Source organism: Thalassospira sp. ABD4_177 (assembly GCF_056160125.1).
This window is the reverse complement of sequence record NZ_JBSWWO010000004.1, coordinates 1-57,671: the sequence shown is the minus strand read 5'-3', so window position 1 is coordinate 57,671 and position 57,671 is coordinate 1. Positions and strand designations below refer to the sequence as shown.

The following is a 57,671-nucleotide window of genomic DNA, read 5'->3' as shown; positions in this document are numbered from 1 at the left end:
CGCCAATCGGGTCACCGTCCCCACGACTTCCCAGATCGACTGGTTGCCCAAAAGCTGTCTGGACAGCGGATCTTCGGCAAGAGTATCACATCCACATTGCAAAACAACAGCTTGCGGCGCAAAACTTAATCCAAGAGGAATCAAATATTCAAACAGGACGTAGCGCATCTCGTCATCATGCATGCCGACCGGCATCGGCAAGTTGCGCGCCATGCCCCCGGCAATATCACTGATTGCACCGGTCTTGGGCCACAGGTCTTCCTGATGCACCGATACGGTCAAAACGCGCTCATCCTCGGCAAAGGCATATTGCACCCCGTCCCCGTGATGGGCGTCGATATCGACATATAAAACCCGATCCAGCCCGGAATCGAGCAAGGCATAAATCCCCAAAACCGGGTCATTGAAGTAACAAAAGCCCGAAGCCCGGTCGCGAAGTCCATGATGCGTCCCACCGGCCGGGTGATGCATGATGCCGCCATCGCGGATCAAATTGGCGGCCATCACCGATGATCCGGCCGCAGTTGCCGGACGCCGGAAAATTTCCGGGTAAATCGGATTGCCGTTCTTGCCCAACCCGAACCGTTCCATCATGTCATCGGGCAAGGATTGATCACGTTCGGCCTGCATGACGGCGGCGATATAGTCCGGGGCATGGAAGCGCGCCAATTGATCGGGTGTCGCCACCGGCCCGGTCAAATAGGTTGTTTCATCCACCCACCCCAGCGCATGGACCATGTCAACCACCAGGGACACACGCGGGATCGCCAGCGGGTGTTTCGGGCCATAGCTTGACCCACGATAAATCTCGGCCGCGATCATGCGCGGGGCGATTGTCGGGTTTCTGTGATCAGGCAGGTTCATCATTTCAAACCGGATAATGATGCAGGCATATCCCGAGAAGTGCCGGGTTTCGCGGCTCTGTGCAAGGTCGGATTTGCCCTGTTTCCCAGAGACGAACGCAATAAACGCACATAATTTCAAATCGCATCGCGCAGAAGTTGCAAAAATATGTCCTCAAATGAGGATGGCACCCCTTATACAGGCAGATAATCTCCCTATATCGATTCTTATAAGCCAATTTTTATGGTCTTTTTGACGTATAGAGAGACTTGCGTTGCATATCCCCAAAGCCGATCAGATCAATATTCTGGTCATTGATGACGAAACAGATATGAGCGAGTTCGTCGCGGATGCGGTCACTGCCATTGGCCACAATGCGGTCGCCGTCTCGGATGCCGATGACTTTGTCCGCGCCTACTCCACCGCGTTTGACATCATCATCCTTGATCTGTTCATGCCCAAACTCGATGGCATCGAGATCATTCGCTTCCTGCATGAAAATCGCTCGCACGCATCATTGGTTCTGATGAGCGGCAAGGACAAATCCATCCTGCATTCGGCATCTGAACTGGCATCCGCGCGCAATATGGAAGTACTGGGCGTTCTTGAAAAGCCCTTCACCATTCATCAGCTTGAAGACATCCTTGGCAAATTCACTCCGCATGCGCATCGCCCGCAACATCCGCCCTCGGCCCTGCCGACGGAACAAGGGCTGCGGCGCGGCATTGCCGACCATGAATTCTTTCTCGTCTATCAGCCGCAATTTGACCTTGAGACCGGCAAGATCGCAGGGGTCGAGGCGCTGTTGCGCTGGCAACACCCGACGCGTGGCCTGATCCATCCGGGCTTGTTCATTCCGCTGGCCGAAGAGTCCGGCCTGATCAACGAGCTGACAGAATATGTCCTTGAAGAAGCCATGTCGCAGATGGCGAGATGGCGCGACCATGACATCACCATGTCGATCAATGTGTCGCCGAGTACGGTTGTCGATCTTGATATGCCCGAAAAGCTTGATGACATGATCAAGGCCCGTGATATCGCCCCGGAAAAGATCGTCATTGAACTGACCGAAACGGCGATCATGGAGAATGTCGGCTCTTATATGGATATCCTGACCCGGCTTCGCATGAAGAACTTTGGCCTGGCGATTGATGATTTCGGCACCGGATATTCATCCATGCAGCAACTGGTGCGCTTGCCGTTCAACGAATTGAAAATCGATCAGTCCTTTATCCGTCAGGCCATGACCGACCGCGAATGTCAGGCGGTTGCACAAATGTCTCTATCCCTCGCCCATGGTCTGAATATGCATGTCGTCGCCGAGGGGATCGAGGATCAGCAAACCTATGACTGGCTCAAAAGCACGGGCTGTGAAATCGGTCAGGGCTTTCACATGGCCCGTCCCATTTCGCCAACCGAGATCGAGGAACGCTTCCTATCGTAGGATCAACATCCAACTGATGGCACGCTGATGAACAAGCCCCTGCTCCTTGTCAAAATCCTGACACCGATGATCCTGGTCGCACTGGTCATTGGCGTCGGAAGCCTGCAGGTTCTCTACAAGGACATGATCAAAGGGCGCAGTGCATCGATGCTGAGCCTTGCGGAAATCAATGCCGAACTGATAAATGCCGTTGCCGCTTATGACTATCGCGCAGCGCCCAGCGATCACACGGAAGATGCATTTGCCACAACCCTGTCGCAGGTCAAGGATGCTTTTAGTTCGCTAAACGCACTCGAAGGTTCGGAAGAACTTCTGATTGTTCGACGCGTCAATGAAGGCCTTGAAATCCTTGTTCATCAGGAAACCAAAGTTAAAGATCGTGATCACAGCGTCGCAATCGCCCTTAGTTCCGATTACGCGCGACCGATGCTTGCTGGTCTGGACGGCAAATCCGGCCTGACATGGGTTGTTGATGAACATGGCAATGAGTTGCTTATTGCCTATGCCCCTGTTCCCAAAATGGGTGTAGCCGTCATTGTCGAAGCCCCCCGTGATGAGATGATCGCACCGTTCATAAACACCGCGATCATGTTGATGACCTTGGGGATCGCGGCCATTGCCGTGGCCACCACCTATACCTATTCCCAGATCATGCACGTGATTAACGGCACCCTGCGCGCGCAAGATCAGGCCGTTCAAGCCCGCAAAGAATCCGAACGCGCCCAACGGGTTCTTGAACATGCCCTGAAATCTTCCAGCGAAGGTTTTGCCCTGTTTGATGCCGAAGACCACTTGGTGATCTGTAATGATGTCTATCGTGACATCTATAAAACCCATGCGGACGCCATCAAGCCGGGCGCGAGGTTCGAGCATATCCTGCGGGTTGGCCTGTCACGCGGTGCATTTCCCGATGCCGTTGGTGTCGAGGACATCTGGCTTGCCGATCGTCTTGAACAACATCGCAAACCCAAAAGCCGCGTTGAACAGCAGGTGGGCGACCGCTGGATTCTGATTTCCGAACAACGCACCGAAGATGGCGGCACGGCCGGTGTCCGAACCGACATCACCGAGCTCAAAGCTAAAGAGCGCGAACTGCGCGACAGCGAACGGCGCTTCCGCGACTTTACCAAGACCGCGTCTGACTGGGTGTGGGAAACCGACACAGATCACCGCATCAAGGACACCAGCATCCGTGCTGCAGATGTTACGAATTTCGACGTCGATAATCTTCAGGGCAAGCGACGCGACGAATTTGCCGCCGAGCCGACCGACACCCCGAAATGGCGCAAACATTACGAGCTCCTCGAAGCGCATCAGCCATTTCGTGACTTCCAGTATCAGGTCCAGCTCAATGACCGTACGGTGCTGACGATATCAATCTCTGGCGTTCCCGTTTATGACGAAGTTGGCAATTTCCTTGGCTATCGTGGGACCGGGCGTGACATCACCGCCCTGATCGAAACCCGTGAACGGTTCCGGGTGGCGTTTGAAAGTGTCACGGTCGGGATTGTCTTTGCCGATGAAACCGGCGTGATCGAGGGTTTCAATCCCGAAGCCGAAAAGATCTTTGGCTATAGCGCTGAGGAAGTGATTGGTCAGAACGTCTCGATCCTGATGCCCAATCCGGACAGTTCGCGCCATCACACCTATATCAAAAACTATCTCAGCACAGGCGACGCCCAAATCATCGGCAAGGGGCGCGAGGTCAAGGGCAAGACCAAGGATGGCATGATCTTCCCGATGAACCTTGGCATTGCTGAAATGAATGTGCAGGGCCGGCGCCATTTCATCGCCTCGATCACCGACCTGACCCAAGAACACGCGCTGGAGCACCAATTGCGCCGCTCCCAGAAAATGGAAGCCATCGGGCAATTGACCGGCGGGGTCGCCCATGACTTCAACAATCTTCTGGGCATCATTGTCGGCAACCTCGATCTCGCCCGACGCAAGCTTGAAGAAGACTCCCCGATCACGAAGTTCGTCGGCAAGGCCATGACAGCGGCTGAACGCGGGGCCACCCTGACACGGCGCTTGCTGAACTTCTCACGTCAGGCGCCAGAGGAAAACGAAGCCCTGGTGATTAACGATATTCTCGTTGAACTTCGCGACCTGATTGGCAAATCGATCACATCAAAAATCTCGTTTGATCTGAAACTGTCGGAAGACCTGCCGCCGGTACGTCTCAATGTCGGCGATTTCGAAGACGCAATCATCAATCTTGCCGTCAATGCCCGCGATGCCATGCCCGATGGCGGGCAACTGACCATCGAAACACGCGTTTCGCATATTGATGCCGTCACGGTCCCCGCCGTGCAAAAAGTCCCGGAAGGCGTTTACGTCGAACTGATCGTCAGTGACGATGGCAAGGGCATGTCAGCCGAGGTCGCCGAACAGATCTTCCAGCCCTTCTTCACCACCAAGGAACGCGGCAAGGGCACAGGTCTTGGCCTTGCCATGGTGTATGGCTTTGTCAAACGATCCGGTGGCTATATCTCGCTTTATTCCGAGGTCGGGCTGGGCACAACGTTCCGGATTTACCTGCCATTTGCCGATGATGAGGGTCAAAAGACCCCCTATACCGCCTTTGACAGCGAAACCGAGCCCGAACATGGCACCGAGACTGTGCTGATTGTTGACGATGAACAGCAACTGGCCGAAATCGCCGCCTCAGTACTTGGCGAGTATGGTTACCAGACCATCATCGCCCACAGCGGCAAGGAAGGCCTCGCCATCGTTGAAGAACGCGATGACATCGATATGGTCTTTACCGATATCGTCATGCTAGGCGGCATGAACGGACTGGAACTGGGCGACAAGGCGCGTGAACTCCGCCCGCATCTGGCTGTGCTGACCTGTTCGGGCTTTACCGCCGGGGTTTTGCATGAACGCGCCGAGGACAAACCGGTCTATCCGCTGATCAGCAAACCTTACACGAACCGTGAGTTGGCCAATGCCGTGCGCAAGACACTTGATCAGGTCCATGAAGAAACCTGAGGCTTCCTCGTATTTCGTTTTGCCAGTCTGTTGTGCTTTGATGTCACAAAACTTGACGACAGCGTTTTGTCTGCGCATAGTCGCGTGATCTCCGGGGGGGCCGATCGTAAATCGGCTGAGAGGTTCGGTGTTGCCGAACGACCCTTTGAACCTGAACCGGTTAAGACCGGCGTAGGAAGGATCGTATGCGCAGCACAGAACACGCGCCCCAGACGGCGCAAAATCCCACAAGATTTGATATCGCCCTTGATGGCGCCAGCGTTGCTTTTAATGGCGCGGATATTTTCCATGACCTTGACCTGACATTACAGGCCGGCAGCTTTACCTGCCTGCTGGGGCCAAGTGGTGTCGGCAAAAGTACACTTCTGCGGTATTTCGCAGGCCTGGTCGAAGGCGATGTTCGCGGTACCATAACCTGTTCCGATAACGCGCCGCTTGCCGGTCGGGTCGCCTATATGGCGCAGCAGGACCTGCTTTTGCCTTGGCGCACCGTGCATGAAAACGTGGTGCTGGGCGCTGTCCTGCGCGGTGAAAAACCAAAACATGACAAAGCCTCACATTTGTTAAATGAGGTCGGGTTGGCTGATGCTGCCCATCTGCGCCCCGCAGAACTTTCTGGCGGCATGAAACAACGCGCCGCCCTTGCCAGAACGCTGATGGAAGACCGGCCAGTTGTTCTGATGGACGAACCATTCTCAGCCCTTGATCCACTGAACCGCTTGCGCCTGCAGGAACTGGCGGCACGGGTACTGCGCGGCAAAACTGTGCTACTGGTGACCCACGATCCGCTGGAAGCCCTGCGCTTGGGAGACCGGGTTCATGTGCTGTCTGGCAGCCCGGCACGGTTACAGGACGCCATCACGCCCAAGGGCCAAAGCCCGCGCAACATCGCCGACCCTGAAATTCTGGCCCAGCAGGCCGAACTTCTGGGGCAACTGGGCGCCGATTTGTCAGGGGGCGCGGCATGAGCAACCCAATCAATCCTCACACCAAATCAAAACCGCTGTCAGAACGGCGCTGGCTGAAACTCGCGCGGCCGCTGATCATCATCGTCGCCTTGATTGCCACTTGGCAGATCTTGGTCGTTGTCACGGGTGCGCCGAAATACATGCTGCCGACCCCGGCCGATGTTTGGGCGACGCTGATCGCGCGCCATGATGTGTTGTTTGACCACGCGCAGTACACAATTGCGGAAACCGTGATTGGCCTGTTTGCCGGGGCGACGCTTGGCACGTTGGCGGCCATTCCGATGGCGCTGTTTTCACCGGTACGTTTCTGGTTGATGCCGATCCTGCTTGTTTCGCAAGCCATTCCGTTCTTTGCCCTGGCCCCGCTTCTGGTGTTGTGGCTGGGCTTTGGTCTGGCGTCCAAAATCGCCATGGCCGCATTGATCATTTTCTTCCCGGTGACTGTTGCCTTTTTCGATGGACTGTCACGCACCGAAACCGGCTGGCTTGATCTGGCGCGCACCATGGGGGCCAGCCGTTGGCGGCTATTGACCCATATCCGCCTACCCGCCGCCCTGCCCGCCTTTGCATCGGGCTTTCGGGTGGCCACTGCGGTCGCCCCGATCGGGGCTGTGATTGGCGAATGGGTCGGGTCCAGTCACGGTCTTGGCTATCTGATGCTGCATGCCAATGCCCGGGTTCAGATCGATATGGTTTTCGCCTGTCTTCTGATCCTGTGTGCGTTTTCAATCACGCAATATTTCATTGTCGATCGCGTGCTGCGCGCGGCCCTGCCATGGCAGCCCGACAGTCTGAAACCAGCAGAATAAACCGAATATCCCTGCCTGATGGGCGGCGAAAACAATCCTCACACAATTAACGCTCAGCGCACAAAGGCGCATAAATACGGAGGTTCTTCCATGCCACGCCTTAAATCCATACTTACCGCAGCCAGTCTTGGGGCGGCTGTTCTGGGAACATCAAGCACCGCCTTTGCCGCGGACAAGCTGACCATTCTTCTGGATTGGTTTGTAAACCCGGATCACGCGCCGCTGATCGTTGCCAAGGAAAAGGGTTTCTTTGCCAATCATGATCTCGATGTTGAGCTGATCGAACCATCCGATCCGTCCGCCCCGCCGCGCCTTGTTGCAGCTGGTCAGGGGGACGTTGCGGTGAACTATCAGCCGCAGCTTCATGTTCAGGCCGCCGAAGGTCTGCCGCTGACGCGGATCGGCACACTTGTGGCCACCCCGCTTAACAGCCTGATCGTGCTCGAAGATGGCCCGATCAAGGAGATCGCCGACCTTAAGGGCAAGAAAATCGGTTATTCCCTGGCCGGGTTTGAAGATGCACTTCTTGGCACCATGCTGGCCAATCACGGCGTCTCGATTGACGATGTCGAGTTGATCAATGTGAACTTCTCGCTGTCGCCCTCGCTTTATTCCGGTCAGGTCGATGCGATCATTGGCGGCTATCGTAATTTCGAGCTCAACCAGATGGAGATCGAAGGCAAGCCGGGCAAGGCATTCTTTGTGGAGGAAGAAGGCGTGCCGCCCTATGACGAGCTGATCCTGACGGTCCGCAATGATCAGACCGATGATCCGCGCTATGCCCGCATGTTGGCGGCCCTTGAAGAAGGTGTGCAGTACCTGATCAACCATCCGGATGACAGCTGGCAGGCCTTTATTTCCGCCTATCCGAACCTTGATGACGAACTCAACATCAAGGCCTGGGCCGACACCCTGCCGCGCTTTGCCCTGCGTCCGGCCGCCCTTGACAAGGCCCGCTATGCCCGCTTTGCCGATTACATGGTCAAACAGGGCCTGATCGAGGAAACCCCGGCGCTTGAAAGCTATGTCGCCGTCATCGAATGATCAGTTGATCGCATAACCAACAAGTCCCCCCTGCTTTCGCGGGCTGCGTCCCAGCACCCGCGAAAGCACCCCGAAAGGCCGGAACGTGTGCCCCGCATTCCGGCCTTTCCCTTGCGCCGGTGAGATTGACCGTTACCTTATAATGGGTTGTAAAACCCATCAGGGCGGTTACGCCACCATCGGAGCAGGACATAAAAGTGCAGCAACAAACCAAACCCGACCATCACACCGATACCGGTTTTGAAAACCGCCATCCCCTGCCCGATACGGTCAAGCGGTCCTTCTGGCATTTCCTGCGACGGCGCTATTTCGGCGATGACAACTGGCCCAAGGCCAAACATCAGATCGGCAAAATCCCGACCGAAACACCCGATCATGCGGCCATACACAATCCCGACCCGACCCGCCTGCAGGTTACATGGGTCGGTCATGCCACGGTGCTGGTGCAATATGGCGGGCTTAATATCCTGACCGATCCGGTGTTTTCCGAACGCGCATCGCCCTTCAAACGCCTTGGTCCGAAACGCTATACCCAGCCGGGCCTTGCCATTGATCAGCTGCCCAAGCTTGATCTGGTGTTGCTGTCACACAATCACTATGACCATTTCGATCTGGCCAGCCTGACAGAGCTTGGTAACGCGCCGCGTTATGTCCTGCCGCTGAAAAACGGTGCGCTTCTGGAAAAGGCGGGGATCACTGCTGAGCGTTATGTCGAGCTTGATTGGGATGAAAGCCATTATCATGATGATGTAAAAATCACCCACGTGCCGTCCAACCATTGGTCCAGCCGCACCACCAAGGACCGCAAGGAAATGCTGTGGGGCGGGTATGTTCTGGAATTTCCTGATGGCTACCGGTTCTATTTTGTCGGCGACACCGGCTGGAACGAGGCGCTGTTTACCGAAATGGGTGCAACCCATGGCGGGATTGATTTCGGCCTGATCCCCATCGGGGCGTATGGCCCGCGCGATTTCATGCGCAATGCCCACTGCAATCCCGAAGAAGCCATTCAGATCATGCAGAAAATGGGTGTCAAACAGGCGCTAGCCATTCATTGGGGTACCTTTGTGCTAACGGCCGAACCGGTTGATGAACCACCCGCTCGACTGGCCACCGCGCGCAAGCATGCCGGAATTGCAGAGGATGATTTCATCGCCCCGCCGATTGGTGCGACCCGGTTCTTTGCGGGTAAACCCAATCCCGCATCGACAACCCGCGAAAAGGTCGAGCCTACGGCGTCTGCCACATAGCAGCCCACTCAAGTTCGGTTTGGTGGTTTTTCAAACTGCGTGCTAAGCATCAATGATTGCGTCACAAAACCGTAACATTGATTGCCCCGCCATGAGTTTGACTGTCTTTCTTGCCGTAATGGGTGCTGCCCTGATGCATGCCGTATGGAATGCACTGGTCAAGGGTGGCTCGGACAAACTGATGAACATGACGGCAATCGTGCTGGGTCATACGCCGATTGTTTTGCTCCTGCTGCCGTTTGTCGACCTTCCAGCGCCGGAAAGCTGGCCCTATCTGATCGGGTCCATCGGGCTTCATATTGGCTATCAGCTGTTTCTGATCCTGGCCTATCGCCTTGGCGATCTCAGTCAGGTTTATCCGATTGCACGTGGGTCTTCGCCATTGATCGTCGCCGGGGTCTCGGTTCTGATCATGGGGGTTACCCTGCATGTCAGCGAGAGGCTGGCGATTGTCGTGATCGGGGTTGGCATCATCAGCATGTGCATCACCCGTCAGGCCGATGGCCTGCGCAACCGCAATGCCGCCCTTGCCGCCATCATCACCGGTTGTTTTATCAGCAGCTACTCACTGGTTGATAGCACGGGTGCACGACTGGCCGGAACCGCACTTGGCTATTACAGCTATCAGACGATTGGCAACGTTGTGATCTTTGCCGTGATCGCGACCTTCATGCGCCCGCGCATGCTGGCTGATATTGCAAGATCGGGCAAAAAGGTTTTTGTGGTGGGCGGAACCGCATCCTTTGCCGCCTATGCCACTGTCATGTGGGCCTTTACGCAGGCACCGATCCCGCTTGTGGTAGCACTTCGCGAAACCGGTATTGTCTTTGCCCTTTTGATCGGCGTGTTCTTCATGGGGGAAAAGCTCAATCTTGTGAAGCTGTCCTCGACCATGATGACACTGGGCGGGGCGATTATCCTGCGTCTGGCCCGCAGCCTGTAACCCCCTGCCGACCAAACGCATTGACGCCTGTCACAGCATATTAAAAGACCGGCAACACCAGATGGCATTGCCGGTCCGTCCGGTTCATCTGTTTGGGCGACAGATCACCCGGCCCGATGCCATAACTGCAACCCTCATGAAGCCGTCACAACACAAAAGTTACGTTATAACATTCCAATTTGTCGCGTGAGCGCGCGTTAAAGTCAAGTCCGCAAGTATGAAACCTGCGGACCTGCTTGGGCGAACAAATCCCTTGCTGCAAACCGCCGGGTCAGACCCGCGTGCGCGGCACACGGCGGGTACCGTCTTCGAACCGGCCAAGCTCCATGCCCTTGACCGAGATGGATGGCTGTCCGGTGGTGATCCAGTCAGCCAGCACCTTGCCAACCACGGGTCCCATGGCAAAGCCGTGGCCCGAGAAGCCCGATGCGACGAAGAAATGCTTGGGGTTGTCGAACTGATCGATCACCGGCACCGCATCCGGGGTGACATCGATATCGCCCGCCCATGTATCGGCAATACCGACCTTCTTGATTTGCGGCAGGATCTTTTGCAGGTTGCGCATCGCGTTTTTAACCCGCACTTCATAGGGCTCTGCCTGATTGGTGCGTCGTCCGATCATCGGTTGCTTTGAGGCGTCCGAGCCGGGAACACGATCCACCAGATCATCAAAGAACCGCTTGTTCATGTGGAACTTGAAGGTCGCCCAGTTATCAAAAAGCCCCGGCATGAAATCACGGGCGAATTTCAACCGCCCCATCGTCAGATCAATGTCGGTCATGAACTCATCGGCGATGTTCATTGATCCATCTGCACGCTGACGAAACGCCAGCCCCGCTGCCAAGGTCCCGGCGGCCGAAATATCGGGCACCGGGGTGGTGCGGATCACCGTGCCGCGCGTTGTCTGTTGCGGCAGACGGCGGCCGAACTTGGCGACGAATTTGTGGGTGGCGGCCCCGGCGGCACAAATGACGTATTTACATTTGATCTCGCCCTGCTCGGACACGACAGAACTGATCGCGCCAGCCTGGGTCTCGATCGACAGCGCGCCGCAGCCCTCGGCAATGACGGCCCCCATTTCGCTGGCGCGTTTGGCAATGGCCGGTGCGGCCTTTTTCGGCTCAGCCTGACCATCGGACGGGGTATAGATCCCGCCAACGCCCGGTGTGGTAATCCCGGGGATCATTTTTGTGACACCCTTGGGGTCAAGAACCTGGGTTTCGATGCCAAAATGTTTGGTGTCGTCGATCCAGCCTTCGAATTCCGACATTTCCTTGTCATCACGCGCGACGAACAAAACACCGCCCTGACGCCATTCCAGATCAGCATCCAGTTCCTTTTCAAGACCTTGCCAGATTTTGTTGCCCTCCATCATCAGCGGCAATTCAATCGGGTCACGCCCCTGCTGGCGCACAAAGCCCCAGGCACGGCCGGACTGATGTGATGCAATCGTGTCCTTTTCCAGAAGCACGACTTTCATGCCGGCTTTTGTCAGGTAATAGGCACAGGATGACCCGTGAATGCCGCCGCCGATAACAACAACGTCGCATTCCTTGGGCAGGGTGTTTTTTGGATATTCTGTCATGTGGGGACCTAAAGATCAGTTTTGGTGGCAATTCAGTTTGGTGTGTGGCGGGAACCACGTTATGTTGCGCGCCAACAAATCTCAACCAAATCAGGTGCCACCATGTCTGATAATGCAAAAAAACAGTCCCCCGCCACCGTGAGCGGACAGGCGCTTGGCTGGGTCGATGAAGCGACCAAATCCGTTACACCACCGCTTTATCCCTCGACCACGTTCGAACGCAACACCGATCTCAGCTACCATGACGGGCGCTGCTATACCCGTGCCGACAACCCGACATATGATCAGGCGTGCGCTGTTCTGAACGAGCTTGAAGGTGGTTCTGAAACCCGCCTATTTGCATCTGGCATGGCAGCCGCCGTGGCGGTATTGCATGCGCTCAACCCGGGGGATCATGTTGTCGCCCCCAAGGTGATGTATTGGGCACTGCGCAGCTTCATGCTTGATAGCGGCGTGCGTGCAGGTATCAGCTTTGATTTTATCGATAACGCCGATATTGCAGACTGGGACGAGCACATCGTTGCCGGCAAGACCAAGCTGGTCTGGCTTGAAACCCCGGCCAACCCGGATTGGCAGATTACCGATATCGCCGCCGTTGCAAAGCTGGCCAAGGCGGCAGGCGCGGTTGTCGCCGTTGATAATACCGTTGCAACACCGCTTCTGACCCGCCCGATTGAATTTGGTGCCGATATCGTTATGCATTCGGCCACCAAGTACCTGAATGGTCACAGTGACGTTCTGGCGGGATCGCTGACCACCGCAGCAGATAGCGAGTTCTGGCAGCGTGTCTGCAAACAGCATGCATCCGGTGGTGCGGTTCTGGGTGTGTTTGAAACCTGGCTTTTGCTGCGCGGCATGCGTACCCTTTCGATTCGTGTCGAACGCGCCAGTGCGAACGCCATGGCAATCGCCAAACATTTCGAAAACCACCCGGAAATCGAACAGGTCCAGTATCCCGGTCTTGAAAGCCATGTCGGCCATGACATTGCCAAAAAGCAGATGCAGGGTGGCTTTGGCGGCATGCTGTCACTTCGGGTCAAGGGCGGTGAAAAGCGCGCGGTTGAATTCCACAACCATTGCAAGCTTTTCAAACGCGCAACGTCACTTGGCGGGGTTGAAAGCCTGATCGAACATCGATCCTCCGTCGAAGGCCCGACCAGCCCCGTTCCGGGGGACCTTTTGCGCCTATCCGTCGGGATCGAAGATTGTAATGATCTTGTTAACGATCTGGAAACAGCTTTTCACATAAGCAAGTGAGCATATACTGCATTTTTCTTTGATCCGGAACGACATCGCCCATGCAACCACCGATGCCATCGCACAATTCAAACAGATCATTGTCACGTGTTCTGACCCGTGGTGTTTCTGCGGTTGTGCTGGCATCGGCCGTTCTTTTGCCTGTGACACCAAGCACCCCGGCAGCCGCGCAGGAGACTAACGGTTCAAAGGGCAATCTGACGGATGTTAATGCCCTGCCCCCCGCACCGGGTTTGATTTTCGATGTGAAAGCCGGCGAATACATCATGTTCGATGTGCTGGTCGAGCGCCTGTCGGATCGCAAATATGTTCTGATCGGCGAAAAGCATGACAACCCGATCCATCATCATCATCAGGCGCAACTGGTCGATGCCCTCAGCAATGCCGATGATCAGGAACGGGCGATTGTCTGGGAAATGTTTACCCGTGATCAGCAGGTCACCCTTGATGAAAATTGGCAGGACTTGCCGATTTCCGAACTTGGCCCGGCCTTGGCGTGGGAAGATCGCGGCTGGCCGTCTTGGCATGACTATGCCCCGATCGCACAGGCCGCACGCGACAACGGTCTGATGATGGTGGCGGGCAATCTGCCCGATGATCTGCTGAAACCCATGATCAGCGAGGGCAATGATGCCATGCCCGATGATCTGGCAGCCAAGCTTGACCTACCCGACATTCCGACCGAAATGCTGGATCGGTTTAATGTCGAAATCGCCGAGGGCCACTGCAACATGCTGCCCGAAAGCATGCTGGGCAGTTTTTCTGCCGTTCAGTTTGCCCGCGATGCATCGCTTGCCCGTGCGATGACGGATGCAGCCCAGATTGACGGCATTGACGGCGCGTTCCTGATCGCCGGTGCCATGCATGTCCGCCACAGCATTGCCGCCCCTTGGCACATCAAACGTTTTGAGCCGGGTCTTGAAATGCGTGATATGGCTGTCGTCAGCCTGATCGAGGCTGATGATCCCGGCCCTGACGCGTCACTGGTCGAAGATTACGCCATGCGATTTGGCGCCCCCGACGATATCGATTTCATGTGGTTTACCAACGATATCGCGCGCGGCGATCCCTGTCAGAACCTTGGCGGCATGGGCAAGGAAGACCGGCAAGATCGGCCCTAAGCCCTCCGATCACTGACCTTTTCCAACAGACTTTTGATTACTTGATCTTGCGCGGCAACCAGTCGGTGGTTGCGACCGGCTTGCCCTTGTGCGAGCGCATGACGCGTGGGCGCACGACTTCCTTGGCTTCGGGCGTCGTCGCAGTCTTGCGGACCGAGGCATAGAATTCAACCAGCTCATCATACGGGATGATCGTCCCGATCCCTTCCTTATAGGCCTTGGTGTAGGGCGGATGGTTGCGTACGGTCATACTGAGATGTTCGACCGTGTGATGGCCAAATTGCGACCAGATGCTTTCAAGGAAATGAACTGTTTTCGGATCCACCGATTTCAGCCGCACATCGGGCCGGGATTCTTCCATGACGGCATAAAGGTTCGGTTCCACCGGTCCGAATTCCTCGGCAACAAAGATGGCGGGCATCAACATGTTGCCATGGTAATTCGCCCCGTAATAGGCCTGTGCCAGATACAACAAACGGTGCAGTTTTTGCGGCTGCAGGTATTCGTTGTCATTGAGTGCGAGGTCAATGAACCTGAATGCGGCATCAAATACCGTATTGAGAACCGGCTTGTTCTTCATGCTGGGCCCGATGGTCTTGGGAAACAATTACGCGTTCCCAAGGATCATAAAGTCTATGGCAGATGCCAACAAGCATCACCAATCAGGTTTTTCGAATTTAGGGAAGAGATAGCGGGAAGACCAATGCCCTGCCGTCTGGCGCCTGGAACCTAGACGGTCGCATCCAGATGCGTACCGCGCACGCCGACACCATGGGTCACGGCATTGACCACCTGATAAAACGACGTGCCACTATTGGCCGAAAGATCAAACGGGATCGACGGATCAAGCAGGCTTGCGAAATCAACGTCACTCTCCATCTCGACCGCGCCTTCCTTGTCGCTGGCACGGCGTGCGGCTGACAGGTTGCGCTGTTCGGTGCGCTGGTCTTTCTGCTCGCCGGAATTACCCTGCCCGGACTGGCGTTTGTCTTTGCCATCGACATAGGCATTAAACAGAATGCCGTCGTCATCCGGGTCATAGGTATAATGCTGGGACGGTGCTTCAACCTGACTGTCACGGTTGACCGTCGACAAACCGCGCGCACCAGCCGACGCAAGCCGGCCATAGTGACCTGCTTGTGAAACTGTCTGTGCGTTTTGGACCGGTGCGACCATCTTCCTATACCTTGGTGAGTCACGGGCGGTTGAATAAAGCTAATGCAACCTATGCATTCTACATGAATATATAGGCATATGGCAGCAAAATCGCAATTCCTGCTACCCGGCGCAACGAACGACGTGGGTGCTTAGTCGCCTTCGAATTCAACAAGATGGAATTCTTCGACACCGCGATCACGAATTTTTTGCGCGCCGCCAAGGTCGGGCAGATCGATGATGAAGGCGCAACCAGCGACCTCTGCCCCGATTTTCTCCACCAGATCAATCGCGGCCAATGCCGTACCGCCGGTTGCAATCAGATCATCCATGATCAAAACGCGGCTGCCTGGTTTGACGGCATCCTTGTGGATTTCAATCACGTCCGAGCCGTATTCAAGCTCATATTCCACACCAACGGTTTCAGCAGGCAATTTGCCCTGCTTGCGGATGGTGACAAAACCCACACCAAGGGCAACGGCAACCGCCGGACCGATGACAAAGCCACGGGCTTCGATACCCGCGATCATGTCGATCTTCTTGTCCTGGAATTCGGCGGCGAAACTGTCGATCACTTCGCTCAGACCATAGGGGTCTTCAAACAGCGTCGTGATATCCCGAAACATGATGCCCTTTTTCGGGTAATCGGGAATGGTACGGATCAACGACTTGATCGACATGGAATACTCCGGCCAGATATCAGGAAATGTTACGGCGCAGGTCAAAAGCCATGAATATCATGGCGAGATCACATACGGCGACACTTGATGCCTGAATCAGAGCGGATTGGCAAGGCACATGATGCCATGCCCCCTGCCTGCCATTGGTTTCACACACCGCGATCAGGCGGCGTGTGATGAAACGGTGCGTTGGGGAGTGTGGGTCGCCGGGCTGCTTGCCGCGACAAAGTCATTGGCCAGCTTCTTGCTTATTTCTGCACGGGTTCCGCGCGGCAGGCCGGTCTGGGCCGCCTGACGGTTGCCCCAGACTGCCCGGTAAAGGCGGTAGTCATGGTCATTGATCTGACCGAATACTTTTTCGACTTCCATCAGAGTCTGGACGTAACTCTTTTTCATGTCAGTCATCCTGTTGCTCGTTGGGGTTTCAGCGGATCTCACCGCCGAAATGCTGCACATCGTTTTTGATGATGCGTCGTTCACAGCAGCCATATAGTCCGAACTTCATGGCCTCTCAACTGCAGCACGGTGACAAGATCGGGAAGAATTTGTGACAAAGCGCCCTATTCTTGCAAAACCGCAAACCCCGGATATCACGCCACTAGAAGATTTCTGCCAGATTGCGCGATGATGCAGATATGAAAACGGCCCGCCTTCGCGGTGAAGACAGGCCGTCATAAAATCAAATCGATATGCAAACAGCGCGTTGAAAAACCTTAGTTCAGTTTCTTCGCCGCCTCGGCCTGTTTGGCTTCTTCGTCGATCTGCTTTTGCAGCGCATCGCCATACTCGCCGTAAATCCGCCCTTCGAGAGACAGCTCGAGAAAGCGGATATAGTCGTTCTGGTCCGTAATTTTGGCGCGCGCCACTTCGATCACGTCAAACGGACTTGCAGCATCAAGATCATATTTGCGGATCAGACCCAGCATTTCTGCGGTGATCTGATCGAGTTTCTTGCGGGTGTCGCTATAGGACAGCGTCATCAGACAATCCTGTAAATCGCTTGGGTTTTCTGGCCTGCTTATGCCTGTTTGACGCACAACTGGCAAGCCCCGGCACGATGAAAACGGCTCTGTGCGCGTTGCGAACTATACAAATTCAATTTGCACAACTTGAGGCATATCAAAGCACTTTTTGCGCGAACATGCATGGTGCAAAAGCCCATGAATTGGATCGTAAAAGCCTGTTTCATCGGGTTTCTTGAAGTCGTCGCCACCGGGGAATAACCATGCGCATCCTGTCTGCTTTCAACGCCATGAGCATCCGCAAACGCTTTATGTGGGCGTCCGCATTTGGCGTCTCGACCACTGTGATCATTGCGCTTTTGATGATGACGGTCGTCGAAGAAAAGGCCATGGATGAAAAGCTCCATCAGCTGAGCGAGAACGAACTGACATCGTTGCACGCGCTGATCGTCAATGTCATGGCGGCCCGCCCTGATGATATCGATGACATCGGCATTCAGGTTTTCAACAACTGGTTTGACAGCCGCAATGGCGACTATCCGGGCGAGCTGTGGTCCGCATGGGGGCCGACAACCATGGCCTATATGGAAGAATTCGGCGACAAACCGCTTAAAACCCCGCGCGACGAAATTGATGCCGAGGCGATCGAAACCGGCCAGATGATCGGTCGCTATACCGAAAACGGCAGCTATCGCCTCTCTATGCCGATTGTCTTGGGGGAAACCAAGGGCGCGGATCGCGAAGTCTGCTTTAGCTGCCATGGCGCGATGGAAGCCGATACCGGTGATGTGATCGCGGTTCTGTCGTCCAGCCTTTCGGTCGCACCGGAACAGGCAAAGACCAACCGAATTCTGATCGGCATCGTTCTGGGCGGTCTGGCGATTGCCATTGCCACCATTATTGGTATGCGCGTGCTGCTGTCCCGGATCGTGACCGGTCCGTTGTCGGATCTTGGCAATGACATGAACGCGCTTGCGGATGGCAATACCAACTTTGAAATCAATGCCCTGTCGCGCCAGGATGAAATCGGCGAGATGGCCAGATCGGTTGATGTCTTCCGCACCAATGCGATTGCCAAAAAACAGATGGAAGCCGAACAGGAAATTGAATCCAAACGCCGCGAAGAACGCATGCAAAGCCTTGAGCGCCACATTGGCAGCTTTGAAGGTGTGATTGCCCAGATCGTCGGTGCAGTGTCTACCTCTGCCGACCGCATGCAAACCACGGCACGGGGACTTGTGGATTCTGCGGACCGCGCAAGCAAAAGCGCAACCACGGTTGCCGCCGCGTCCGAGGAAGCCACCGTCAATGTCCGTACCGTGGCAGATGCGGCAGATCACTTGTCTGAATCCATTTCCCAAATTGGCGAACAGGCGCAGCAATCCACCCAGATTGCCGCCGAAGCATCCCGTGAAGCCGCCCAGTCTTCTGACACGGTTCAGGGCCTGTCCGAGGTTGCCAACCGCATCGGTGAGATTGTCGAACTGATCAGCGACATTGCCGGTCAGACCAACCTTCTGGCACTGAACGCCACCATCGAGGCAGCCCGTGCCGGCGAAGCTGGCAAAGGCTTTGCCGTTGTCGCGGCAGAGGTCAAAAACCTTGCCAACCAGACAGCCCGTGCCACCAACGAAATCGCCGAACAGATCACCGCCATTCAGGAAGAAACCGGCAAGACGGTAACCTCGATTGGCGATATCTCGGACGTGATCAGCCGCATCACCGAAATGGTCAACACCATCTCAGCCGCCGTGGGCGAACAATCCGATGCCACCGGCGAAATTGCCCAGAACGTTGAACAGGCTGCCATCGGCACACAGGAAGTCAGCAGCAACATCGAACGCGTCAGCAACACGGTCGCTGATACCGATCAGGCAGCCCACCTTGTGCTTGATGTTGCCGAAGAGCTCGGAACGCTTTCAAACGATTTGCGCGCGCAGGTCGATCAGTTCCTTGCCGATATTCGCAGTAGCTAACCAAAAGAACACTACCCAAGACAATCGATCAGCCGGCGGCAAGACAGTGGTTTTGCCGCCGGTCTTGTATTTGCCCGCCCCCAAACAAAGATAAAACATCTGAAAACAGAAGCCCTGGGCGCTTCGCGACACCCCGAACAACCAAACGTAAAATCCACCCCTAATTGATAAAATTAACTTCCAAGCAACGTTTTACGTGCCTATTCTTACGTAAAAAATAATACGCGCTTTTCTAATATATGGTGATTTCGCTGCACGTAGCGCCATCGCGACGACCCGGGGGATTGTGGGGACAATGTCGTTTACGACGATTTTAGGCATTATGGTAGGCCTTGGCCTGTTTATCGGGTCGATCTTTATTTCGACCGATAACTATCTGGTATTCCTAAGCCTTTCGAGTGCGCTGATGGTGGTTGGCGGCACGTTGGCGGCAACCTTTATTGCCTATGAAGCGCGCTATGTGCTGCTCGCGCTCAAACTGATCTTCAAGATTTTTCGTGCCCCGCAAATGGGCCGGGGGCAACTGACCGGCGAAGTCGGGCGTGTCGTGAAATGGGGCTATCTGCTGCAAAAAAAAGGCATCAATGCGCTGGAACAGGAAGCAGAACGGGTCGGAAAAGACGAACCGTTTCTCGGCTGGGCGATGGAAGTCATCATTACCGGCTATGACGGCGAAGAAACCGCCGAGATGCTCCATAACGCCATCGACAATGCGTTCAATCGCAATCTGGTGCCGGTTGCCATCCTCAAAAGCATGGCCGCGGCCGCCCCGGCCTTTGGCATGATCGGCACCTTGGTCGGGCTTGTCATCATGCTTGATAAAATGGCCGATGACCCGACATCACTTGGTGCTGGCCTTGCCATCGCCCTGATCACCACGCTTTACGGAATTGTTGCATCGCGCTTTTTCTTCCTGCCCGCTGCCAGCAAAATTCAGCAGCGCGAAGAGATCATGCGGTTTCGCAACTACCTGATTGCCGAAGGCCTGATCATGCTGGCCGACCGCAAAGGCCCGCGCGCCATTCAGGACAGGATGAATTCGTTCCTTGATCCGGCCATCCATTTCAATATCGACAAGTCGTCGAATTAAGGAAAACCGTCATGGCCCGCCGCAAAAGACGCTTGCAGCGCACCGAAGAAGAACCGCTGAACGAAGACTGGCTCGCGACATATGCCGACGCCATCACCCTTCTGATGGCCTTTTTCGTCATGCTGGTCAGCTTTTCGAAAATCGAAATTCCGATGTTTGAAAAGGTTCAGGCCGGCATCGCCGAACAAATTGGCAAACGCGAAGTCGTGCGCCCGACACAGGTGCTTGAAACCGACCTGCGCGACGTCGTTTTCAACATGGCGATGGACAGTGCGGTCAATGTGTCGACCGATGATGAAGGCATCCTGATGGAAATGGGCAGCGGCGCCTTCTTCCAGCCCGGATCAGCAAACCTGACCAACGATGCCGTCCTGTTTCTCAAGGATGTCGGCGATCTGCTTAAGGAGCCACGCTATCTTGGTTTTCAGGTGGAAGTTGCAGGCCATACAGATGATAGCCCGATCAACTCATCGCGTTTCCCAACGAACTGGGATTTGGCGGCCGGTCGGGCGATTGCTGTTGTGCGCTTCTTCGGCGCGCTGGGTGTCGATCCCGACAGCAAGCGCATGCGCGCCATTTCGTATGGCGAAACCAAACCGAAACTGCCCAACCGCGATGATTTCGGAGACCCTCTCCCTGAAAACCGCGAAGCCAACCGCCGGATTGAAATCCGGGTCTTCCCGAAATATTCGCGGGTCTTTTAATGGGGCCGTGCACGCGCGATCTGTTCAACCTCATCTGAAAATGACAAAGGGGCCCAAAGGCCCCTTTTTGATGTGCAGATGTTGCTCTGATCACTCGATATGCAGCACCATTTCATCCCGGGCGGCAAAGGCACCTGACCAAGTGGCGCGTGCCTTTTGCTCAATGACGGTCATTGCCGTGTCATCATGGTCCGGGTCGTGATGGAACAAGGCCAGTTGCTTGGCATTGGCAGCCCGGCACAGACGAATACCTTCCTGCCATGTTGAATGCCCCCACCCGACCTTTTGCGGGAATTCCTCATCGGTGTAGGTGCTGTCATAGATCACCAGATCGGCATTCTCGATGAAATCCAGAATGGTCTGATCGGGGTTTTCCGGGTCATGTTCGGTGTCACTCACGTAACACACGGCATTCCCTTCGAATTCGACCCGAAATGCCGTCGCCCCGTTGGGGTGGCGCAACGGGGCTGTCTTGATCACAATACCGTCGGCCGGATGGAGTTCATCACCAACATTGAAATCCTCGAATGTCAGCGTCGATTGCATGGCCGAAAGCGGCACGGGAAAGGTCGGGTCGGCCATCTGGGCGGAAAACACGCGTTCCACACCGCCCTGATGGGTCAGATGTCCGGCCATGACGCGAAAAGACGCCTTCGGGTTATAGGCAGGCACAAAGAACGGAAAGCCGTTGATGTGGTCCCAATGCGTATGGGTCAGAAAGATGTTGGCATGGGTCACCTGACGGCGGATCAGATCCTTGCCCAGGTTGCGGATCCCCGTCCCGGCATCAAAAATCAGCACCTCGTCACCGACGCGCATTTCAATGCAACTGGTATTGCCGCCGTAAACCACATGATCTGGTGACGGGCAGGCAATACTGCCCCGAACGCCCCAGAATTTAACCTCAATCGCCATTCACCAAATCCTGTCCAAGGATTGACCGGTTATCACCGAGTGCAACTATCACACGATAACATCATACAATCACGAACCCATTGTTGATTGCACCTAACATATTCACTTCACGTCAACAGTGCTTCCGATCACAGCACCCGTCACTTCATCGGCCCGTCCGCAATTAACCGCGATCTCACAAAGCCCGATCGAATTGCGGTAATGAAATCCCGTACCAGTCGGCACATCGGAAAATGTGCGTGCGCCTGACACAACATGCTCATTGATCGCGACTTTTTCATCCTCTGCCCGCGCCAAAAGCCCCGTCATCAGGTTTCCATAGGGATCGATATAGATCACCTCGGCCAATTCATCTGGCCAGTCTTGTGCTGCGCTAAACCGATCACCCGGCGCAATATCGTGCGATGCATAGGCCTGGTCATTTGCCACCCGTGCGGCCACCGGGCCAAACACATCGCGACCATGAAAACTGGCCGACGCATCGGACGGCATCCAGTCAATCACCCTGATCGTTACCTGTTCTGCGCGCCGGATCACGATTTCAAACAAACCATTATCCGGCCCGACATAGGAAATACCGTCAGCCTCGACAACAAGCCCGTGACGCGAGCTTCCCACCCCCGGATCAACAACAGCCAGAACCACATCGCCTTTTTGAAATTCCCGACTTAAGGCCGCTAGAAGATAACTTGCCGCCTTTGGGTTTCGGTCCGGCGCATCACGCATCAGATCACAGATCGGCACGTCCGGCGCATGGCGCATCACGACGGAGCGCATCGTCCCGCTATAGGGGCCGTTCACACCAAAATCGCTAAAGACAAAGATCATGGCACCTGCCGAGAAGTCGGATAAAAAAGTGTCTTATGAAGACAACAACGCCGGTGGCAACGTTTTGATCCCACCGGCGCTGTCGTTACGCATCAAATATATGATCGAAGGTCGCGATGTACTACTTCACCTCGCAGAACTGGCCCCGTCGTTTCAGGTCGGCGCACAGCGAGCTTGCCGCACTGTTGCTAAGCCCCGTGGCCATCAAACGATAATACGTCCCCTTGCCCGGGATATTGGCGCGCGTCACACCATGCTGCAAAGAGGCAAGCTGACCATAACGCCCTTTGAGGATTTGCCAGCCGCGTTCTGCCTGCGCTTCGTTGCGATATGACGCAAGGTGCACGGATTTCGATCCGGTTGCGACTGGTGTTGCCTCTGTCATTTCCTCGGCCGGTTGGACCGGGCGGCTTTCGCCCGTGGCGACACGGCGGACCGGTTCCCCGGAATTAAGGGTCATGGCTGTGCCTTGCGCCGGCTCGACAATGGCTGCTTCGATTGCATCACGCTCGCGCTTGAATTCATCTGGCGTGACCAGCTTCATCTGTTGCAGGTCTTCGATGCGCGCGATCTGGCGCGCCGCATCCATAAGGCCCTGCGGTGCTGGCGGCGGGGTTGCACGTTGGCGCGGTTGGGCCGGCAGCAATGCATCAAGAATGGATGTGCGTTCCGCAACATGTTCCTGCACCGTGATCGCACCGATCTGAAGCGCCCGGTTCAGCTGATTAAGACGCTGCTCGACCTGTGCGCCTTCGGGCGGCGGATTATTCAGGAATGCCGATGGTGACGGCTGGCTCATTGGCAGTAACGCACCAAGGTTGGCCGAACGTCGGGCGGAATATTCCTCGGGCGTGACAAGGCCGGTCGCCTGAAGGTTACGCAAAATGGCAAACCGTTTTGCAATCGCTTCATCGCCAGCAGACAATGCAGCCCCCGCCGGAATATCCATGGCTTTGACAGGACCGCTGGTCATGCCCGAGGTCGGGCTGCTCGTCGGCGCATTTGATGCGCGCCCGGCGGCGACTGCTGCGGCACCGTTGCCAAGGCCCGATGGCCCGCTGATGATTTGATCATTGATGCTAAGCGATCCCGGAAGACCGCGTTCAAGACGCGACAGGTTGAATTCTGCAGCATCGCGCAACGGACGCGGCTGGGTTCCGGTCGCCGAAGACATCAAAACCGTCCCTGGCGGATTCATCGCAATCAGCGTTTCATAGCCATCATGCGCTCGATCCGGTCGGTTGGTGTTTTGATAAAGGACTGACCGCCACAACATTGCATGGCCATCCTGGGGATTCTTGCGAAGCGCCTCGTCAAAGTACTTTTCAGCAGATGCGTAATCACCGCTGGCCAGTTGCTGCAGACCAAGGGCGGTGTAATTGTCATCGGCAAAGGACGTTGCCTCGTCCCAGAAATCCTGATCCAGCAGCGGCGCACAGGCCGACACCCATGAAACCATACCGATCACAGCAATGCCCTTGCCGATCTTCAGCCAGTTCCCGGTCCGCTTTGCGGATACCTGCATGGCGCCAATCCCCTATTCCTTAAAACCCGTTATCGGAAACCATGCTGTATTGCCCTGTGATATGCCAGCAAAACCATACATGGACTTCCCCCATACAGCCTTGATTTTGCACCCTGCTTGCCAACAATTCGTTAAAGCAATTTCACGCGACACTTGTCCTGCCATATGTATAGTTTCTATAAATAGAATAGTGTTAGGTTCATGGCCCACGCTATTAACCAGACCTTCAGAACATTATGATTTGCTTGAACTTCGGTCTTCGGTGTATTCAACCAACCTATAACGAGTAAAAACATCTTCTCTTTCAGGGGCTTCGCGTGATTGAACCGCAGCAATATGGCCAACAGGCCCTTCAGGAATACCTGTTGCTGGATTATGTGCAACGACTGGAAACCCGCAAATACGGGCACCGGGCGGTACATATTCACCTGTCACGCATGAAGCCGTTCCATCGCCGCGATTATCATATCCGCGTTGCGACCAACACCTTTGAAAGTTATGTCAAACTCTATGTAGGCCGTATCTTTGTTCTTACCAACAGCGACCTGATCTTTGTCTGGAAAGACAAATCGATCGCCGATGTCGAACCGGCAGTCGATACACTGCGCTATCTGTTCCGTGATGATCCGCTGTCACAGGATGAAAGCGAAGAAACCGGTTTCTGCACCTGGTATAACCTTAATACCGAATTTCAGGAATTCCTGCTGCTCTGTCAGCATCTGGATGAACGCGCCAAGAAACTGCAGAAAAGCAGCAATATGCGCACTGCAATCCAGCGCGAAAAAGACGATCATACCCTTGGTCCGATCACGGCCGAAAACCTGGCTGAACTTGAAGAAACCATTCATACTGCCGATCTGTCCGAACATATCCGCCAACAGCCGGTTTGCGTGTTTGCCCATGGCGGGTCCAAGGAACTCCATCCGGTCTTTGACGAGTTCTTTGTCTCGATTGCCGATCTGCGCAACGCGCTGATGCCAAATATCGATCTGGCGTCAAACCGCTGGCTGTTCCAGCACATGACCGAGACGCTCGACAAACGAATGCTGAACTATCTGTGCAAGCGGACCTTCAAGACACATGCAAGTTCGTTCTCAATCAACCTCAATCTTGGCACCCTGACCTCCAAGGATTTTGACAAGTTTGATGAAACCGTGCGCCGGAACTGGAAGGGCAACGTGATCATCGAGCTTAATCAGGTTGATCTGTTCTCGAACCTTGAGACCTATCTCAGCGTGCGTGACGATTTCCATGAACGCGGCTATCGCATTCTGGTCGACAACCTGACTGTCGAAGCCCTGTCCTTTGTTGATCGTAAACGCCTGAAAGCCGACTTCATCAAGGTCGCCTGGCGCGAAGAGATGACCGATAACGTCATCCGCAAGAAATACTCCGAGATGGACAATCTTGTGAAAAACTCCGGCCGCGAACGCGTCATCCTGTGTCGTTGCGATTCACCGACCGCGATCAAGTTCGGCCAGTCGCTGGGCATCACCCTGTTCCAAGGACGTTATATCGATAACATGATCGCCCGTCAGCGCCGCGCCAAGCGGGATGCGAAAAAGCCCGTCAAACCGGCACCAAAGAAACCAACCCCTGACAAGCCGACCCGTTAGACTGCCCGGTAAACGCCGAGGACACGCCCCTGACAAATTTGTCAGGAACCGGGATGTGCAACAGCTTTGCTGCATTTCACCCCTTGGCAAAACCGGAACAAAAGCAGTACATATAAGCATGTTGTACGCGCTGTGCCCGGACTGCCATCACAAATGGCGACTGCACCTTGATCACCCGCTTCCCAAAAGCGGCAGCGGATCATATGTGCCCTGCCCGGTTTGCGCCTGCACGCGCGCGATCGCCCACCCGGAACTCCCCGATCTTGCCATTGGCCATCTTGATTGCGATGCGTTTTATGCCTCGATCGAGAAGCGCGACCGACCGGAGCTGATTGACCAGCCGGTGATTATTGGCGGCGGCCATCGCGGTGTTGTCGCGACCTGTTGTTATATTGCGCGCAAATACGGCGTGCGATCTGCCATGCCGGCCTTCAAGGCACGCGAACTGTGCCCGGATGCGGTATTTTTGAAATCCGACATGAAGAAATATCAGCGTGAAGGCTATCGCATTCGCGACATGATGCGCGCCTTAACGCCCGATATCGAACCACTGTCGATTGACGAGGCCTTCATGGATCTCTCGAACGCGTTTGAGACCCATGGCAAATCAGCAGCTGAATGCCTGATCGACCTGCAGGCAACAATCAAACGCGAAGTCGGCATTACGGTCTCTATCGGGCTTTCCTATAACAAGTTTCTTGCCAAGATATCCTCGGACCTTAACAAGCCGTTCGGCTTTTCCATGATCGGCCGCGCTGAGGCCGTTGAGTTCCTCGCCGACAAACCGGTGCGCATGATGTGGGGCGTGGGTCCTGCCATGGAACGCAAACTGCACGCAGATGGCATCACAACCATAGGCCAGCTTCAGGAAATGGATATCCATGCCCTGCAGGGCCGATATGGCAGCATCGGCAAGCGGTTCTTTTACTTTTCGCGCGGCGAAGACAACCGCCGGGTTGAACAAAGCACGGAACGCAAAAGCCTGTCTTCGGAAACCACCTTTAACGAAGATATCGCAAGCCTGTCAGAACTCACCGAAATCGCCACCCGCCTGACGTCGCGGGTCGCAAGCGACTTGGCGCGCAAGGAAATCGCCGGCCATACCGTGGTCCTGAAGCTGAAATCATCGGATTTCAAAATCCGCACCCGCAACATGCGCCTGACCTACCCAACCCTGCGTGAGGAGGCGATTCTCGACGCTGCGCTAACCTTGCTTAAAAAGGAAGTTGATGGCACACGCTATCGGTTGTTGGGTGTCGGGGTGGCCGATCTTTACGCCGCCGATTTGGCAGACCCGGTTGATCTTTTTGCCGGAGACGGTTCCCCCAAAGACGATGGCGCGATTGCTACGACCACAGCCAATCCCGAAAATCCCCGCCAAATCATCGACTTGCCCCGCCCGACGACCGAACAGCTGCGCGAAAGCCTGACCCGGCGCTATCGACAGCACAAAGGCAAACCGAAACAACGACGGCTTCCCTTCTAGGCATTATCGAACGCAAGAGCGTCATCAGAACGCGATATTCCGTTGCATTCCTTCACGGAAAAGATAAAACAACCGAAAGTATAGTTACGGCGCTAAAAATTGCCACCGCGCCCCAAAAGATCGTCGAATGGGAGCCCCAATGTTTGGCGTAGAACTCGATATCCGTACATTGGCATTTGTCGCGACCCTGTCAGCCATTATTCAGGCCCTGACGTTCTCGTCGCTGTGGATGGTATCGCGGCGTGACAATGCGACCATGCTATGGGCCATCGGCGGCATTGCCAACGCAATCGGGTTTGTTCTTTTGGGGTTCCGGGGCTTTATCCCCGATTTGGCATCGGTCGTGGCCGGGAACACCCTGATTGCCGCGGGTCATGTGTTCTATCTGCTCGGCCTTCAGGTCTATACCGGCAAAAAGCCAAGCTATCGGATTTCGGGCGTAGTAGTTGCGGCCTATGCGCTGCTCTTTGTCTATTATCTTGAAATTGTTCCGAATTTCGCCATGCGGGTCGTCGTCATTTCTGTGACGATCTCGGCGACAGCACTGGCAAGCTGCCTTGTTCTGGCGCAATCAAGGTGCCGGAAACTGACCGCACCGGAAATCCTGATGGCGATCACCTTTGCAGTACACTGTCTTTTCCATCTGGCGCGCGGGATCGTCGCCCTTATTGATGATCAGGCGATGACCAAACTTATGTCGGCATCGACTATTCACATGCTGGCTTTCCTCGATGTAATCGTCTTCCTGCTGCTGACAGCTGTCGGCTTTACCGCGATGATCATCATATCGCTGAACCTGTCCCTGCTGGCCGAGGCGCGTGCAAAGAACCGCCTGTTTACTGTTCTTGCCCATGACCTCAGAACGCCGTTTCACGGGCTTGCAGGGCTTTCTCTGATGGCGCAGCAGGATCTGGTGGCGGGCAATCCGGCGCAGGCGCTTGGCAATATTCGTAAACTGCATTCGTCGACCTCGGAAACCCTGCGTTTTCTCGATGATCTTCTGATTTGGGGCCGCACCCTGTTTGATGAGGGCAAACCGGAACGCAGTGAAATCCCCCTGAAAGAACTGGTTGATAACACCATCAAGGTTTCCCGCCCGCTGCTGGAGACCAAATCAGTCCGGGTTATCAGTGAAGTGGACGTGCCGGTTGCCTATGGCATCGCACCGCATGTGGAAATGATCCTGCGCAATTTGCTGGTCAATGCGATCAAGTTTTCAAACCCGCACGGCTCGGTCACGATTTCTGCTCAACAGGCAGATGAAAAAATCCGCCTACGGGTCATCGACCGCGGGGTCGGTGCATCTGATGACATGATTACCGCCTTTGCCGCCAGCATGACGAGCTATGACTCCAAAGACGGCACCAAAGGGGAAATCGGCTCTGGCGTCGGGCTGTCATTGTGTCGTGACTTGTGCCGCGAAGATGGCGAAGACATCTGGCTAGAACACAATCCTGAAGGCGGGCTGATCGCGACCTTTACCCTGTCAGTTCCGCCAACGGCATAAACAGCTGGAATCAAAAACGCCCGCCGAACCATCGAACGAGCATTTTAACGCAACATATTGATATTTTTGGAAAAGATGGCGTCCCCTAGGGGATTCGAACCCCTGTTGCCGCCGTGAAAGGGCGGTGTCCTAGGCCTCTAGACGAAGGGGACACAGGCACAAGCATTTATGTGCGAATGTCGTGACGTTCGGTTGGTGGCGTCCCCTAGGGGATTCGAACCCCTGTTGCCGCCGTGAAAGGGCGGTGTCCTAGGCCTCTAGACGAAGGGGACACATACGCACCAATCGAAGTCAGTCTATGTTAACGAGTGGCGTCCCCTAGGGGATTCGAACCCCTGTTGCCGCCGTGAAAGGGCGGTGTCCTAGGCCTCTAGACGAAGGGGACGCAGCGCGTTAACGAGGCCGGTTTTTAGCGATTGGGTGGGGTCAGGTCAAGCGGCTTTTTCGCCCCTGTGACGTTTTTTTTAATCCCCTGCCGGAAATGATGCCATTCCCGACCAAATACTGAAAAACCATGCGGGACTGTTTAACCAGACGGTTTATCCCGCGCACTTCCGGCCTTGGATGGACAGATGTGGTCTTCTCCCCTGCCCGACAAGGGTTCCGCCTGTTTCTTTATCTGGCCCGACGTCGCGTTCCAAACCAGAAACAGCTCCCCGCCAAAGCCAGCCCGCAGGCCAGGAATACAAACATCGCCTTGTAACCGGCATCCGGATCAGCCTCATAGTGGCCGACAATCAGCCCGGCGATGCCTTGCAGAACAAAAAGCCCGCCAAAGGTCGCCAGATTGATCGTGGTGAGCGCCCGGCCAATCTGATGTTCTGCCACGGCCTTGCGCGATGCGGCATAGTTCAGCGTCGCACTGCTGCCAAGGAAGCCGTGCAACAGCATCAACACCATGGCAATACCGGTGCCCAGCGGCCCGACAAAGGCCTGCAACATGCAGGCAAGCGCACCGACCAGAACGGCAAAGACGATTAGTCCACGCGTTTTATCAGGCATCATACGCGAAAGCTGCCCATAGGTTGGCGGACCAATGATCATGCCAATCGTCATCACCAGCAGGATATTGCCGACCTCGACCGCGCCAAGATCAAACACATCATGCAAATATGGCCCGCCCCAAAGCCCGCGCACGGTCAGGATCGTCGGGTAACTGAAAAACGCAACGCCGCACAGCAACCAAACCTGACGGTTTGACCAGACCGACACCATGCCGCGCAAAACATCCATGACGCTTTCGCCGCGCTGGGCGTGTACCGCATGGCCCGGCGGATTGTCGCGGACCAGAATGAAATCAAGCATGACTGCAATCAGCGCAATGCCAGCAAGGCCGTAATAGACCATTCGCCAGCCATAAGCCTCCACCAGGGTCGCAAGCGGCGTTGCAGACGCCAGAACCCCCATCAGGCTAAAGGAGACGATCAGGCCGGATGCGGCAGCGAACTTTTCCGGTGCTGTCCAACGCGCGGCCAAAACAAGTGCCGACATAAAGGCCGCCGAACAGCCAACCCCGATCACCGCTTGGCCTGCCATCAAGCCCAGCACGCTTTGCGCATTGGCAAAGATGATGACGCCAGCAACGGTGACCATGGTCAGAAACCCGTTGGTCAGGCGCGGCCCATATCGGTCCAGCAAGACCCCAACCGGGATCTGCATCAGGGCAAAGGCAAAATGGAAACTGCCCGATATCAAACCAAGCTGTTCGGGGGTGACGGCAAGCTGTTCACGCAGCGGCCCGGCCAACAAGGCCTGGGCAGAACGGAAAAACTGACTGAGCGAAAAGGCCAGCATGATCGGCATCAGAACGATCAGAAACGATCCGAGGCCATGCTTGGGCGTCGCGGAGGTGGGTGTGGGGCGCGAATTTTGTGTCATGGTGCCTTCAGGATTAATCTGATCGCACCATCACGGCAAGCATTTGCCGCATCATAGCTGCCCTGCCCGGGTTCGCGTCGCTAGACCGGCAAGGCGACATCATCAATGATCAGCTGCACGCCATCACGCCCCTGCCAGGTATCCCGGCGCAAATGCCCCAGTACATGCAATGGGCGCCCGCCATGCTTGATCAGGGTCTGACCCATATCATTATCAAGGCATCGGAACGCAATCGCCTTAAGCCGCCCCTGCCCGTTGGCCCCGGTCAGGATACAGCGCACATGATCCTGCCCGACCACATCGGCCTTCACCGCGCGGCAATCAACAAAGACAAAGCGCGGCTCTGCATTTCCAGCGCCAAACGGGCCCAGCTTTTCAAGCGCATCAATCAGCTCGATCGTTGCCCCCTTGGCATGCAAGGCGCCATCAACCGTAATGGTTGGGCGAATGTCATTTTCGGCGATGATCTTGGCAAAGCGTTCTTCAAGGAAGGTTTCGAATGCCTCAAGCTTCGCGGGGTCAAGGGTAAAGCCTGCCGCCATATGGTGGCCGCCGCCATTGATCAGAAGTCCGGCCTGACGGGCGGCAATGATCGCATCGCCAAGGTCAATACCGCGGACAGAGCGCGCAGACCCCTTATAGACGCCATCAACCATCCCCATAACAAGCGACGGAACGTGGTAGCGGTCCTTAAGCCGGCTTGCGACAATGCCGATCACACCGGGATGCCAGTCTTCGCCGCCGATCAGCACCATCGAGCCGACCTTGGACTTGCCCTCGACCGCGCTGATCGCCTGATCAAGGACGATATCCTCAATCGCCTTGCGCTCCCGGTTATAGTCATCAAGTTTACGCGCTATATCCTGCGCCTCAGCGGGGTTTTCACCCGACAGCAGGGTCGTGCCCAGAAAACTCTCGCCAACGCGCCCACCGGCATTCACACGCGGGCCCAGGACATACCCCAGATGATAGGCACTAGGGACCTCGTTGACCCCGGCAATATCGGCAAGTGATGTCATGCCGATATTGCTGCGATGCTTCATGACCTTAAGGCCCTGAGTAACAAAGGCCCGGTTCAACCCACGCAGCGGCACCACATCACAGACCGTGCCAAGCGCCACCAGATCAAGCCAGCCGCGCAAATCCGGTGCGCGGACCCCGGCCTTTTCAAGCCAGCCGCGATTGCGCAACTCGCGCAGCAACGCCACACAGACCAGAAACGCCACGCCCGCCGCACAGAGATGCCCAAGCCCGCTTTCATCATCAAGCCGGTTCGGGTTCACCACCGCGACCGCAGGCGGCAATTCCGGCTCTGCCGCGTGGTGGTCGACAACAATGACATCAATCCCGGCATCACGCGCTTCCTGCAGCGGCGCATAGGCCGTCACCCCGCAATCAACCGTCAGGATCAGTTTGGCGCCCTTGCGCTGCAACTCCAGAAGGGCTGGCGCATTGGGGCCATAGCCCTCAGTCATGCGATCGGGGATATGAACCGGCACCTCAAGACCAAGCGCACGGAAAAAACGTTTCAAAAGCGCCGTACTGGTTGCGCCATCAACGTCATAATCGCCAAAAACCGCAATCCCCTCGCCCGCCTCAATCGCATCCGCAATGCGCGCAGCCGCCTTGTCCATATCCTGCAAGGTGGATGGGTCGGGCATCAGATCGCGCAATGTGGGGGACAGGAAACTTTCCGCATCATCAAGATCAATGCCGCGCGCGGCCATTACCCGGCCGACAATCTCCGGCACACCAAAACGCTGGGCAATCGTGGTTGCCAGCCGCTCGTCATTTGCTCGTTCCCGCCACCATTTGCCGGTAACGGATCGCTCGATGCCCATAAAGGTCGTTTCTTGTTGCTGCTCTGTCATGCCCTATGAAATAGCGCAATCTCGGGCGGTCTGAAACCGGATATTTCGCCAATCGCTCAAACGGCCTGGATACTACCCGCTCCGGTTCTCACCACACCATTTCAAAACGTTCTCGGCATCCCTCGCGGGGTCATCGACAGGATAGAAAACCTTGGTGATCTTGCCATCATCAATGACCATGGTCAGACGCTTGAACAGCCTCATGCCCCCGGCTTCGAAATCCGGCATAGCCATGGCTTCCTTGAAACGATGGTCGGCGTCTGACAGCAACGGAAATGGGAGATGAAGGCGCTCGGCCGCTTCTTTCTGGTAATCAGTAGTCTGGCTTGAAAGCCCGAACAGGTTTTCGACACCAACCCCGCGCAATTCGGCGGCATGATCGCGAAACGAGCAGGATTGCGGCGTACAGCCCTTGGCACCGGGAATCTCATCCCAGCCTTCCGGCGACGGCACACCGGGCTCGGCCGTACGTGGATAGGCATAGACAACTGTACACCCCGACAGGCTTGATAAATCAACCGTGCTGTCATTAGTAGCGTTCAACGGTAGTGCTGGAACAATCTGCCCCGTTAACCGCTCAACCACATGCGCATCACTCTCGCCATCCATCCGAATTCCTCCAATAACAAGCTAATTTGTTTATAGCCTTTACCAGTAAAAGGATGTGGTAGCGTGTCACAATGAGAGAAGAAGCACAGTTGCATATACGCAGCTAGCCACATTCTGCGTCATAGTATCAAAACAACCAATAGCTTTAAATCCGGCTAAGCGAGACTCTCCAAGAGCGTGCGACAACCTTGAGTGGACGGTACTGCCCAACTACGCATGACAATTCGCCAGACCCAATCAAGGATATTATTTAATTCATATTAAATCAATTTTAGGTTACAATGGTACCCTATATAAGATGACTATTGTTAGATATCCATTCTTATTTTTAGAGAGACGACATGAACACCCAAAACATGCTTATTGTAACTCTCGTATTAATGGCTGTCATCTCTCCGCCATGGGCTGGCAGTGCTCAAACTGCATTGAACAACCCTAGTTCATATAACTTCGGCTACGACGGTGTTCAAACTGAACTCGACGATGTAAGAATTTCGTCTGAATTGCTTGAGCTATCTGGGCTAAACTCTGAGCTGGAGAGTTTCCCCGAGGCAACATTTTTCATCCCAAAAGATAGCGTTTGGGAGGATATACCTAGCGATACAATTGCTGAATTGACTGCACCTCAGAATGAAGAACAATTGAGGGAACTGTTTTCCTGCCAAATCTTCAGCAACGACGAACTTGCGAACGCATTTGCCTTCACCTCCCAACAAGTCTCCAATTCTTACCCTTTGACGGCTCTGGGTGGATGTACTGTATATGCAGAGTGGCATGATGATAGCATGAGAATCACGAATGAACAGGGCATCAGTATTGGTGAATTAAACACTAACTACGATTCTATGTTCCCGGAAAATCCGCAATATTTTGAATACCGCAGCACGACTAGTGAAGACTGGACACTAACTGTAAATGCTACGGGAAATAATTTCATCTCAATGGCTGCAAGTTCGTCAATCGTCTTGCCACCAAATTTCGAAAAACTGAAGGCATCTAGAATTTTCGCCGGCCCAACTCAATACCCTCCGACCCAATTTGAAGCGTATGGAATTGTTGCTTTCTCAAACAAAGCTTCAAATGACGACCAGCTTGAACGGCACCAAATGATTTGCTCGGCCTACATCAATAGCCTTACTCACTCAGCCGATCTCCTAGCACCGAAGAACCAGCAAATGGTCACCGTTTGGCCAGTCAAAGACGACGAACTTGCCGATAAACTACGAAATTACCAAGACGACAAGGTTTGTATAGACGCTGTCGCAAACTATAACTTCGTCGCGGCACGGCGTGCAATTAACTCCGCAAAAAGAGCAGGTGCCGACATTGATGGTATTGGGCCGTTTCTTATCGCCTGGTCGCCTACAGGCTCTACACGCTCAAAAATAATCGCCTTAGACTTGAAGAATGTAATTAATTTAATGCAAGCAGATCAAGTGATGCACAAGTGGGAATCGGATATAGAACAATCACCGAAATTTTGGCGCAATGGTAGCGATTTTGAGACGACGCGTTTGAGTATTCAACAATGGGTCGACAAAACCGCCTCAGCCTTACAACTGGAAGCTATCTTCGTTAATGGAGCAGAATAATGTCCTTAATTAAAGAGTGCTTCAAGTTGTCAGGTATTGGATCTATTGCAGGCTTTCTAGTTGGACTACTAGCCATAGCAGTTATAGATCCCACAACGCCTTCTGGTGCAATATTCTTGATCATAATGGGGATGCTACTTGGTGCAGCGCTCGGTGCCATTGCCAAACTAATATTTTTCAGAAAAGTTACAACTAAACAATCCCCTCGTCCGCCGCAATAAGCGCCAAACCATACGCGACCGACAGGAACGGCTGGCCGATTTCGATGCGGTCCTTGCCAAAGCGGTCTTCGAACAGTTTGCGCACCGCAGGGACATAGGATGTGCCGCCGGTCATGAAGACGCGCGAGACGTCGCTTGCGTCAATACCGGCCTGATCAAGGCAGTTCTTGGCGGCCAGTTCGATTTCGGCCATGTCGGGGGCGATTGCTGCTTCGAAATCAGCACGCGTCAGTTTTTCTTCGATCTCCACCCCGCCGTGGGAGAATTGCAGCATGGTGCTGTCATTTTCAGAAAGCTCTGCCTTGGCCTTGGACACCGTCTGATAAAGGTGGAAGCCCATTTCATCTTCGATGATGGTCACCAGATCCTCAATATCGTCGGGTTTGGTGGCGGACCTGATCAGGCTTTTGATTTCATTGATGGTTTTGGGCTGGTTCATCATCGCCAGTTCGTGCCAGCGCGAGAACGCCGTGTAGTATTGCCGTGGAACCGGCAGGGTCGCCCCCATCGATTTGTATTCCGATCCAAAACCAAGGCGCGGCCAGACGGCCTTCTGGATGATGCGGTAATCAAACCGATCACCGGCAACACCAAGACCGGTGTGGGCGAGCGGCTGCACACCGCGAATACCAAGCCCCGGCGTGAAGCGGATCAGCGAAAAGTCACTGGTACCGCCGCCAAAGTCGGCAACCAGAACGGTTTCGGGTTTGTCCAGTTCGCGGCCGTAGTAATAGGACGCGGCCAACGGCTCAAACACCATGGCCTCGACATCGAAGCCGGCCTGCTCATAAGCCCCGCGCAGGCGCATCTCGGCAAAGTCATTGTCCGGGTTGTTGCCGGCAAAGGCGACCGGACGCCCCGAGATCACCCGATGCCCCAGCCAGCCCAAGCTGGGCTGCGCAAAATGATGGATCTGTGTCAAGAACGTCCCAATCAGGTCTTCGATGGAATAGCTGGTCCCGAAGATATCGGTGCCTTCAAAATCCTTGGCCGCGAGATAGGACTTCATCGACTGAATGAGGCGACAGTCATGACTTTCCTTAAGGTATTCCTCAATCGCGAACGGGCCCGAGCAGCTTTTGGTATGGATCGGCGCGCCGGGCGCTGTCAGGTCCTGATCTTCCCAGAAATACAGGATGGTGCGATAGGTATCAAAGCTGTTCGCACCGACTTCGAACTTCGCCGATTGCACATTGCCTGCGCTGTCTGCCACCGCAAGGACAGAGTTCGTCGTTCCGAAATCAAGGGCGATAATTTCCGACATCAGGTAGGCTCCGGCGTTAGGTGTTCGTCATAGGGGGCGGAGGATGTACCCCAGTCCTTAGTCCCCTGCAAGCGATTAAACGAAAAAAGGGAGCGCTGTGCACTCCCTTCTTCAAATCCTGCGATAAGCAGAACTTATTTGTACCAGATCTTGCGGCTGAAATCGTGTACGGCGCGGACATAGCGCACGGTACCCGACTGGGAGCGCATGACGATGCTTTCGGTTTCCGCACCGTTGGCGAAGCGGCGCACACCGCGCAGCATCGCACCATCGGTCACACCGGTTGCCGCGAACATGACATTGCCCTTGGCAAGTTCGGTCAGTTTGTATTTACGGGTCAGGTCTTCGATGCCCCATTTTTTTGCACGTGCGATTTCATCGTCGTTGCGGAAAACAAGACGGCCCTGGAACTGACCACCGATGCAACGCAGCGCTGCTGCGGCCAGAACACCTTCCGGTGCGCCACCAGTCCCCATGTAAAGATCAATGCCCGAGGTTTTCTGTGAAGTCGCAATCACACCAGCCACATCGCCATCACCGATCAGCATGATGCGTGCACCGGCTTCGCGGGTTTTGGCAATGATGTCCTGGTGGCGCGGGCGATCCAGGATGCAAACGACCAGATCCGCCACATCGCAGCCCTTGGCTTTGGCAAGGCTTTTAAGGTTCTCGGCCGGGCTGGCATCAAGGTCAACCACATCATCGGGAAGACCACCACCAACGGCGATCTTGTCCATATAGGTATCCGGCGCGTTCAGGAAGCCACCCTTTTCGGCCATGGCAACCACGGCCAAAGAGTTCGGGCCACCGGTCGCGCAGATGGTCGTGCCTTCAAGCGGATCAAGCGCAATGTCGATTTCCGGACCGTCGCCCGAGCCAACTTCTTCGCCAATAAACAGCATCGGGGCTTCGTCACGTTCGCCTTCGCCGATTACGACCGTGCCTTTGATGTCCATGCTGTTAAGCGCATTGCGCATCGCGTCAACGGCGGCCTGGTCGGCTGCCTTTTCGTCGCCGCGTCCCATCAGGCCAGAGCACGCAAGTGCCGCTGCCTCGGTTACGCGAACCGTTTCAAGCGCAAGATTTCGATCCATATTGTCTTCCTCGTCGTGTGATGCGGGGTCTGGGGCCCCGTCTCGTTGTTGTCTTTTTCCGGCTCTGGGACCGGACCTTACAACAGCGCCCCGCATCTTGACAGGTGCGAGGCGCTTTGAGCTTTAAACTTTTAAGATGCGAAGCTTTCAATCCGCATCAGAACCGGCGGCTGTGAATTGCTTTCAAACGCCGCAATATCATTTACCGCACCCGACATGGCAGCCTCGGTGGTTTCGTGGGCCACGATCACAACCGGCACCACACCGCCTTCGGTCTCAGCCCGGCCATGCTGGATCATGGAAGCCATCGAAACCCCGTGCTTGGCAAGGGTCGCAGTGACCTCGGCCATGACACCCGGGCGATCCCAAACCATCAGGCGCAGGTAATAGGCACCACTATGTTTTTCGAGCGAGGCACGCACGTTCTTTTTAAGACGATCCGCTGGAACGCCAAAGACCGGCGCAGCGCGACCAGCAGCGATATCAACGATATCGGCAACCACCGCCGATGCAGTCGGACGTTCGCCCGCCCCACGGCCCTGCAGCACCACCGGCCCGACATAATCACCTTCAAGCGCGACCGCGTTAAACACGCCTTCGACCTTGGAAATCTGGGTCGCACGATCGACCATGACCGGGGATACGCGCTGTTCAATGCCTTCAGACGTCTGTTTGGCAATGCCCAGCAGCTTGATGCGATAGCCAAGCTCTTCGGCAAGCTGGATATCAAGCGCCGAAACGCTGCGGATGCCCTCAACCGCGACCGCGTCAAAGTCGACTTCAACGCCAAAGGCGACACTTGCCAGGATCGCAAGCTTGTGCGCGGCATCAATGCCATCAACGTCAAAGGTCGGATCGGCTTCGGCATAGCCAAGTTTCTGCGCCTCTGCCAGAACGTCTGCAAAATCACGCCCCTGTTCACGCATGGTGGTCAGGATAAAGTTACAGGTCCCGTTCAGAATACCGGTCACGCGCGAAATTTCGTTGCCTGCCAAACCTTCACGCAGCGCCTTGACCACCGGGATACCCCCGGCAACCGCCGCCTCATAAGCGATGGTGACATTGTTGGCATCAGCGATCTGGGCCAGTTCCGCGCCCTTAAGCGCGATCAGCGCCTTGTTGGCGGTGACAACATGCTTGCCGTTTTCAAGCGCGGCCTTGCAGGTGTCATAGGCAATGCCATCCGATCCGCCGATCAGTTCGACAAGGATGTCGATATCCTTGTCCGCGGCAAGATCACGGGCATCGTCATACCAAGTGAGCCCTTCTGTCGAAAAACCACGGTCCCGAGTTCGATCACGCGCCGATACCGCTGTAACGACGATCTGGCGACCCGAACGGTCGGTCAGAATGTCGCGATGTTCACTCAGCAGTTTAACGGTTCCGGCACCGACCGTACCCAGGCCTGCCACACCGATTTTGACGACGTCTTTCACGATAACTCCTTGTCGCGTGGTTGCACTCTTGGTTTCAGCCGTGATCCAAAAAAGATCACAGAGCCCTGATAGCAGAACGCCCGGGACATGTCCCAGGCGAAACACAAGAATGCTTTATGAGATATCAGACGGATTTCTTCAACAGTTCACGTGCAGATTCTGCATCCGGGCACTTGGCAAAGAACTGTTTGATGTTGCGGTTGGCCTGCCGGATACGGTGTTTGTTTTCCACCAGCGCAATTCGCACATGGCGATCGCCATACTCGCCAAAGCCAAGCCCCGGTGCGACAGCAACACCTGCTTCCTGTAAAAGAAGCTTGGAGAAATCAAGCGACCCGAGCTCGGCAAAGGCATCGGGGATCGGCGCCCAGGCAAACATGGTTGCCGCCGGGCTTGGAATTTCCCAACCCGCACTTTGCGCCCCGTCGATAAAGATATCGCGACGTTCGCGGTACAGATTGCGGAATTCCTCTACACAATCCTGCGGTCCGTTCAGGGCTGCGGTTGCTGCCACCTGAACCGGGGTGAATGCGCCGTAATCAAGGTATGACTTGATCCGGGTCAGCGCGTTGATCAGCTTTTTATTGCCGGTGGCAAACCCGATACGCCAGCCCGCCATCGAATAGGTTTTCGATAGCGAATAAAACTCAACGGCGATATCCTTTGCCCCCTTGCATTGCAGGATCGAGGGCGGCGGATTACCATCAAAATATATCTCGGAATAGGCAATATCAGACAGCACATAGATTTCATGCTTGCGGCAGAAATCGACGACTTCCTGATAAAACGCCAGATCAACTACGAGGGCGGTCGGGTTGGCCGGGAAGTTCAACACCACCGCACTTGGTTTCGGGACCGAGTGTTTCACCGCACGGTGAAGCTGCTCCATGAAGCTTACGGTATTGAATGTGCCCTGATCGTCATGGCCAATCGGAATATGGCGCAATGCGGCCCCGGCAATGATGAAGCCGAATGCATGGATCGGATAGGACGGGTTGGGCACCAAAAAGATATCGCCGGGGCTTGTGATTGCGGCAGCGAGGTTGGCAAGACCTTCCTTGGAGCCGAGCGTAACCACGGTTTCGGTTTCCGGATCAATATCCACCCCAAAGCGACGGTCATAATAGGCCGCCAGTGCCTTGCGCAGCCCCGGAATGCCGCGCGACATCGAATAGCCATGGGTGCGCGGGTTCTGCACCGTTTCCACCAGCTTGTCGACGATATGCTGCGGTGTAGCCGGGTCCGGATTGCCCATGCCAAAATCGATAATGTCTTCCCCCGCTCGACGTGCCGCCGCCTTCATCGCATTTACTTCTGCGAATACATAAGGCGGAAGACGTTTTATGCGATGGAAGTCCTGAGACATTATCCTGTTTCCTCGTCAGAATGCCAAAATTCGAATTTTATGCGAAAAGCATATCCTCGATCTCTCAAAAATTGCGTTTAGGCGCGATATTCAGGCCCTTAATAGCGTACAATTCGAAGGATGTACCGTTTCTTGAAATCGGACACAACGAATTAATGCGCGGAAAATACGCATAAATGCGATTTGCGGCAGGGACAGGTCGGATTGAGGGCACAAACCCGACCATTTGCGCACACACACACGGCCCAAAACGCAAAAACGCGGAAGGATTTCTCCCTCCGCGTTTTGCTGTTGTGCTCTGAAACTATCTGATCGGCGTGATCAGTAATCCAGATAAATCTCGACACGGCGGTTGCCGGCTTCACCCGCCGGGACGCCTTCATAGTAGCGCGGATCGGCAGAACCATCCGCACCGACAAAGATCGCATTCGGGCTGACACCCAGCGACAACAGGCGCGAAACCACGGCCGATGCCCGGCCTTCGGAGACGCGACGGTTGACCGCCATATGCTGTTCAAGCGACATGTTGCCGGTCCGCATCGAGGCATGACCAATCACGCGGATAAAGCCGCTGGTCTGCTGCCAGGTTGCAGCCACCTGCTCAAGCACATTGTAATCAGCACCACCAAGTTTGGTCGAACCATGTCCAAACTGGATCTGGGCAATCTGAACTTCATTGACCGCCGGGCCGACCTGATCGATCGACCGCACACCAAGGCGTGCTGCCAGTGCATCGTTGGTCGCAGTCATGTCAACCGAGCCGGAGTCGCCATACATCGGCTCCGAACCACCGAACTGGCTTTCATCGACGATCACGGCACCATTGTCGGAATACATGGAATAATCAAATTCCTGTGCCGGGGCCGATGCCGGTTCATTGGCGAACACACCCTGCCCTTCGGCCAGACGGCGCTGATACTGATCCATCACCGGATCACCGGACGGGGTTACAGTGGTACCCTCTGGACCCTGGGCGGCCTCATAGGCGGCAAGCTGCTGCGCACGTGCATCACCCTCGGCGGCTGCCGGCGCGGCTGGCGGAGCTTCCGGTGTCGGAACCGGGCCGCTTGCAGCTGATTTGGCATTCCACTCATCGGCAATCGAAGAACCACTTGGCGCCGATGTTACCGCACTGGTGGTCGCGGCCGAACTTTCGGCACTGGCCATCGAACTGCTGGTCACCGGCGTGGTCGGAGCCGGGTTAATCGCAGGTTCGGAGACCGGAACTTCCGGCGCTTCCTGCAAGGCGTTTACCGGCGGGCTGCTCTGACGGCGGCCGCTTTGTTCATACTGGGCATTCTGGCGGTCGGCTGCCAGTCCGGCGACCAGTGCATCGCGTTCTGCATCACCGGTGACAACCGGTTTTGCCGGGGTGTCTGAAAGGCTGGGATAATCGCCGTCTTCGCCGGGAATGGCTTCGTCGGATTTGACAGCGGCTTCTTCGTCTTCGCCATCAAACATGTCACCGACGGACTTGCCCCACTCGATCGGGTTGACCGCATCAGGAACAGAAGAACAGGCGCCAAGTGTTAGCACCACAGCCAAGGCAGAGCCGGTCTGCAGCAATGCCCGCAGCTTCCCCCTTGCAGTCTCCTGCCACGACCCCTGCCCGGTCGTCGATTTCAGAACGCCCATTTGTTTTCGCTGCTCCAAATTCAGTTGGACGACGTTTGCTGCAAAAATATTCCGCAAAAACGTCACCTTATAATTCTTGTACTACCCCTAAACGACGCGCTAGGCTAAGGCCATGATAAGCTTGGGATCAAGCAAAGTTTCAACCCGGAGCGTCAATCGGATACCCGGAACATAGAACGTCAAAAGTCTTGCGATATTGCAAAGACGCCAAAACGTTCTGAAGTTACGAAGTATCCTGCGGCGGTATCATAAGGGAATGCCCCATGAGCGATCAACAGGCCATCGAAACTGAAAACAAGCATCCGGATCCCGAAAAGCTCTCTGCAGCAATGGCAGAAATTGCCGAAAGAAGTCAACGACTTGTCTCTGACTTCCTTGCAAAACAGGCAGAAGACCCGGAAATCTCGGACCCGGACCCACTCAATATCGGCTCTGCCTTTGCCGAATTGACCTCCCACATGATGCAAAACCCGGTCAAGCTGGTCGAAGCCCAGATGGAACTGTGGCAGCAATATTATACGCTGTGGCACAACACGACCCTGCGCATGTTGGGCGAAGAAGCCGAACCGGTTGTCTCCCCGCAAAAGGGTGATCGTCGATTCCGTGACGAGGCATGGGAAAACAACGAACTGTTTGATTTCATCAAGCAGTCATATTTGCTGTCCTCGCAATGGATGCAAAACGTTGTTCATGATGTCGATGGTCTCGATGACAAAACCGCCCAGAAGGTCGAATTTTATACCCGCCAGTTCGTTGATGCGATTTCGCCGACCAACTTCCTGATGACCAACCCGGAAGTGCTGCGGACCACGATTGAGTCCGGCGGTGAAAACCTGCTTAAAGGTTTGCAGAACCTTCTTGGCGATCTTGAGCGCGGCAAGGGCAAGCTTCAAATCCGCATGACCGATCTTGATGCCTTCAAGGTTGGCGAAAACGTCGCCACCACCGAAGGATCAGTTGTCGGCAGAACCCCCTTGATGGAGCTTCTGCAATACAAGCCCAGCACCGACAAGGTCGCCAAGCGCCCACTGATGATCGTCCCGCCGTGGATCAACAAATACTACATTCTTGATCTGCGACCGGAAAACTCCTTCATCAAATGGGCGGTCGATCAGGGCCACACCGTGTTTGTTCTGTCCTGGGTCAACCCGGACAGCAAACTGGCCGAAAAGTCGTTCGAAGATTATGCAAAGGAAGGCATCCTTGCCGCACTCGACATGATCGAAAAGGCAACCGGCGAGAAGGATGTCAACGCAATCGGCTATTGCCTTGGCGGCACCCTGCTGAGTTCCACACTGGCCTATATGGCAAAGGTCGGGGATGACCGTGTCAAATCCGCCACCTTCCTGACGACACTGACCGACTTTGAAAAACCGGGCGAGCTTTCTGTGTTTGTTGATGATGAACAGATCGAAAGCCTGGAACGCAACATGTCCAAGGAAGGCTATCTTGATGGCCGCGACATGGCGATGTCGTTTAACATGCTGCGCGCCAATGACCTGATCTGGTCGTTTGTCGTCTCCAACTACATGCTGGGCAAGGATCCGTTCCCGTTTGATTTGCTGTATTGGAATTCCGATTCCACACGCATGCCAAAGGCGATGCACAGCTTCTATCTGCGCAACATGTATAACAAGAACCTGCTGCGCGAGCCGGGCGGCATCACCATGTTTGGCGAGCCGATTGATCTGCGCGATATCAAGATCCCGGTCTATTTCCTGTCCACCCGCGAAGACCATATCGCACCGTGGCAGGCAACCTATGCCGGTACCCAGCTGATGTCGGGTCAGGTGAAATTCGTCCTGTCGGCATCAGGTCATATCGCCGGTGTGGTCAATCCACCAGCGGCCAAGAAATATTGCTATTGGACCTATAACCGCAACCCGACCAATCCGGATGACTGGATGGCCAAAGCCGCCCAGCATGACGGTTCCTGGTGGACCGACTGGCAAAACTGGGTCAGCCGCCGGGCGGGGGGTAAGGTCGACGCCCGCAAACCGGGCGATGGCAAACTCAAGGTGCTTGGCCCGGCCCCAGGCGAGTATGTCAAAGTCACGCTCAGCTGATTTTTGATGCCGACGTCATTTGAATGCGGCCTGTCATTCTGTGGCAGGCCGTTTTTTTTAATCAAAACATGCAGGTCCCGACAGCAACGGGACCGCCAAGGGAAACAACAAGATGACACAGACAATCGGTTTTTTGGGTGCGGGCCGCATGGCAGCTGCCATGATCAAACGCCTGCTTTCACAGGGCTATGCGATCAAGGTCTGGAACAGAAGCCCGGCAAAGACGGAGCCACTTGTCGCCCTGGGGGCCACCGCCTGCGCCAGCCCGGCGGAAGCGGCCCAAAACTGCGATATTGTTGTTTCCTTCATGGCCGATGACCAAGCCGCCGAAGCTGTCTGGCTGGCGGATGACGGTGCACTGGCCGCGATGGATAAGGGTGCTCTTGCCATTGAATGCTCCACGCTTTCGCATGCCTTTGTGCTCGAACTATCCCAAAAGATCGAAGCGGCCGGTTGCCGATATATCGATGCCCCCGTCGTCGGCGTTCCGGCCGATGTCGAAGCCGGCAATACCATTTTCCTGGTTGGTGCTGACAATGACGGTCTCGAACGCGCCCGCTCGCTGATGAATGCCACCGGCAAGAAAATCGTGCATTTCGGTCCGGTTGGTGCGGGCACGGTTTACAAATTGATGCACAACCTTCTGGGTGCGGTTCACATTGCCGCAGCCGCCGAACTGGTCGCCGTTGCCAAAAAGGCCGGACTGGATGGCAACAAGGTCGCAGAGACCTTTGCAATTGGCGCCAATGCAAGCCCGACCGGCCTTATGGTCATGCCCGGCCTGATTAGCGGTAACCACAATGAAGGCATTCATTTCACCACCGGATTGCGCAGCAAGGATGCCAGCTACGCAATGAAACTGGCGGATGAATACGGCCTCACTGTCCCGGTCGGTCAGGCCGCCCATACTGTATTTGAAAACGCAACCAAAGAAGGTTTGGGTGATCTCGCACAAAGTGCCGTGATCGAAACGCTCAAGGATTAGTAAGGCTACTCGTCCTTGCTTGCAGTTTCCTGCTCCGCCAGCAATGGCTCGTAACGTTCATCGGTCAGCGTTTTGAGGAAGGCAACAATCGCCTTGATGCGCTGAGCATCAAGGGCATCGCCCTGCTCAAGCTCTTCAAGCGAAATGGTGTCCGCCACCTCCGGATCGCCCCACGGCTCCCCGGTTTCCGGGTTGGTCTGATTGATCTCGGCCTTGCTGTTATATTTGTTATAGAACCTGACCACGGTTTCCAGATCGGCAAAGACGCCGTTATGCATGTAAGGCCCTGTCACCGCGACATTGCGCAGTGACGGGGTTTTGTATTTGCCGCGATAGGCCGGGTCTTCAATGGCGGCGTTATCAAGCAACCCGTTATCGGTAAATGCCACGTCTTTTTTATTGGCATTGCGTGTCGCAACGTTGCGCGGAACGCCGATATTGTGGAACTCGTAATTGGTAAAGGTCTCGCCCTCTGCTGTCGGACTGGTTTTCAGCATGTGACAGGTATTGCAGTTGGTGAATTGCTGCGAAAAGAACAGAACGCGTCCCAGTTCTTCCTGCGGCGTCATCTTGTATTCGCCGCGCAGGAACCGGTCATATTTGCTGTCAAACGGTGCGAATTGTTCGTCTTCCTCGAACGCGGCAATTGCCTTGGTCATCGCCGCATAGGCCTGATCGGGATCCGACCAGACATCATCGCCAAACAATGCCTTGAAGCCCGCAACGTAATCGTCGTCTTCGCGCAAACGCTCTACCACACTCGCCTTGTCCGGCATGCCCATTTCAATCGGGTTAAGCGGCGGGCCACCAGCCTGCTCAGCCAAATCCATCGCCCGCCCGTCCCAGAACTGCCCACCAACCGCAACACCGTCTTCACGCACATGGAACGGCGGGGAGAATTTGGCATAGGCGGCGGTCGGCGCATTGCGATCGCCAAGGCTTTTGCCGTCATCCCCCAATGAAAATGCCCCGCTTGCAACATCCACCCGCGGATCCCGAAACGCCAATGACGGATCATGGCAGGTCGCGCATGACATGGTGCGATTGGCCGACAGGTTGGTATCGAAATAAAGCGCCTCGCCAAGCTGTGCCTTGTTGGCAAACGGAGACTCGGAATCTGATACAGCAGCGATTTCCGATACGTTGGCTTTCGCCGTCTCATTCGCATGCGCAAGGCGCTGCAACATTACCGATGCGTCTTCCGCCAAGGCAGGACTGCCGGCACCCGCCCCCAAAAGGGCGGCAAGAGTTGCAAAACGCATGAAGGAACGGGCGGTGAATGGCATCGGAAATACTTCAATCTGGTCGTGTTCTGGCAAGGATCGCGAAGTTACTTTAATCGCGAACGCTATGCATTTACACCCACACAGTTGCGCTTCGCCTTGATAAAAGTCAATGGCAAGCTGGCCTGCGCCAATTGTATCTAATCCGGATCAATCCCCTGATTGCCATACATCGCGCGATATTCATCGGTTTGGGTTTCTTTCCGGATCGCATCACTAATCTTGTGCGCCAGTTCCGGGGCAATGGTCTTGGCCGAAAACATCAAACGCACCGGCTCCCGCCCCAGAATAAAGGGATGTTCTTCAACGGTGTGGCCATAGCCAAGCTCTTCTGCCTGCGCGATATAGGCGGCCGGAATTCCCAGCAACAAGTCCACCCGATTGGCCAACAGCAACTGCAGTCCATGTGGCCCGACCGAGACATCACTGACATGCTTGGCACCTTCGGGGCTGTTTTTGAAATCCTCAAACGCCTGCCCGCGATAGGCACTGCGGACATGCCCGATCACAAGGTCCTGGGCAATGACATCCTCAAGACTGCCAAGGCCAATGCGTCCGGCATCGCCATTGCGAACCACAAAACCGATTACGTCATTGCGATAAGGTACGGAAAACAGACCATATTTTGCCCGCTCCTCGGTATAGGAGGCAGAGGGCAGAATATCGACTTCTCCGTGCTCGACCGCATAAAGCGACCGCTTCCAAGGCAAAAACACAAAGTGGATGTCACAGCCGACCGATTTCATGGCTTTGGCAATAAAGACATTGTCGATGCCAACGGCAACGCCGTTTTCATCCTTCATGCTAAACGGGCTGTAACTTTCCGATGCACGAATGGTCAGCGGTCGCGAACAGTCACTGATCGGCTTTGCCTGCCCTGCTTGCACTCCCCCAAGCAACAGAACAAACATCACAACCATGCAAGGCAGTACCCGCCATGCAGTCATTTGATTAACCCCACATCCAGTTCGTCATCAGCGCCCCTGGTTATGTTGCATTTGTCGCATTTTTCCTTGGTGCGTCTGATATGCCTTATACGTCCGACAGGACATTTTTCCCTTTATCCATATGATGATGCCCGAAAACGCCCCCGTGTAAAAGAGGCCTCGGGCATCACGGCAGGCAAATTATTTTTGATGGGTTTTGCTTGGATCTTACGCCAGATCTTCGGGGATCGATTTGACATATTCCTGCGCAAGATCGGCGTAACGATCCGCCGACACCTTGAAGAACTCGATTTCTTCCTGCGTCAGATCACGGACCTTACGCGCCGGCACGCCAGCCCAAAGTTCCCCCGCCGGAATACGTTTACCAGGTGCCAGAAGCGCATTGGCACCCAGCATACCGCCCTGCTCGATGACGCAGCCATCCATGACGGTTGCCCCCATGCCAACAAAGCTTCGATCTTCAAGCGTGCAGGCATGAATGATCGCCGAATGGCCAATGGTGACGTCATCGCCGATATAGGTACCGAACTTGCCCTTGGCGACGTGCACCATCGTCAGGTCCTGGATATTGGTGCGCGATCCGATGCGAATTTCATGGACATCGCCACGAATGACACAGCCAAACCAGATCCCGGTCTCCGCCCCGATCTCGACATCGCCAATGATGGTCGCATTGGGCGCGATAAACGCGGTTTCATCAATGGTGGGCTTAACCCCGCGATAGGACAAACGCATGATGATGGGACCTTTCAAATTCAACAGTTCCGGGACGCATTCCCGGCGCCAGAAGACGCCGTGCATCTTGATTTTCAAGTTTAAGTACTAACATGTCAAAAAGGAAACCCATCAAGAAGAAAGATGCTCATGCCCTCTCCCGCCAAGGCACGCATCCCTTTCAAACACTTGAAACCCTGCTGGCTGTCATGTGTTACAGCAGCAATTCTTTTCTCTGGCCTTTTCCTTGTTCCGCCCGGCGCGCGTGGTCATACACTTGATATCGCGCACGATCATGCGCGGAGCACCTTGCGCGTGACATTTTCCATATGGGAACCGTTCGCCATCGAAGGCCCCAATGGCAAACAGCACGGCATTGACCGCGCCATCATGACAGAAGTCGCCAAACGGCTTGACCTTGAACTTGAATCACAGCCCTGCCCGTGGCGGCGCTGTTTGAAGATGCTTGAAAACGGCGATATCGATATCATGACCAGCATCGCCTATACGCCGGAGCGTGCCGAGTACGCCCGCTACATCAAACCACCCTATAGCCGTGTCACACCGGTTTTTTACTATAATCGCAAAAATCCGGTATCGATTTCCCACTATAGCGACCTGAACGGCCTGACGGTGGGGGCCGTGGTTGATTCGCACTATTTCGAACCGTTCGACAGCGATGAGCGCCTTGAAAAGGTTGAAGCCAACAGCGAGGTTCTTTTGCTCAGAATGCTGGCGGCCCAACGGGTTGACGTCACTGTCGGCTCTGACGCCAATGCAGATTATCAGATCCGGCGCGCCGGTCTTGGCAACATCATCGCCAAGGCCCCCTATCGCACCAGCAACCGCAACGACACCCATCTTGTGGTATCGCGTCGTTCACAAATGATGACCCGACTGGATCAGATCAGCCAGATCATGACCGACCTCCACGCCGAGGGTTTTATTGCCCGCGTCCATCAGGAATACTGGCCGGCAGCTGATCTCATAGATATCACCCCATCGGACGAGCTTAACTAGAAATCGTGTTGAGCCGGCAGGCCTTGGGCACAAAAAAGACGCCATTACAAAATGGCGTCCTTATTGAATTCTGTTTTAACCGGCTGTTACGGGAACAGCGGCTCGATCTCAAGGCCCATGGTTTCGGGCAGGCCGAGCATGACATTCATGTTCTGAACCGCCTGACCGGATGCGCCTTTGACGAGGTTGTCTTCAACCGCAACAATGATCACACGGCCCGGCACACGGTCCTTGACCACGCCCATCAGGACATAGTTCGACCCGCGCACATGGCGGGTTTGTGGCGTCACACCGAATGGCAGGATGCGGACGAACGGCTCATCGGCAAAACGCTTTTCAAGGGCGGCTTGGATATCCTCAGGCGTCGTGCCGTCGGTCATTTTGACATAGATGCTCTCAAGGATACCGCGGCTCATCGGCATCAGATGCGGGGAAAAGTTCACCACAACATCATTGCCACTCGCCCAGGCAAGGCCCTGCTCGATCTCGGGTGCATGACGATGCCCGCCGGTGCCATAGGCATGAATGCCCTCGGTCACTTCGGCAAACAGGGTCATTTCCTTGGGCGAACGGCCAGCACCGGTGACACCGGATTTGGCATCAATGATGATGTCATCTGAATGCACCATCTTGCCTTCAAGAAGCGGTGCCAGGGCAAGCTGCACCGGGGTCGGATAGCAGCCCGGATTGGCAACCACGCGGGCCGACTTGATCTTTTCACGGTGCAGTTCGGTCAGGCCATAGGCCACTTCCTTCTGCAGGTCCTGTGCCGCGTGTTCCGCGCCATACCATTCCTTGTAGGTTGCCGGATCAAACAGGCGGAAGTCTGCCGACAGATCCACGACCTTTACATGTTCGGGCAGACCGGCAATAACTTCCTGGGTCGTGCCATGCGGCAGTGCGCAGAAAATCAGATCTACGGTCGACCAGTCAGCGTCTTCGATCTTGATCATGGTCGGCAGATCAATATGGGCAAGATGCGGGAAGACTTCCCCAAACGGACGTCCGGCGCGTCGGTCTGCGGTCAACAGGGTGATTTCCGAAGCTGGATGATGCGCAAGAATGCGAAGCAGTTCCGCCCCGGTATAGCCACTGGCACCGAGAATTCCGACTTTGACCTTAACGTCACTCATATCAAATCTTGCTCCGAGTTAGGCACCCGCAAATTGGCGGGTATTGATAACGCGCGGATGTTGGCAAACAAGCCCCCGAGATGCAAGCAATTAGGCGGCAAATATCCCTGATAATCTGCAACATTCCCATGCGCTTTGCTCATGCGCACAGATCACCCTCGCCTATTTCTTGCGTGCACGACGCACGGTGTCGGGACAGGCGCGCGCATCTTCGGGCAAAACGGTATAGAACTTCTCGATCTTCTCATATCCCGTGGGGGCGGCCACCGGATAGCTTGCCAAATATCGGCTGTCTGACAGGCCAAAGTCACTGGCCTTCAAGCCAGATCGTTGCAACCACATGCGGCGATGGGCATCTGATAAAACCACATCCGGGTCATCGACCAGAAAAATCGCATCGCGCGCCAACCGGTCATTATATTTATGGTGGGTTGGCAACCAGGCGGCCAGTTGTTTGCGAAGTTCGCCCGGGCTTGGCACATTGCGCGTTCGGGTGGCGAACTTCGTCATGCGATCAACAAGCGGACCGATATCGCCTGGCGGCACGGATCCATGGGTGGCGCGGTCGATGAAAAAGGCCAGATCAATCTCGGTCGGATCGCGCTTTATCACCGGCTTTATGGCGTTGTACAATTTGAAAAATCGCGCTATTTTACCGCCATCGGCATTGGCGGCGTCATAGACCCGATGGTACGCGTCCTGCACTTCCGGCCGCGCGCCATAGGCAGAAAACCGCTGTTCAAATGCCTTACGTTTCGCGTCATCGACCCAGATCGCACAGAGCACATCAAAGGCCGCATCGTTATTACCAAGCGCCAGACGATGCATGTCTTCGGTAAACGGGCCAAACACGTTTTGCAGCAATCCGGGATTGGCCCACTCGGCGGCAAACAGGATCTGCTGAATTTCCGCCCCTGCCCCGGCAGTGGCGCCACGTGGTCCCCATGTCAAATAGGCGCGCGGATCATTTGTATGGCAATAGGGATCACCTTCTAGAAAGGTCTTGCCGCTACGCGGATTTTTCGACTGACAGAAATTGAACTGAATGACGTCATAGTCCGTGCCTTCCAGCGCAAAGGTCAGATGGTTGGCCCGTGTGATCGTATCAGGTGGCGGGAACTGGGCTGGCATCAACACCCGCCAGAGCCCCACGGTGATTGCCCCGTAACTCTCGGCTCCCACAGCCGCGCGCACCGACGCATTCAAACACGGCTGCAGATCAATGATCGCCTGACGCGTCTTCGCCCCGACAATCCCGTCCGGCGTGCCATAGCTGCTGGCAGACTTACCCGAACAATTCCCCGCCCGCGCAAAAAGCCGCTCCTGAAACACGGCCACCGCCCCATAACGCCCCAACGTCAGTACGCGGTTTTCAAAACGATAGAGAACCTGTGACAGGTTTTGCGCGACCGCAGGTGGGCTCAGCGCAATCACCGAGACGCAGGCAAGCACGAACCAGCCACACACAAAACCCGCAACAGGTCTTAGGCGCGTGCGTGGCTGGGTCATTTCATTTGCCTTAGTGCATGAATTCCAGAAGCGGTTTGGTGAAGTCGACCTGGGGATATTTGATGATGCTGTTCAGGGCCCGGCGCTGCTGCGCCTTTTGCCGGATCGGGTCGGCAATCAGGTCGCTTACTGCATCGACCAATCCGTCATACGGGACATCGACGACCCCTTTGCGGAACCGATCCTCGATAACTGTTTCCGGGTTGATCTCGGCCACAACGGCCTTGGCGTTGGTCAAAAGATAGGACACCCGCACGATCTCGAAAATCTGGCTCTCATAGTAATGGTGGTTCAGGATCACCTTTGATCGTGCAATCCACTGATCGCGTTCCTTGCCATAAACGCCCATCAGCACCTTAAGATTAAGCCCACGCGCCTCGATCTCGTTAAAAATTGCGCGTCGACGTTCGTTGACCGAACCATAAAACAGAACATCAACATCCTGCTCAACGGTAATGTCGATGCGCTGTAGCTCTTTCTGATAGCCGATCGGCAGATAGCGCACATTTTCCACGCCAAGGGCCTTGATAACCTCGATATTCGCCGGGCTGTAATCCCAGATTTCCAGACCTGACTGGAACCAGCCTGTCAACTGCCCGCGCCAGGCCTCACCAACACCGGTCAGCTGTTCGGTATTAAGGATAACCGATCCTTCCGGCACCGCGCGCAACGCCGAAACATCAAGCAAATGCGCCCCGACGATGATATTGACGGCCCCTTGCACAAACTGATTGGTCTGAATTTGTGCCGGATGCCCGGCTTCCTGGATCGAATACATCAAAAGCTCCGCCAGCTCGGCAAACGCCATCGAATGGATGTAACCGGTCGGCTGGACGATGCAGATGTTATAGGTAGTAGGATGGGTCATAAAAGAGTTTCCGCTGGTCGGAAGAGTTTATTTATTGGATGCCACGGCGTAAATCTCGCCAGCAATATCGGGATAGCGCTCTCCAAGCTTCATAAAGGCCTCGAGCATTTCCGGGGTCCAGTTCGCTTCAATTTGGCTGTTGGCGACTGGCTTCATCCAATAACCACCAAAATAATCGATGTTATATCCCGACTGATAGAACGCCTGACGGAAACTTTCCGGATTAAAAACGCGACGATGACCGTGATGTTTATCAAGTTCGTTTAACTCGTCCTCAGCCTGCAAGAGTCCCATAATGACTCCAGCCTGACGGTGAAGGGACCGTGCATTCGGGACAGCGGCAAACAAAATGCCGCTCGGCGCAAGGAACTTCTTTGCAACCTCGAGGATCTGAACCGGATCATCTACATGTTCAAGGACGTGACCCAAAACGATGTTCTCAAATTTGCGATCAGTCTCAAAGTCCTCAAAAAGGGACGTAATGACCTCTACAGACGGGTATTTTTCTTTCAAACGCTGGCTGAAGAATTCTGATCCATCCACACAAACAACTTCTTGACCAAGGTCAACCAGATGCCCAGTCATCAAACCTTCAGCCGGTCCCATTTCAAGAATACTGCCCGGCAACACAAACCTTCGAAATACCTCGAACTCATAGTGGATTGTCGCAGCGTTTGCGCCCTTGTCGTAGAGGGAGTTATTTGCGATGTGCTCAAGTCTGCTTTTTTCCTCGGCATCCATGGTGTATCTCCTCTGATGCGCTTAACTAGTGATCATTTATCCAAAGCGGGTCGCGAAAATAGCGTCTCTAACTTCATGTAAATTGCCATGTACATTTGCTATTCCCTGATCGGAAAGAAACGTCGCTGAACGTTGCCCTGTAGAAACCGCGTAAAAAGGTATTTCAGCCCTTTTGGCCGCATTGAAATCTGTTTCACTATCGCCAATAAAACAGGCAAAGTCGTGACTGGACAGGATACCAGCCTTCTGATCGATCGCAGTAAAAGGCGACACACACTCAATACAATCGAAGCACCTGCGGATCCCGAGGCGCAAAAGTTGCTGCAAAAGCAAATATCTGTTTTGCCGTGCAGTAAGCAAAATCAGTTTATTACCGCTTATTCTAAAACTCTCTAGTGCAGATACTGTATCGAGAAAAAGTGTATCGAGACTTAACCAAAATGGTGTCTCGACATTCTGAAGCCATGCGCGAGCGATATTGGCTGCTTTTGCTTCACTTATCCCGACCTCCTGTAAGGCCGTCTGCGTCGACAGGCCTTCACGCTTCCTGCGCCATATCGCACTGCAATCCAGTTCTATGTCAAAGCTTCTTGCTATCGCTCGCAAAAGTGTCATCTGTCGCTGGCGCGCAGTTATAAGGGTACCATCAAGATCGAATGCAAAAATCATCGACGATGTACCATTACGAACTCGGCATATTGCCTGGTGACAATGAACTCTTCGTTTTCCTCGATTTGCCGAACAAATCGGCTGTAATCCTGCTTCGTTCGGCACGCAAATGCCGCAGCCAGCACATCAAATCCTGCACTACATGTGATTGCTGTTCCAGCACCGGACCTTACATTCAGGTCCGTTATCACCCATCCGCCTTGACCCTTCATCGCCTGGAAACAGATTGTGCCACGCTGCTGCAATCCCTTGCCGATTTTCCTGGCGATCTCTGCAAGTTCTGGATCAAGGAATACCCGCGCCTTAGTGCACACACCAGACTTCGTTTCAATCCGCTCACGGCAATACGCAAATGACACGTCTGCCTTCGCATCGTAAAAACTATCGACTGTAACCTCGGGCCCTTCGCAGACTTCCTGAACAATCAGACTTTCAAGCTCTGAGCTCGAAAGTGCACCTAGCTCAGCAACAGAGACTTTGCGCGCGCCTTTGCTCCCAAATCCGTTGCGTGGTTTAACAAAACACGCTGTATCTAAATTCGATTGCGAGAGGTCGACGCTTTCCGGGGTCGACACATCGATGCTGTTGAGAAACTGATCGGCAAAGTCTTTATCTGTACATTTGGCGTATAGCTCTGAACTCCAGATATCCAGATTTCCAAAAGCCAAATCACCAATTATATTTTGCGCGACAAGGTGCTCTTCATTCAATATCGGGACATACACATCGATGTCTTCAGACGTCAAAATACTGCGTATGCAATGCTCGTATTCAGGGCTATTCGCTAGAGGAACTTGAATAAATGCATCAGAGAGAAGCGACGTCGTTACTAACTCTGGTGGATTGATATCCACAGAGATAATTCGAACTTCATCACCCCAAACCGCCCGAATTCTGCTTGCAATAGCAAATGACGTGCCTGTCCCGGCTGCGCCGAGAAGAATCGCCGTCATGTCCCGACCTCCGTCAAACTTCCGCACAACGTTGATATTTGTTGTTACACCGAACCTTAGAATTAATCGTTAAGTTTTTGCCTTTGCTATTGAAAGCGCCATACTGGTACAAATAAAGTCGCAACCGAACGCAACCGGGGCCCCGATCCAGGATGAGTATTCATAACTGCAAGATCATTGAATTGCCTAAAATCTCGAATGCGCAAGGAAACCTGACATTCATTGAGGGCAATAATCATATCCCGTTTGATATTCAGCGCGTCTATTACCTCTATGATGTTCCCGGCGGCGCAACACGAGGCGGCCACGCCCACAAAGATTTGCATCAGCTGATCGTAGCCATGTCAGGAAGCTTTGACATATTGATCGACGACGGCACCGAGAAACAACGCTTTCACTTAAACCGCTCTTATCAGGGTCTCTACATTTGCCCCATGATCTGGCGCGAACTGGATAACTTTTCCTCTGGCTCGGTATGCATGGTTTTAGCTTCCAATCGTTACGACGAAGAAGACTACCACAGAGACTATCAGACCTATTTGCAAGCACGGGGAACCGCTCAATGAGCGTACCCTTTCTTGATCCACGCCAAACATATCTGGAACTTCAAACAGAACTGGATGATGCATACCAACACGTAATGCAGTCAGGGTCATACATCCTCGGTGAAACAGTTTCCAATTTTGAAAGCAACTTCGCCCAATACTGCGAAACATCCCATTGTTTTGGGGTCGCCAACGGACTGGACGCATTGACCCTGATTCTTCAGGGCTTTGATATTGGCCCCGGTGATGAAGTTATTGTTCCTTCGCATACATTCATGGCCACCTGGCTTGCGGTATCGAACGTTGGGGCGAAGCCGATCCCCGTTGAAGTCCACGAACGCACCTACAATTTGGACCCCGACCGTGTTGAGTCTGCGATAACCAGTAAAACAAAGGCCATCATTCCGGTTCACCTTTATGGTCAACCAGCGGACATGACGCCAATCCTGGAAGTTGCGGCGCATCATGGTATCCGCGTCATCGAAGATGCCGCACAAGCGCATGGTGCAAAATACAAAGAACGTAAGGTCGGCTCAATCGGTGACGCCGCAGCATGGAGTTTTTATCCGGGCAAGAATCTTGGTGCCTTTGGTGATGCTGGCGCCATCACAACAAACAATGACGCCCTTGCCGATAGGGTACTGATGCTCAGAAACTATGGGTCGAGGGAGAAATATCGCCATGAAATCCTTGGACACAATAGCCGCCTAGACCCTCTTCAGGCAGCCTTTCTGAACGTCAAGCTCCGCTATATTGACAAGTGGAACAGTTACCGCAGAGAACTGGCAAACCGTTATGTCAGTGAATTGAAACAATCATCACTGGTTCTTCCGTTCACGCCGGATTGGGCGCAAAGCGTTTGGCACTTGTTTGTCATAAGGCACCAGAACCGTAACGCACTTCAAAAACATCTGGATGCACTGGGTATCGGCACCCTAATCCACTACCCAATTCCGCCTCACAAACAACCCGCATACTCAGACAGAGCGTTTGACGCCTACAATCTATCACAAACCGAGACCTTTGCTGAGCAAGTACTGAGCCTGCCCATCGGTCCGCACCTGTCGACAGAACAGTGTGATCTGGTAACTTCGGCAATCCGTGAATTTGTCGGATAAACCCAGATCCGATAACAACCTATGCTTGGGAGAAAACAGCGGTGACGTCAGATCAAAAACATCAGCTGGTCAAAAAAATTGATGGCACGTTGATGCAAGCGATGCTCGCGTCAACAGATACATCCCAACTACTTAATATTGCCCAGCAATACGGTCACTTTCACTGGTTTAACCTGACAGACCGTTGGGAAAACAAGGCTGTAGAAAACCATATTTTCAAACTCGCACTGCCTCATCTCAAAGACTTGGCGCGCGCCGAAAACCCGACAATGATTACTCACGTCATATCCGAAGGGCATGACACAGGCGGGCACACACCGCTATGCCTGAATATCGTGAAGGAACAAAAGTCCCGAGGCCGGGAAGTGGAGCTCTTCATAACCAAGAGAGCAACACCAAAAGTCATTGACGAGATAAAACAATCCGGGGTTATGCTTAAATCTTTTCCAGACAACGGACTTCCGCAACTGCTTGAACTCTCGAAACAATTCCTGCAAAGCAAAGCTGTCGTCTTGCATATCAACCCCGATGACATCGTCGCTACGTTAGCCGCAATGCTCGCGGAACAAAATGGAATTCCATGCTTTTTTGTTAACCACGCCAACATCCACTTTAGCTATGGGCCTGCGCAGTGTTCAGCGGTTCTTGAGGTAACAGCTGCCAGCTGGCTTTCCACTGCGAAGTACCGCTCACCAAAGTCCCAGTCTTTTCTCGGTATTCCCGCAGCATCCATTGACAGAACAGCCCTAAGCGCACTGAATCTAGGCGACCTGAAACCCGACACCCCATACTTTGTTTCTGTCGGCACCCGAAACAAATACCGACTGAATAGCGACACCCAATTTATCGATTTTGTCGAGTTCCTGTGTGGAAAAAAGAAGCAAAAACTGCTTATTGTCGGCCCTGGCGATGCGCCCTCTTTTCAAAAGCTATCCGACGCGGCACGTGGAAACCTGTCAGTCCTTGGACCAACAGACCGCCAAACGACGCTTGCCCTCATGGCAAACGCAACCGCGTATATTGATAGCTTCCCCGAAGGTGGCGGCTCTTCCGTCGTAAACGCGATGAGCCTCGGACTACCCATTTTCGGGCACCGAATAAGCGAAGGCATGTATGGAGACGAATTTCTCTCTCCATCGATGGAAGACCTGTTTGAGCGCGTTTCTCATTTCATAGAAAACGGCCCAGACACTGCAGCCGTCCAGGAACGGTCAGACTTCATACGTGACCATATGTCAATCGAGGCCTGTGTTGACCGATTGGAGAGCACGATTAGTGGCGAAAACTGCCCTATTCCGTTCGACTATAGCAAGTTTGACATGGATCTCGATTTCCATCACCGGGCCTGGTCGCAAACTGATAACCTGATCGTTCCACCGATCATAAAAATCAACAAGACTTAGCGCTACAAATTGCGTGCGGATCGTTATATTTCCCCGCACTTGAGATGAA

At 54.6% G+C, this 57,671-nt stretch carries 49 protein-coding genes, 3 tRNA genes, 1 pseudogene and 1 riboswitch (1 of these 54 running past the window's edge); of the genes and pseudogenes, 23 read left to right on the top strand and 30 right to left on the bottom strand.

Going from position 1 to position 57,671, the window contains the following annotated elements:
* Positions 1-984, bottom strand: partial view of an acetoin utilization protein AcuC gene (locus tag ACXAF0_RS18190; protein WP_475347244.1) — the 5' portion only. 273 nt of this gene lie to the left of the window's left edge; 984 of the gene's 1,257 nt are visible here — the first part of the coding sequence; it begins with the start codon at positions 982-984; the stop codon falls past the left edge of the window.
* 133 nt (positions 985-1,117) lie between these two features.
* On the opposite strand from ACXAF0_RS18190, the gene ACXAF0_RS18185 reads away from it, so the two are divergent.
* The 7 genes from ACXAF0_RS18185 to ACXAF0_RS18155 all read left to right on the top strand — a co-directional run bounded on the left by ACXAF0_RS18185 (position 1,118) and on the right by ACXAF0_RS18155 (position 10,295).
* Positions 1,118-2,287 carry a GGDEF/EAL domain-containing response regulator gene (locus ACXAF0_RS18185; RefSeq protein ID WP_475347243.1) on the top strand — a complete coding sequence of 390 codons (1,170 nt, stop codon included), beginning with the start codon at positions 1,118-1,120 and terminating at the stop codon, positions 2,285-2,287.
* A gap of 27 nt (positions 2,288-2,314) precedes the next feature.
* The gene (locus ACXAF0_RS18180; RefSeq protein WP_475347242.1) at positions 2,315-5,281 is read left to right on the top strand and encodes a PAS domain S-box protein; all 2,967 of its coding nucleotides are present in this window, start codon (positions 2,315-2,317) and stop codon (positions 5,279-5,281) included.
* Between the two features lie 83 nt (positions 5,282-5,364).
* A riboswitch (TPP riboswitch) is annotated at positions 5,365-5,476 on the top strand.
* Positions 5,467-6,249, top strand: coding sequence for an ABC transporter ATP-binding protein (locus ACXAF0_RS18175; protein ID WP_475347241.1), 783 nt, complete (start codon positions 5,467-5,469; stop codon positions 6,247-6,249). (Overlaps the previous riboswitch by 10 nt.)
* The gene (locus ACXAF0_RS18170) at positions 6,246-7,058 is read left to right on the top strand and encodes an ABC transporter permease (protein ID WP_475347240.1); all 813 of its coding nucleotides are present in this window, start codon (positions 6,246-6,248) and stop codon (positions 7,056-7,058) included. The genes ACXAF0_RS18175 and ACXAF0_RS18170 overlap by 4 nt, the downstream gene beginning before the upstream one ends.
* Before the next feature lie 90 nt (positions 7,059-7,148).
* Positions 7,149-8,102, top strand: coding sequence for an ABC transporter substrate-binding protein (locus tag ACXAF0_RS18165; RefSeq protein WP_475347239.1), 954 nt, complete (start codon positions 7,149-7,151; stop codon positions 8,100-8,102).
* A gap of 197 nt (positions 8,103-8,299) precedes the next feature.
* On the top strand, positions 8,300-9,352 hold the full coding sequence (locus ACXAF0_RS18160; protein ID WP_475347238.1) for an MBL fold metallo-hydrolase: 1,053 nt from the start codon (positions 8,300-8,302) through the stop codon (positions 9,350-9,352).
* Positions 9,353-9,443: 91 nt separating this feature from the next.
* Entirely contained in the window at positions 9,444-10,295 is an 852-nt protein-coding gene (locus tag ACXAF0_RS18155) for an EamA family transporter (protein ID WP_475347237.1), read from the top strand.
* Between the two features lie 271 nt (positions 10,296-10,566).
* Here ACXAF0_RS18155 and ACXAF0_RS18150 read toward each other — a convergent pair whose 3' ends face one another.
* Entirely contained in the window at positions 10,567-11,880 is a 1,314-nt protein-coding gene (locus ACXAF0_RS18150) for an NAD(P)/FAD-dependent oxidoreductase (protein WP_475347236.1), read from the bottom strand.
* Between the two features lie 102 nt (positions 11,881-11,982).
* Here ACXAF0_RS18150 and ACXAF0_RS18145 point away from each other — a divergent pair, with 102 nt between their 5' ends.
* The gene (locus ACXAF0_RS18145) at positions 11,983-13,137 is read left to right on the top strand and encodes a trans-sulfuration enzyme family protein (RefSeq protein ID WP_475347235.1); all 1,155 of its coding nucleotides are present in this window, start codon (positions 11,983-11,985) and stop codon (positions 13,135-13,137) included.
* Between the two features lie 41 nt (positions 13,138-13,178).
* On the top strand, positions 13,179-14,258 hold the full coding sequence (locus tag ACXAF0_RS18140; protein WP_475347234.1) for a ChaN family lipoprotein: 1,080 nt from the start codon (positions 13,179-13,181) through the stop codon (positions 14,256-14,258).
* A 37-nt stretch (positions 14,259-14,295) separates the two neighbouring features.
* Here the strand turns inward: ACXAF0_RS18140 and ACXAF0_RS18135 are convergent, their stop codons facing one another.
* From ACXAF0_RS18135 to ACXAF0_RS18115, 5 genes are all read right to left on the bottom strand, one after another.
* A complete protein-coding gene (locus ACXAF0_RS18135) occupies positions 14,296-14,865 on the bottom strand; it encodes a Panacea domain-containing protein (RefSeq protein WP_475347233.1) in 570 nt (189 codons plus the stop codon).
* A gap of 122 nt (positions 14,866-14,987) precedes the next feature.
* Positions 14,988-15,434, bottom strand: a complete 447-nt coding sequence (locus ACXAF0_RS18130; RefSeq protein ID WP_475347232.1) for a hypothetical protein — start codon at positions 15,432-15,434, stop codon at positions 14,988-14,990.
* A 131-nt stretch (positions 15,435-15,565) separates the two neighbouring features.
* Positions 15,566-16,093, bottom strand: coding sequence for an adenine phosphoribosyltransferase (locus ACXAF0_RS18125; protein WP_062955328.1), 528 nt, complete (start codon positions 16,091-16,093; stop codon positions 15,566-15,568).
* A gap of 162 nt (positions 16,094-16,255) precedes the next feature.
* Positions 16,256-16,489 carry a hypothetical protein gene (locus tag ACXAF0_RS18120; RefSeq protein WP_475347231.1) on the bottom strand — a complete coding sequence of 78 codons (234 nt, stop codon included), beginning with the start codon at positions 16,487-16,489 and terminating at the stop codon, positions 16,256-16,258.
* A 317-nt stretch (positions 16,490-16,806) separates the two neighbouring features.
* Positions 16,807-17,073 (bottom strand): hypothetical protein, encoded by a 267-nt coding sequence (locus ACXAF0_RS18115; RefSeq protein WP_475347230.1) that lies wholly within the window; start codon positions 17,071-17,073, stop codon positions 16,807-16,809.
* Positions 17,074-17,318: 245 nt separating this feature from the next.
* Between ACXAF0_RS18115 and ACXAF0_RS18110 the strand changes: the two genes are divergently transcribed.
* The 3 genes from ACXAF0_RS18110 (at position 17,319) to ACXAF0_RS18100 (ending at position 20,825) form a co-directional block, all read left to right on the top strand.
* Positions 17,319-19,031, top strand: coding sequence for a methyl-accepting chemotaxis protein (locus tag ACXAF0_RS18110; protein ID WP_475347229.1), 1,713 nt, complete (start codon positions 17,319-17,321; stop codon positions 19,029-19,031).
* 295 nt (positions 19,032-19,326) lie between these two features.
* Positions 19,327-20,121, top strand: a complete 795-nt coding sequence (locus ACXAF0_RS18105; RefSeq protein WP_475347228.1) for a motility protein A — start codon at positions 19,327-19,329, stop codon at positions 20,119-20,121.
* 11 nt (positions 20,122-20,132) lie between these two features.
* Positions 20,133-20,825, top strand: coding sequence for an OmpA/MotB family protein (locus tag ACXAF0_RS18100; protein ID WP_475347227.1), 693 nt, complete (start codon positions 20,133-20,135; stop codon positions 20,823-20,825).
* A gap of 90 nt (positions 20,826-20,915) precedes the next feature.
* Here ACXAF0_RS18100 and ACXAF0_RS18095 read toward each other — a convergent pair whose 3' ends face one another.
* The 3 genes from ACXAF0_RS18095 to ACXAF0_RS18085 all read right to left on the bottom strand — a co-directional run bounded on the left by ACXAF0_RS18095 (position 20,916) and on the right by ACXAF0_RS18085 (position 24,093).
* A complete protein-coding gene (locus tag ACXAF0_RS18095) occupies positions 20,916-21,740 on the bottom strand; it encodes an MBL fold metallo-hydrolase (protein ID WP_475347226.1) in 825 nt (274 codons plus the stop codon).
* Positions 21,741-21,842: 102 nt separating this feature from the next.
* Positions 21,843-22,568 (bottom strand): SAM hydrolase/SAM-dependent halogenase family protein, encoded by a 726-nt coding sequence (locus ACXAF0_RS18090; protein ID WP_475347225.1) that lies wholly within the window; start codon positions 22,566-22,568, stop codon positions 21,843-21,845.
* A gap of 121 nt (positions 22,569-22,689) precedes the next feature.
* Positions 22,690-24,093, bottom strand: coding sequence for an SPOR domain-containing protein (locus ACXAF0_RS18085; protein ID WP_475347224.1), 1,404 nt, complete (start codon positions 24,091-24,093; stop codon positions 22,690-22,692).
* 317 nt (positions 24,094-24,410) lie between these two features.
* Between ACXAF0_RS18085 and ACXAF0_RS18080 the strand changes: the two genes are divergently transcribed.
* The 3 genes from ACXAF0_RS18080 to ACXAF0_RS18070 all read left to right on the top strand — a co-directional run bounded on the left by ACXAF0_RS18080 (position 24,411) and on the right by ACXAF0_RS18070 (position 28,702).
* Complete coding sequence (locus ACXAF0_RS18080; RefSeq protein ID WP_475347223.1) at positions 24,411-25,709, top strand: EAL domain-containing protein; 1,299 nt, start codon at positions 24,411-24,413, stop codon at positions 25,707-25,709.
* Between the two features lie 118 nt (positions 25,710-25,827).
* The gene (locus ACXAF0_RS18075) at positions 25,828-27,195 is read left to right on the top strand and encodes a DNA polymerase IV (RefSeq protein WP_475347222.1); all 1,368 of its coding nucleotides are present in this window, start codon (positions 25,828-25,830) and stop codon (positions 27,193-27,195) included.
* A gap of 139 nt (positions 27,196-27,334) precedes the next feature.
* The gene (locus tag ACXAF0_RS18070) at positions 27,335-28,702 is read left to right on the top strand and encodes a sensor histidine kinase (protein WP_475347221.1); all 1,368 of its coding nucleotides are present in this window, start codon (positions 27,335-27,337) and stop codon (positions 28,700-28,702) included.
* A 76-nt stretch (positions 28,703-28,778) separates the two neighbouring features.
* Here the strand turns inward: ACXAF0_RS18070 and ACXAF0_RS18065 are convergent.
* From ACXAF0_RS18065 to ACXAF0_RS18040, 6 genes are all read right to left on the bottom strand, one after another.
* A tRNA-Glu gene (locus tag ACXAF0_RS18065) sits at positions 28,779-28,854 on the bottom strand.
* Between the two features lie 44 nt (positions 28,855-28,898).
* A tRNA-Glu gene (locus tag ACXAF0_RS18060) sits at positions 28,899-28,974 on the bottom strand.
* A 37-nt stretch (positions 28,975-29,011) separates the two neighbouring features.
* Positions 29,012-29,087: transfer RNA gene (locus ACXAF0_RS18055), tRNA-Glu, on the bottom strand.
* Positions 29,088-29,317: 230 nt separating this feature from the next.
* Positions 29,318-30,580: an MFS transporter gene (locus ACXAF0_RS18050; RefSeq protein WP_475347220.1), complete on the bottom strand. Its 1,263-nt coding sequence runs from the start codon at positions 30,578-30,580 to the stop codon at positions 29,318-29,320.
* An 80-nt stretch (positions 30,581-30,660) separates the two neighbouring features.
* Positions 30,661-32,421, bottom strand: a complete 1,761-nt coding sequence (gene recJ / locus ACXAF0_RS18045) for a single-stranded-DNA-specific exonuclease RecJ (RefSeq protein ID WP_475347219.1) — start codon at positions 32,419-32,421, stop codon at positions 30,661-30,663.
* 102 nt (positions 32,422-32,523) lie between these two features.
* Complete coding sequence (locus ACXAF0_RS18040; protein ID WP_475347218.1) at positions 32,524-33,060, bottom strand: peroxiredoxin; 537 nt, start codon at positions 33,058-33,060, stop codon at positions 32,524-32,526.
* 341 nt (positions 33,061-33,401) lie between these two features.
* Between ACXAF0_RS18040 and ACXAF0_RS18035 the strand changes: the two genes are divergently transcribed.
* Positions 33,402-34,652: a fasciclin domain-containing protein gene (locus ACXAF0_RS18035; RefSeq protein WP_475347217.1), complete on the top strand. Its 1,251-nt coding sequence runs from the start codon at positions 33,402-33,404 to the stop codon at positions 34,650-34,652.
* Between the two features lie 192 nt (positions 34,653-34,844).
* Here ACXAF0_RS18035 and ACXAF0_RS18030 read toward each other — a convergent pair whose 3' ends face one another.
* The 5 genes from ACXAF0_RS18030 to ACXAF0_RS18010 form a co-directional block, all read right to left on the bottom strand.
* On the bottom strand, positions 34,845-36,137 hold the full coding sequence (locus ACXAF0_RS18030; RefSeq protein ID WP_475347216.1) for an Hsp70 family protein: 1,293 nt from the start codon (positions 36,135-36,137) through the stop codon (positions 34,845-34,847).
* Positions 36,138-36,271: 134 nt separating this feature from the next.
* Positions 36,272-37,231, bottom strand: coding sequence for a class II fructose-bisphosphatase (glpX, locus tag ACXAF0_RS18025; RefSeq protein ID WP_475347215.1), 960 nt, complete (start codon positions 37,229-37,231; stop codon positions 36,272-36,274).
* A gap of 131 nt (positions 37,232-37,362) precedes the next feature.
* On the bottom strand, positions 37,363-38,667 hold the full coding sequence (locus ACXAF0_RS18020; RefSeq protein WP_475347214.1) for a homoserine dehydrogenase: 1,305 nt from the start codon (positions 38,665-38,667) through the stop codon (positions 37,363-37,365).
* Positions 38,668-38,791: 124 nt separating this feature from the next.
* Positions 38,792-40,033, bottom strand: coding sequence for an LL-diaminopimelate aminotransferase (locus ACXAF0_RS18015; protein WP_475347213.1), 1,242 nt, complete (start codon positions 40,031-40,033; stop codon positions 38,792-38,794).
* A gap of 321 nt (positions 40,034-40,354) precedes the next feature.
* On the bottom strand, positions 40,355-41,668 hold the full coding sequence (locus ACXAF0_RS18010; protein WP_475347212.1) for an OmpA family protein: 1,314 nt from the start codon (positions 41,666-41,668) through the stop codon (positions 40,355-40,357).
* Between the two features lie 263 nt (positions 41,669-41,931).
* On the opposite strand from ACXAF0_RS18010, the gene ACXAF0_RS18005 reads away from it, so the two are divergent.
* The 3 genes and pseudogenes from ACXAF0_RS18005 (at position 41,932) to ACXAF0_RS17995 (ending at position 44,719) form a co-directional block, all read left to right on the top strand.
* Positions 41,932-43,734 (top strand): PHA/PHB synthase family protein, encoded by a 1,803-nt coding sequence (locus tag ACXAF0_RS18005; protein WP_475347211.1) that lies wholly within the window; start codon positions 41,932-41,934, stop codon positions 43,732-43,734.
* A 109-nt stretch (positions 43,735-43,843) separates the two neighbouring features.
* Positions 43,844-44,323: pseudogene (locus tag ACXAF0_RS18000) on the top strand (NAD(P)-dependent oxidoreductase); the annotation flags it as partial.
* Positions 44,300-44,719: an NAD-binding protein gene (locus ACXAF0_RS17995; RefSeq protein ID WP_475347302.1), complete on the top strand. Its 420-nt coding sequence runs from the start codon at positions 44,300-44,302 to the stop codon at positions 44,717-44,719. The pseudogene ACXAF0_RS18000 and the gene ACXAF0_RS17995, both read left to right, overlap by 24 nt.
* Before the next feature lie 5 nt (positions 44,720-44,724).
* Here the strand turns inward: ACXAF0_RS17995 and ACXAF0_RS17990 are convergent, their stop codons facing one another.
* From ACXAF0_RS17990 to ACXAF0_RS17980, 3 genes are all read right to left on the bottom strand, one after another.
* Positions 44,725-46,005: a cytochrome-c peroxidase gene (locus ACXAF0_RS17990; RefSeq protein ID WP_475347210.1), complete on the bottom strand. Its 1,281-nt coding sequence runs from the start codon at positions 46,003-46,005 to the stop codon at positions 44,725-44,727.
* Between the two features lie 137 nt (positions 46,006-46,142).
* Positions 46,143-46,922 carry a substrate-binding periplasmic protein gene (locus tag ACXAF0_RS17985; protein ID WP_475347209.1) on the bottom strand — a complete coding sequence of 260 codons (780 nt, stop codon included), beginning with the start codon at positions 46,920-46,922 and terminating at the stop codon, positions 46,143-46,145.
* 234 nt (positions 46,923-47,156) lie between these two features.
* Positions 47,157-47,684 (bottom strand): gamma carbonic anhydrase family protein, encoded by a 528-nt coding sequence (locus tag ACXAF0_RS17980; RefSeq protein WP_083952754.1) that lies wholly within the window; start codon positions 47,682-47,684, stop codon positions 47,157-47,159.
* 294 nt (positions 47,685-47,978) lie between these two features.
* Between ACXAF0_RS17980 and ACXAF0_RS17975 the strand changes: the two genes are divergently transcribed.
* Positions 47,979-48,683, top strand: coding sequence for a substrate-binding periplasmic protein (locus ACXAF0_RS17975; protein ID WP_475347208.1), 705 nt, complete (start codon positions 47,979-47,981; stop codon positions 48,681-48,683).
* Positions 48,684-48,769: 86 nt separating this feature from the next.
* Here the strand turns inward: ACXAF0_RS17975 and argC are convergent, their stop codons facing one another.
* The 6 genes from argC to ACXAF0_RS17945 form a co-directional block, all read right to left on the bottom strand.
* Complete coding sequence (gene argC / locus ACXAF0_RS17970; protein ID WP_475347207.1) at positions 48,770-49,816, bottom strand: N-acetyl-gamma-glutamyl-phosphate reductase; 1,047 nt, start codon at positions 49,814-49,816, stop codon at positions 48,770-48,772.
* 162 nt (positions 49,817-49,978) lie between these two features.
* Entirely contained in the window at positions 49,979-51,325 is a 1,347-nt protein-coding gene (locus ACXAF0_RS17965) for a hypothetical protein (protein WP_475347206.1), read from the bottom strand.
* Between the two features lie 10 nt (positions 51,326-51,335).
* On the bottom strand, positions 51,336-52,193 hold the full coding sequence (locus ACXAF0_RS17960) for a hypothetical protein (protein WP_475347205.1): 858 nt from the start codon (positions 52,191-52,193) through the stop codon (positions 51,336-51,338).
* A 27-nt stretch (positions 52,194-52,220) separates the two neighbouring features.
* Positions 52,221-52,934 (bottom strand): class I SAM-dependent methyltransferase, encoded by a 714-nt coding sequence (locus tag ACXAF0_RS17955; RefSeq protein ID WP_475347204.1) that lies wholly within the window; start codon positions 52,932-52,934, stop codon positions 52,221-52,223.
* 36 nt (positions 52,935-52,970) lie between these two features.
* A complete protein-coding gene (locus tag ACXAF0_RS17950) occupies positions 52,971-53,603 on the bottom strand; it encodes an HAD family hydrolase (RefSeq protein ID WP_475347203.1) in 633 nt (210 codons plus the stop codon).
* Entirely contained in the window at positions 53,600-54,556 is a 957-nt protein-coding gene (locus tag ACXAF0_RS17945) for an ATP-grasp domain-containing protein (protein WP_475347202.1), read from the bottom strand. The genes ACXAF0_RS17950 and ACXAF0_RS17945 overlap by 4 nt, the downstream gene beginning before the upstream one ends.
* Positions 54,557-54,708: 152 nt before the next feature.
* On the opposite strand from ACXAF0_RS17945, the gene ACXAF0_RS17940 reads away from it, so the two are divergent.
* The 3 genes from ACXAF0_RS17940 to ACXAF0_RS17930 are packed head-to-tail and all read left to right on the top strand — an operon-like array spanning position 54,709 to position 57,622.
* A complete protein-coding gene (locus ACXAF0_RS17940) occupies positions 54,709-55,122 on the top strand; it encodes a sugar 3,4-ketoisomerase (protein WP_475347201.1) in 414 nt (137 codons plus the stop codon).
* Complete coding sequence (locus ACXAF0_RS17935; protein ID WP_475347200.1) at positions 55,119-56,219, top strand: DegT/DnrJ/EryC1/StrS family aminotransferase; 1,101 nt, start codon at positions 55,119-55,121, stop codon at positions 56,217-56,219. The genes ACXAF0_RS17940 and ACXAF0_RS17935 overlap by 4 nt, the downstream gene beginning before the upstream one ends.
* Positions 56,220-56,260: 41 nt before the next feature.
* Positions 56,261-57,622 (top strand): glycosyltransferase family protein, encoded by a 1,362-nt coding sequence (locus ACXAF0_RS17930; RefSeq protein ID WP_475347199.1) that lies wholly within the window; start codon positions 56,261-56,263, stop codon positions 57,620-57,622.
* Positions 57,623-57,671 lie beyond the last annotated feature (49 nt).

What these genes read in the sequence shown, in the direction of transcription:
- ACXAF0_RS17945 (WP_475347202.1), bottom strand. Translation starts at nt 54,556, where the DNA reads ATGACGGCGATTCTTCTCGGCGCAGCCGGGACAGGCACGTCATTTGCT.
- ACXAF0_RS18140 (WP_475347234.1), top strand. Translation starts at nt 13,179, where the DNA reads ATGCAACCACCGATGCCATCGCACAATTCAAACAGATCATTGTCACGT.
- ACXAF0_RS17980 (WP_083952754.1), bottom strand. Translation starts at nt 47,684, where the DNA reads ATGCGTTTGTCCTATCGCGGGGTTAAGCCCACCATTGATGAAACCGCG.
- recJ (WP_475347219.1), bottom strand. Translation starts at nt 32,421, where the DNA reads ATGGGCATCGAGCGATCCGTTACCGGCAAATGGTGGCGGGAACGAGCA.
- ACXAF0_RS18070 (WP_475347221.1), top strand. Translation starts at nt 27,335, where the DNA reads ATGTTTGGCGTAGAACTCGATATCCGTACATTGGCATTTGTCGCGACC.
- ACXAF0_RS17965 (WP_475347206.1), bottom strand. Translation starts at nt 51,325, where the DNA reads ATGACCCAGCCACGCACGCGCCTAAGACCTGTTGCGGGTTTTGTGTGT.
- ACXAF0_RS18175 (WP_475347241.1), top strand. Translation starts at nt 5,467, where the DNA reads ATGCGCAGCACAGAACACGCGCCCCAGACGGCGCAAAATCCCACAAGA.
- ACXAF0_RS18095 (WP_475347226.1), bottom strand. Translation starts at nt 21,740, where the DNA reads ATGGCGATTGAGGTTAAATTCTGGGGCGTTCGGGGCAGTATTGCCTGC.
- ACXAF0_RS18085 (WP_475347224.1), bottom strand. Translation starts at nt 24,093, where the DNA reads ATGCAGGTATCCGCAAAGCGGACCGGGAACTGGCTGAAGATCGGCAAG.
- ACXAF0_RS18120 (WP_475347231.1), bottom strand. Translation starts at nt 16,489, where the DNA reads ATGAAAAAGAGTTACGTCCAGACTCTGATGGAAGTCGAAAAAGTATTC.
- ACXAF0_RS18125 (WP_062955328.1), bottom strand. Translation starts at nt 16,093, where the DNA reads ATGTCGATCAAGTCGTTGATCCGTACCATTCCCGATTACCCGAAAAAG.
- ACXAF0_RS17960 (WP_475347205.1), bottom strand. Translation starts at nt 52,193, where the DNA reads ATGACCCATCCTACTACCTATAACATCTGCATCGTCCAGCCGACCGGT.
- ACXAF0_RS18040 (WP_475347218.1), bottom strand. Translation starts at nt 33,060, where the DNA reads ATGGATGGCGAGAGTGATGCGCATGTGGTTGAGCGGTTAACGGGGCAG.
- ACXAF0_RS18015 (WP_475347213.1), bottom strand. Translation starts at nt 40,033, where the DNA reads ATGTCTCAGGACTTCCATCGCATAAAACGTCTTCCGCCTTATGTATTC.
- ACXAF0_RS18165 (WP_475347239.1), top strand. Translation starts at nt 7,149, where the DNA reads ATGCCACGCCTTAAATCCATACTTACCGCAGCCAGTCTTGGGGCGGCT.
- ACXAF0_RS18035 (WP_475347217.1), top strand. Translation starts at nt 33,402, where the DNA reads ATGAACACCCAAAACATGCTTATTGTAACTCTCGTATTAATGGCTGTC.
- ACXAF0_RS18170 (WP_475347240.1), top strand. Translation starts at nt 6,246, where the DNA reads ATGAGCAACCCAATCAATCCTCACACCAAATCAAAACCGCTGTCAGAA.
- ACXAF0_RS18005 (WP_475347211.1), top strand. Translation starts at nt 41,932, where the DNA reads ATGAGCGATCAACAGGCCATCGAAACTGAAAACAAGCATCCGGATCCC.
- ACXAF0_RS18150 (WP_475347236.1), bottom strand. Translation starts at nt 11,880, where the DNA reads ATGACAGAATATCCAAAAAACACCCTGCCCAAGGAATGCGACGTTGTT.
- glpX (WP_475347215.1), bottom strand. Translation starts at nt 37,231, where the DNA reads ATGGATCGAAATCTTGCGCTTGAAACGGTTCGCGTAACCGAGGCAGCG.
- ACXAF0_RS17950 (WP_475347203.1), bottom strand. Translation starts at nt 53,603, where the DNA reads ATGATTTTTGCATTCGATCTTGATGGTACCCTTATAACTGCGCGCCAG.
- ACXAF0_RS18180 (WP_475347242.1), top strand. Translation starts at nt 2,315, where the DNA reads ATGAACAAGCCCCTGCTCCTTGTCAAAATCCTGACACCGATGATCCTG.
- ACXAF0_RS18155 (WP_475347237.1), top strand. Translation starts at nt 9,444, where the DNA reads ATGAGTTTGACTGTCTTTCTTGCCGTAATGGGTGCTGCCCTGATGCAT.
- ACXAF0_RS17940 (WP_475347201.1), top strand. Translation starts at nt 54,709, where the DNA reads ATGAGTATTCATAACTGCAAGATCATTGAATTGCCTAAAATCTCGAAT.
- ACXAF0_RS18010 (WP_475347212.1), bottom strand. Translation starts at nt 41,668, where the DNA reads ATGGGCGTTCTGAAATCGACGACCGGGCAGGGGTCGTGGCAGGAGACT.
- ACXAF0_RS18145 (WP_475347235.1), top strand. Translation starts at nt 11,983, where the DNA reads ATGTCTGATAATGCAAAAAAACAGTCCCCCGCCACCGTGAGCGGACAG.
- ACXAF0_RS17990 (WP_475347210.1), bottom strand. Translation starts at nt 46,005, where the DNA reads ATGCCATTCACCGCCCGTTCCTTCATGCGTTTTGCAACTCTTGCCGCC.
- ACXAF0_RS18115 (WP_475347230.1), bottom strand. Translation starts at nt 17,073, where the DNA reads ATGACGCTGTCCTATAGCGACACCCGCAAGAAACTCGATCAGATCACC.
- ACXAF0_RS18075 (WP_475347222.1), top strand. Translation starts at nt 25,828, where the DNA reads ATGTTGTACGCGCTGTGCCCGGACTGCCATCACAAATGGCGACTGCAC.
- ACXAF0_RS18030 (WP_475347216.1), bottom strand. Translation starts at nt 36,137, where the DNA reads ATGTCGGAAATTATCGCCCTTGATTTCGGAACGACGAACTCTGTCCTT.
- ACXAF0_RS17985 (WP_475347209.1), bottom strand. Translation starts at nt 46,922, where the DNA reads ATGGTTGTGATGTTTGTTCTGTTGCTTGGGGGAGTGCAAGCAGGGCAG.
- ACXAF0_RS18050 (WP_475347220.1), bottom strand. Translation starts at nt 30,580, where the DNA reads ATGACACAAAATTCGCGCCCCACACCCACCTCCGCGACGCCCAAGCAT.
- ACXAF0_RS17995 (WP_475347302.1), top strand. Translation starts at nt 44,300, where the DNA reads ATGAATGCCACCGGCAAGAAAATCGTGCATTTCGGTCCGGTTGGTGCG.
- ACXAF0_RS18105 (WP_475347228.1), top strand. Translation starts at nt 19,327, where the DNA reads ATGTCGTTTACGACGATTTTAGGCATTATGGTAGGCCTTGGCCTGTTT.
- ACXAF0_RS17955 (WP_475347204.1), bottom strand. Translation starts at nt 52,934, where the DNA reads ATGGATGCCGAGGAAAAAAGCAGACTTGAGCACATCGCAAATAACTCC.
- ACXAF0_RS18100 (WP_475347227.1), top strand. Translation starts at nt 20,133, where the DNA reads ATGGCCCGCCGCAAAAGACGCTTGCAGCGCACCGAAGAAGAACCGCTG.
- ACXAF0_RS17935 (WP_475347200.1), top strand. Translation starts at nt 55,119, where the DNA reads ATGAGCGTACCCTTTCTTGATCCACGCCAAACATATCTGGAACTTCAA.
- ACXAF0_RS18110 (WP_475347229.1), top strand. Translation starts at nt 17,319, where the DNA reads ATGCGCATCCTGTCTGCTTTCAACGCCATGAGCATCCGCAAACGCTTT.
- ACXAF0_RS18130 (WP_475347232.1), bottom strand. Translation starts at nt 15,434, where the DNA reads ATGGTCGCACCGGTCCAAAACGCACAGACAGTTTCACAAGCAGGTCAC.
- argC (WP_475347207.1), bottom strand. Translation starts at nt 49,816, where the DNA reads ATGAGTGACGTTAAGGTCAAAGTCGGAATTCTCGGTGCCAGTGGCTAT.
- ACXAF0_RS18090 (WP_475347225.1), bottom strand. Translation starts at nt 22,568, where the DNA reads ATGATCTTTGTCTTTAGCGATTTTGGTGTGAACGGCCCCTATAGCGGG.